Consider the following 56,100-nt stretch of genomic DNA (forward strand, 5'->3'; position numbering starts at 1 on the left):
GCTTGTTGTCGTTCCCTCATATAATGAAGAAACGTAATTGACGTACTGGTTGGTTCGTTCAGTTTTCAAAGATCAATTTGTTGCCTGCTGTTCAAAACAGCGACTTAACTAATATATCATGCGGTTGTTTTAAAGTCAACAACTTTTTTCATGATAACTTTTTGTTTTGTTTCGTTCGTTGCCGCTCTCTTAACGCGACAAGTAATAATATATCACGCTGAATAAATGATTGCAATAACTTTTTAGATATTAATTTCAAAAAAGTTATCTTTCTATTACAACTCTCCATTAAGCCATCGCATTAGCAGGAACCAACTGCTAGAGAAGCTTCATATCTTCCCTACACTTATGTTTTCTTCCATTAAAAAAAGCGAGGAAGCTCCCTCGCCTTTATAAAACCCACATTTGAATCGCTGTAAGGGACAGGACCCCTGGCAACCCTAACACGCCAGCAATGACGGCAGTTACCATGTTGATCGGGATATGCAACCCGAACCCTGCTCCAAATACATTCGCAAAAAACAATAACAATACACCTATCAGCAACTTGATGCTCGCCTGGCCCACCCATTTCATCGGTTTGACCGGGGCTCCAAGCATCATGATCAATATGACTGCAAATACAAGAACCGCTATGACGACCAACGGATCCATGCCCATCCCCCTTTGCTTGTCCTTTCTATAAACTTATGCCAGGCAAAGCGAGGATAGCACTTCATTTTAGGAAAGAGCGCTCAGTTTACGATGACGCGCTTCTTTAATAAGGTAGAAGTATTTTGCTTTTGCAAGCGAAAGATCCTTCAATCCATCTTCCGTAGGGTCGACACTATGTTCAATGATATTTTTCAAATTCGACCAATCCTGCTGCAGGCGGTTAATATCTGCCAACAGCTCCTGGTCCATGTCTTTCTTTTTGATTTTCTTTCGACCGAACATGGTCATCCCCCGCTTTACAGTTCTCTTCGTCCTTCAAGGGCTTTGGACAAGGTAACTTCATCCGCATATTCCAAGTCGCCACCGACCGGGAGACCGTGGGCAATTCGTGTAATACGAATGCCTGAAGGTTTTACAAGCCTGGATATATACATCGCTGTTGCTTCCCCTTCGATATTCGGATTAGTCGCTAGAATCAATTCTTCTACCCCTTCATCCTTCAATCGATTGATCAGGCTCGGTACGTTGATATCTTCAGGTCCAATTCCATCCATTGGAGATATCGCCCCATGAAGCACATGATACCTGCCACTGAATTCCTTCATCTTTTCCATTGCAATGACATCTTTCGGATCCTGCACAACACAAATGACCGAACTGTCCCGGGATTCGTCCTGACAAATCGAACATGGATCCTGGTCGGTAATGTGTCCGCAATTCGTACAGTGTGTCAGTTCACGCTTCGCATTGACAAGCGCTTTTGCAAAATCGAGTACATCATCTTCTTCCATATTCAACACGAAAAAAGCCAGACGGACAGCCGTCTTCGGGCCGATCCCTGGCAATTTCGTGAAACTGTCGATCAACTTTGAAATCGGTTCTGGATAATACATTCAGAATTCCTCCTAGAACATTCCGCCTCCAGGCATGCCTTTCGTGAACTGTCCCATTGTATCGTTCGTTTTATCATCTACTTGCTTCAATACATCATTAGTTGCTGCAAGGATAAGGTCCTGGAGCATATCTACATCATCCGGATCTACTACTTCCTCATCGATTTGAACATCAGTGATTTCTTTTTTACCGTTTGCTACTACCTTGACCATTCCGCCACCGGCAGTTGCTTCGAATACCATTTCATGAAGCTCATCCTGAGCCTTCATCATTTTCTTCTGCATTTTCTGCATTTGTTTCATCATATTATTCATATTTCCCATACCACCTTTCATGGTGATACCTCCTTTAATTTCATATTTATAAGATTAATCATGGATTTCTATCAATTCATCCCCTGCCAACTTCCGTGCTTCGCTGATCAATGGGTCATCTTCATCTTCTTTCTTATTGTCCTCACCAGGTTCCTCCTGGGATTTCTGCTTTTGGACAAACTCAGCACGGATTTCCTGCCAATTCGGTTCTGGAATCGGAATGATATCCATCTGCTTTCCGATGAAGTCAGCGAGCAAAGGTTCAATGGTCCCTTTGTGCTCCAGTGCCAATGAACAATGGATCTCATATCGGAATGCCAATACCAGTCCTTTTTCAGAAGCAGCTCTTGGCTTACTATTCAATAGTGTAGCATGTGCAGGAGCATTATTCTGCTTCAATGCTTCCATAAAGTTCGCCCATTTCGCATGAACTTCCTTGATTTCTTCCTTCGAAGCTTCATTCAGAATCATGCGGATCCGTTCAAATGGAATTTTGTAACCATTCCGATTGCTTCGCGGCTGGGTACGACGAGCAGGTTTGTCTTGTGCAGGCGCAGCAGCCGCTGCCGGATTCGCTTTCAACTGCTTCAGCTCACGCTCCATTTCATCCAGCTTCTTTGCAAGACGTTGAACGGCTTCCGCTTCGGCAGGATTCGACTTCTGCGTCGTTCCTTCTGTATCTGCAATATTCAGCATTGCAATTTCAATGAAAACTTTCGGACTCGTTGTCCATTTCATCTCCTGCTGGCATTGGTTCAAGTGACGGATACATTGCTGGATGAACTCAGGAGACAGCTGTTCAGTCAGCTGTTTGAAGTGATCATCCGGAATCGCACGCTCGAGGTTATCTTCCAAATCAGGTGCACTTTGGTATAGAAGAATATCTCTAAGATAATAGATCAAGTCGAACACAAACCGTCCTGGATCTTTACCATTTTGTATGAGGTCGTTTACGTGTTGAAGTGCCAACTTTACATCCTTCTGATATAAAGCATCGACCACTCCCGCCAATTTTTGTTGGGAGACAGATCCCGTTACAGCGAGGACATCATCAATGGTCACTTCGTCTTCGCTGTACGAAATAGCCTGGTCCAACAGACTCAATGCATCCCGCATCCCACCTTCGGCTGCCAAAGCTACGGCCTCCAGTGCTTCCTTGGCTACTTCGATCCCTTCATTAGAAATGATGGTTTCCATACGCTCCACAATCGACTGCTGGCCGATACGTTTGAAATCGAAACGCTGACAACGGGAAATGATCGTCAACGGAATTTTATGTGGTTCTGTTGTAGCGAGAATGAAAATGACATGTTCCGGCGGCTCTTCCAATGTTTTCAGCAAGGCATTGAATGCTCCGATGGAAAGCATGTGTACCTCGTCGACGATGTACACTTTATACTTCACTGCACTTGGCGCGTACTTCACTTTGTCACGGATTTCCCGAATCTGTTCAACCCCGTTATTGGAAGCAGCATCGATTTCAATCACATCGGAAATCGACCCATCCTGTATGCCGATACAGGAAGGACATTCCCCACACGGTTCTTTTACTGGAGCCTGGTCACAGTTGACGGCTTTTGCAAAAATCTTTGCAGCACTCGTCTTTCCTGTTCCCCTTGGACCGGAAAAAAGATACGCATGCGAAAACTTATCCTGCATGATGGCATTCTGCAACGTACGGGTAATATGCGTTTGTCCGACGACGTCTGCAAAGTTACGCGGACGCCACACACGATATAATGCCTGGTAGCTCATAGCACCGTTCTCCTTTAATCAATTCTCTCCTATTATACCTGAATTGCCAGTTGGATGTGAACCTTCCTCCATTGGGTTTGGGAGAAGATTCTTAGAAAAACTTGCCTAATCGCCAATTACTTATGGAATAAGCCTTAGTATTTTCTTATACTTTCATCTTTTAGCAACGTTACATTTTCTTAAAGTAAAAAAAAGACCCACCTGATTCAGGTGAGTCCTTTTCGATATGTATGCCGTGCACCCACTGTCGATGATGCGACCCTAAGCGTTACTTAAGCTTATGGCTCGACCCAGGCACTCCCGCGGCACACGAGAATGACAGCTTACTGCTGCTTCCTTCCGGACCTGACAGGGTTCGCTGGTTCCCGTTGCGCAGGACCTGGGTGTCAACACCACTCACTTAAGGCAGACCTTAAGGTCACACCACCTTGAGTGGGGATTCGGCCTCGCTATAGCGGATTGCGAGTACAGGGCACCGCTACCTCCCCGCTTAGCACGGTATTTTCAAGTATAGCATTTTTCACAAAAAATGCAATGATAATTGCCTGTCAATCTTTGGATTCCTTTTTCTTTTTCTTCTCTTCCCGCAAATTCCGGAAAAACGCAGAAAGCAACTCTCCGCATTCCGCTTCAAGGACACCGCCGGTTACAGCAGCCTGGTGGTTGAACCGATCATCCTCAAGCACGTTCATCAATGAACCTACACATCCGGCTTTTGGGTCATAGGCTCCAAAAACGACACGAGGAATCCGCGATTGCACGATGGCACCCGCACACATCGGACAAGGTTCAAGCGTTACATACAATGTACAGTCCTCCAGCCTCCAACTGCCAACCGCTTCATTGGCATGTTCGATTGCGATGAATTCAGCATGGGAGGATGCACGCTGGGTTGTTTCGCGAAGGTTAAAACCACGTGCAATGACAATCCCGTCATGGACAATCACTGCGCCGATCGGCACTTCCCGCTCAGCTTCAGCTTTCTTCGCTTCTGCTATCGCAAGCTGCATGTAGTATTCATCTCTATTTTCCTTCTTCTCATCGGTCATGAAATTTCACCGCCCGTGCAAACTATATGGAAAGGAGGGGAACCGATTGGAGCATTCCCATTTGAAATCCGCTGTCGTGTTCATCGATTTGATCAATGATTTCAACTTCAAGCATGGTGAACAGCTGCTGCACCATACGTATCATATCTTACCTAATATAATGAAATTGAAGCAATTTGCTCAAGAACATCAGATGCCGATCATTTATGTCAATGATCATTATGGACGCTGGAGGGCCGATCTGCAACAATTATATGACCATTGCCTTTCGCCGGAGACGGAGAAACTTCTGAAGGCAATCACTCCAAGTGTCGATGATTTCTTCTTGATCAAACCAAAGCATTCAGGTTTTTACCAGAGTTCCCTCCAATCCCTCTTATATGAACTTGGGGTAAAACGATTGATTCTCAGCGGCGTTGCAGGAAATATCTGTGTACTGTTCACTGCGAATGATGCATATATGAGGGAATACGCACTTTGGGTTCCTGAAAATGCCGTCGCCTCCACGAATGATCGAGACAATGAATTTGCATTGCTGACGATGAAACAGGTGCTGAAGGCAGACACTACACCAATCTGATTCATAATGTCCCACACTCTCCTCATAGAATGGTAGAAGGAAAATCTGGAGGGGAGTGGCACCATGCAAATCCATGTCGTGCAAAGTGGAGAGAGCCTGTTCAATATCGCGAATCTGTATCAGACGACCGTGCAGGCGATTTCCGAAGCGAATGAATTAGAAACACCCGCAAGTCTGGTCGTCGGGCAGGCGCTCGTCATTCCGATCAATGGACAATTCTATTTTGTCCAACCGGGTGACAGCCTATATTCCATTGCACAAAAATTCGGACTGACTGCCCAGGAGCTCGCGAATATCAATCAATTCCCAGTGAATAACACACTTCCGGTGGGATTCCGGTTATATATACCACCGTTACCGAAGACAGACGCTTCTGTAAATGCTTATATCGAGCCTTACGGGGATACCGTTTCTGCAAACCTTGAATCCTCCGCCCGGTCAAGAAGTCCATACTTAACGTACCTCGCACCATTCAGTTATCGGATTCAGCGTGACGGTTCACTGAAGGCACCGCCATTGAATGATTTCAAAAATATTGCTGAAAGTAACCGCGCGACGTTGATGCTTGTCGTCACGAACTTAGAAGAAGATGGGTTCAGTGCAGAGCTTGGAAGAATCATTCTTACAAACGAGGAAGTCCAGAACAAACTGCTTGATAATATCGTTACTACCGCAAAGCAAGGTGGATTTCGGGATGTACATTTCGATCTCGAATTTTTACCGCCGGAAAACAAAGAAGACTATAATCGTTTCTTAAGGAAAGCGAAAAATCGTCTGCAGCAGGAAGGGTTGCTGATGTCGACTGCACTTGCTCCAAAGACGAGCGCCGATCAAAAAGGTGCATGGTATGAAGCACATGATTATAAAGCGCATGGAGAGATCGTCGATTTTGTTGTGCTGATGACTTATGAATGGGGATACAGTGGTGGTCCACCAATGGCTGTTTCGCCGATTGGACCGGTGCGCGATGTCGTCGATTATGCCTTGACGGAAATGCCGGCAGATAAAATACTGCTTGGCCAGAATCTTTATGGCTACGACTGGACACTTCCATATATGGAAGGTGGCGAATTCGCCAAAGCGATCAGCCCCCAGCAAGCCATTCAGCTTGCGAGGGAGAATAATGAAGAAATCCAGTTTGATCAGGAAGCCCAGGCTCCTTTCTTTTTCTATAATGATGCAGACGGGAAAGAACATGAAGTGTGGTTTGAAGATGCCCGCTCAATCCAGGCAAAGTTCGACCTGATCAAGGAGCTTGGACTGAAAGGAATCAGCTATTGGAAGCTGGGACTTTCCTTCCCGCAAAACTGGGTGCTGCTGAACGATCGATTTAATGTAGAAAAATTGATATGACGAACAACGGCTTTCCTTATTAAGGAAAGCCGTTTTAGTTATTAAAATGAAACCCTTCCACTTCCACGCTCGTATTAGTAATGGACGAGAATAGGAGGGTTGTTCATGATTATCCCTTATCTGCTGTTTTTCGGAACGTTTGCGACTGCGGGAATTGCTCTATACCTCATCCATGCTAAGACTGAACTCGGAAAGAAGCCTACTTGCATGCTATGTGGTAAGGAATTGAATCTTCAATTTGAAGATGTTTATGCAGAGTATAACACCATCATTGAAAAGGAACATACCTGCGAACAGTGTGCTAGTAAGAACCATTGAAAGCTTTTGTAAAAACATAGACAGGGTTTCGCATTCTGCAATGGTTTTTCTCAAAAACCGCCTGCATCGCATGATTGGATTCATCTGTCATGCCGACATAACTCACCGCTCCAAAAACATCTTTCAGTAGATGAATACCGTAACGATGAGCTTCCCGACCATAGCCTTTTCCCTGATATTCCGGATCGATCCCTATGTAAAAGAGACGTCCTTCATCAGACGTCCCAGGTTCTATATGTGGGATGACAACACCGACACCTTTACCACCTGCATGGATCGAGTAAAGTGAGTGCTCATATTCCTCTCCAAGCTCGCTTTTTATATTGAGAACTTCCCGTTCTGCATCTGAGACGTTCAGGATTCGGCCTAATAAACCGACAATCGTTTCTTCATCTGCTTTTTTTACTGCTACTTTATCACTCAGGGAAAATGGTAACGGCCTCTTAAAATCGAGTTCATAACCTATTCTTTTCCGCACAAAGTGATATCCCCGAGATTGAATCAGATCCACCTTTTTCTCGCTTATGTACCCTTCATGAACGAGGGATATTCTTTTTACTTTTTGTGCTGAAGCCGATTGCTCCATATCATCGATACACTTGCTGGTTTGATCGGGAGTGAGGTGTTCCAGTTTTTCGATCGTGATATAATCCGGGCCTTTCAATACTTTCACATCGCCGCACTTCATTAGTTCCGTCTCCGTTCAAATCGGACTTTACGATAATCGACTGCAGCTCCATCCCACGCTTGTTGGAGCCCATGCTCATCGATCGCCTGCTTAGTGACTTTGCGATATGGAATCTGGATCTCAAACGGTTTTTCTAAAGGAAAAGGATCGATGGAGACCGTTTTTTCATCCTCCCAATGGGCAATCATCCCGTTCGGCGCAAACTCGAACGACTGGCGGAACCCATCCTTGAACCAGGAAAGTTCATTCGCTTTGGAAACTCCCGGCTCCTGCATGCATACATATAAGGACAAGTCATCACAAAATTGCAGCCGTTTGAAATGGAGATCGTAAAGGTAGGAAGGTATATCCATATCCATTTCATTCTTCAATTGTTCCCTCCGATTTCGCTCATCATTGAGGAAAGTTTGGATGGCAGGCTCTTTCGCTCCTTCCGGAAAAAAGGAACTGTAATGGAGACTGCAAAGGATTGCAGCATATGCGGAGGTTTCACTGATTTCGTCCAACCCTTGACGATAGGCATCCAACTTTGGTTCAAGCGGATAATCGATGAAGGAGTATGGCCTTTCTTTTTCTTCATTCCAAAGTGGTTTTTTATCCAATTGAATCCATGCGCGATCGTGTTCCCCGATTGCCCAGTCCGCTTCTTCACGAAGTTTGGACCGCAGCAGAAAATCCTGCTTCCAATTCATCACGATTTCCCCTGATACGCGTGCATGGTCGTGCTGGTTGATCATTATAAAGTGATCGCCTGCTTGATTAACAATCATCTTGCGTCCTCTCCTTCTCTCCAAGTCCTTCAACTTTTCATGTAAAATAATAACGAGGTGATTCTAGTGAAGTTTCAAGTCAAAAAAAATCCAATTTTAATTATAATTGTCTTAATGTTGATTCCTGTAGGTATAATCGGGGTGGCAGTCGATCCCGCGGAAGGTTGGATCGGACTTTTTATTATCGGTTTAATTGAAATTGTCATGTTATGGGCTCTGATTCAATCATACCACGAAGTTACGGAACAGGCGTTCATCACACGCTTCGGCCCAATCAAAAAGGCAATTCTGCTCCGTGATATTCGTGAAGTCACTTATACGTACAATCCAATTGCCAGTCCAAGCTGGACGTTCAAACGACTTAAGGTGACTGACAAAGACCACCGCCATATCCTGACTTCTGCTCCTAAAGATGCTGATGCGCTCAGAACAATCCTGAAAGAGCGATGCAAGCAGGCGAACATCGATGTATGATAATTATGTAAAAAGATCTCGGCTGATACGAAGCCGAGATCTTAATTCCTTATAGTAATGCCAGAGATTCACGGTTGAAGGCAGGAAGATCATCCGGCTGACGACTTGTAACCAGCTGGTTCTGACAAACGACCACTTCTTCGTCTTTATAGTCGACTCCCGCATATTTCATATCTTCTGCAATGGATTTGAACCCAGTTGCGGTACGCCCTTCCAAACTACGCGCGGTAATCAGTAACTGAGGTCCGTGACAAATTGCAAATACCGGTTTCTTTTCATCCATGAAGTGCTTGGCGAAAGAAACGAAACGCTCATCGGCACGCAATTGGTCCGGCGAGAACCCTCCCGGAATGAATAACGCATCAAAGTCCTCCGGTTTCACCTCATCAATTCCTTTATCGATCTTCACTTTCGCTTCTCCTTGTTTTCCGGTAACTTCTTTCCCTGATTCCTTCTCGATCGTGACGACTTCATGCCCAGCATCTTTATATGCTTTGGCAGGATCGGTATATTCTACATCTTCGAACATTTCGGTCATGACACATGCAATTTTCTTACCCATTGATTGATCATCTCCTTGAAATGTAAATGTTTTGGAAATCACATAGGATATGTTTCCCTTTCTCCATTTACTCAAACCTTTTTCAAGCCCATCAATGTGTTCGATTACTTTTTCTTGTCTTCGTCCATCGTAAATTGCTGAAAGATCGTATCACGTTGATTTTGGTAGATTTCTTTTCCTGCAAGAAGGTTGATGATTTCGATATTACGCTGCACCGCCAGCCCAAGATTGGTCGCACCAGCCCCATGCGAGTGCTCCAGGTTCGTAAGCGTGAAAAAGTGATTCGTATGTGTGTCTTTGAATTCCAATCGGAAATCTCTTGTAACCTTGTACCGTTTATCATCTTCCCATTCAATCTCATCTGCGAAGCGTTCCTGGAACCATTTCGGAATATGTGGCTTGTATCCTGTCGCAAGCACCACTTTTTCACTGTGATAATCGAAGGTTTCTTCTTTCTGCCACTGCTTGCACTTCAATGTATAATGTCCTTCTCCGGCATTGATCTCCTGCACTTCCGTCAGCGGCTGGATGGTCACATTAGCCTTCTTTCCATCTACTGTCCTGTGATATAAGGTTTCATAGAGCTGGATCAATGTGTCAGGATCAATCCCTTTTCGTAGGTTTCCTAACGTATCCAATGCTTTCATTCTTTGATCATAAGACAACGAGTGGAAATAGTCGACATAATCCGGAGAAAAGAACTCCTGTCCAAGTTTCGAACTATCAAGTTGAAATAACCCACCTGACCTCGTCAATAAAGTAAGGTGCATGTCGCGATTCATCTGTTCCTGGAGAAGGTCGAGAAACACTTCGGCTGCACTTTGCCCTGATCCGACGACCGTGACATGCTTTGAATGCAGCAGATTTTCCTTTTCATATAAGTAACTGCTCGTATGAAGGACGTCTTCGACAGGGAATCCGCTCATGCTATCCAGAATAAGCGGCTCGCTTCCTGTCCCCATCACAACGTGTTTGCCAAAGTAGCTCTCCGTTTGACCGTCTTCCTCTTTCACGACAACTTCATAGTGAGGAGTTTCATCATCTTTGTGATCGATCACATCGACGACGGTCTTGCCGAAACGCAGATTCTCCAACTGATTGGCTACCCAGCTTAAATAGGCATTATACTCCGGACGAGGAACTTTGAACTCACTGTAAAAAAAGAATTTGAACATCCGGTTCTGTTTATGGAGGTAATTCAAATAGGAATAAGGACTGGTCGGATCTGCGAAAGTGACGACATCCGCTAAAAACGGAACCTGAAGATCCATCTTTTCAATCATCATCCCAGGGTGCCAGCGGAATTCCGGCGTGCGATCCAGAAAGATCCCCTCCAGCTCCGTCTTTTCCATCAATGCTGCCAAGCCAAGATTATAAGGGCCTATTCCAATTCCTACAACATCATATAACCTGCTCATCTTCCCACTCCCTATCAATTGGTTGTTTCTTTACTTTTCCAAACTTGATCCAAAACTATCACCAGCACTGTTCCTACAAGTAAACCATTACTGACTAAATTCTGTGCTATCGCAGGCATTTCGCTAAATACCTCAGTCGGCAGGAACATGATACCGATTCCGATTAAAAATGATACGCATAGAATGGTCAGCTTGCGCTGGTCAAGCTCTGAACTTGCAATATTATTCAACCCTAACGCCATCAACTGGACGAACGTTGCTAAAAGTGCAGCATTTGCCACAGGAGAGGGAATGCCGGATATCCATGCCACCAATGGTGGAAAGAACGCAATAACTGTCAACAGGAGGGTTGCAAACATGAATGGCGCCTTCCGCTTCTGACCGGTCAAATCAATGAACCCTGAAGACGATGCCAAAGGAACATTTGCAATCGTCGAGAAGCCGCCGGATAGGAAGTGAGTGATTCCCAGGAAGGAGCTCCCTCGATTGATCTGGTCGTAGGTGTAGGTCGGCTTCCCATTGATCGAATGGCTGATGGCGACAACCGAAGCTACGACATTCGATAACAGAATGACAGCAATGATGAATGCAATCGGTATGACGCTCCAATCGAATTTCGGCGTTCCCCATGCAAACCACTCAGGCAATGAGAATAGAGCGATATCTGCAGCTTCCTGTTTCTTTTCCCCAATAAAAATCCGGTAGAGCGCCCACCCAACGACAATACCAATCAGGACTGCATAGCTTTTTACCCATCCTTTCCCGAAAATGGATAAACCAAGTACCAAAAAGAAAGTAAGAAAGGCTAACACCGCTTGAGCAGCCTCGATTGTTTCCACCTGTTGCTGCAGCCCCAACATTCCTTTAAGAAAAGTACCACTCAGCTGTACCGTCAGAAGAAAAAGAAATGCACCTGTCACCATCGGTGTGAACAGATTCAATACTTTCCCCGCCAACCGGGTCATTCCAAAGATCACCAGGAAAACACCAGTCAGGATCATCGCCATTTCCAGTACTCTCAGCGTTTCACCATAACTGCTCCCTTGCTGTGCTCCCGTCACTGCCATGACCGCGAAGATGCTGACCCATAAACCAGCAGGCCCTTCCATGATCGGAAGACGATGGCCGAGCCAGCCTTGAAGGAACGAAGTGATACCTACTACGAAAAATGTACGTTGCATCAGGCCGGATACCTCGGTGAAATTCATGTCGAATATGGCACCAATGACAATTGGTAAGGCGACAGCACTCGCCAATAAAAATACCAACCATTGAATCGTTTCTAATGTTGTCCTTTTCCATGTCGTCATTTGTTGCATCATGTTCTTTCTCCCATTATGTAATTTCCTGTAGATTTTTATCATTCCCTCTGAAAATAAAAAGGAAACCGCCACAGGAGGGGCGGTTGTGTTCAATCTTGTATATTCATCAGTTGTTTCAATTCATCTTGATTCGTAAGCAGATCTTCAAGTGTATAGTTGTCGAACACAGTTAGAAAAGCCTGCAATGCATCGTTCAACACATGCTTCAGCTTGCAGGAAGGCGTAATGACACATTGGTTAATGTCTCTATCGAAACATTCCATCAATACGAAGTCATCTTCCATCTTCCTGACCACTTCGCCTACATTGATTTCCTTCGAGGATTTAGCCAGCTTTATTCCGCCTGCCCTTCCCCGAATGGTTTCGATCATTCCCATCTTATTCAACTGATGGACAATCTTGCCTAAGTGGTTCTCTGATATATCGAATACTTTTGAAATCTCTTTGATACTAGCCAATTCTCCATCTGGTTTAGACCCTGTATAAATCAACACACGTAAAGAATAATCCGTGTACTTTTTCAAACGCATGAAGGGTGACTCCTTACTAGTAGTTAGTTTTATTCATGGTATCATACCAAACCTGCCTTGTCTTAATGGATGCCTGAAAATGTTTCATGTGAAACGTTAACGGAATCGTCACAAAACACACATTTATAATACAGGTTTAATGTTAGAATAAAAGATGTACAAAACATACATCTTTTAGAAAAGGAGTTTGGTATGATTATGGCTACACAAACTGCTGAACGTCTGGATCAACAAACAATCGACACGGTGAAATCTACGGTGCCCGTGCTTGCAGAACATGGAGAAGCAATCACAAAAAGGTTCTACCAACTGTTATTCGAAAACCATCCGGAACTGAAAAATATATTCAACATGGCAAACCAGAAAAAGGGACGCCAGCAACAAGCATTGGCGAATGCAGTATATGCCGCTGCTCAATACATTGATAATTTAGGTGCGATTCTACCTGCAGTTAAACAAATCGCGCATAAACACCGCAGCTTGAATATTAAAGCAGAGCATTACCCGATTGTCGGTGAACACCTGTTGCTTGCGATCAAGGACGTGCTTGGTGACGCTGCGACAGATGACATCATCGAAGCCTGGGGAAAAGCTTATGGAGTCATAGCGGATGCATTCATTTCTGTTGAAGCAGACATGTATAAGGAAGCGTCTGAGCAGACTGGAGGATGGATCGACTACCGATCCTTCAAAGTCGCAGGAAAAGTAAAAGAAAGCGAAGTGATCACTTCCTTCTATCTAAAGCCAGTAGATGGAGGCAAGCTTCCTACGTTCCAACCAGGACAGTACATTACAGTTAAACTCGACATCCCTGGTGAAAAATATACGCAGTTGAGACAATACAGCTTATCCGATTCTCCTGGTAACGATTATTTCCGGATCAGTGTGAAGCGTGAGGATGAAACACCTGACAAACCTGCCGGCAAAGTCTCCTCCTATCTGCATCAGAACATCGGTGAAGGAGATGTAATTGAAGTAAGCGCGCCTGCTGGTGATTTCGTACTTGAGACAGATTCGAAGAAACCTCTCATCCTCATCAGCGGTGGGGTCGGCTTGACACCAATGATGAGCATGCTAAAAACTGCTGCAGCAGTCACGCCTGATCGGGAGGTCCACTTCATTCATGCAGCAATCAATGGTACGATGCACGGATTGAAAGACGACTTGAAAGAAATGGCACAAACGAATAGTAACGTGCACACCCATATCATCTATGACTCTCCTACAGAGGAAGATATCAAGCTTCAATCCTTTGATAAAGAAGGATACATCGAAGGGCCATGGCTTACTTCCATCGCTCCGGAAGAAGGAGATTATTACTTCTGTGGTCCTGAAGGGTTCATGAAAGCGGTCAACAGCTTCCTGAAAGAAATGAATGTTCCTGAAGAAAACATTCACTTCGAGTTCTTCGGTCCTAAAGGAAGTTTGGAAGATTGATTTTAAACTAGCTACTTAAACGAAATACCCCCCGGACAAATGTAGAATTTATCCGGGGGGTATTTTTTAATTGAATACATTCACGCTTCGTCAACATACTTCGCTTTCCGTGGACACGGCCTCAGTCTCCTCAGAAAGCCAAAACCGCTTTCCTGCGGGGCCTTTGGACTCGTGCTTTTCCCACCGGAGTCTTCGTATGTTGACTACGCTATGCTATTATCATTTTCAAACTAGAGTTTTTTCTCACAACTCATTTTCTTTTATTCTTCTAGAGTTGATGTGTCTCCTGTTGGAAGTCCGAGCTCCCATGATTTCAGAAGACGACGCATGATTTTACCACTACGCGTCTTAGGAATGCTGTCTTTGATCTCAATTTCTCTCGGTGCCGCATGTGCACTCAAGCCTGTTTTAACAAACTGACGGATCTCCTCCAGCAATTCATCAGATTCTTCATACCCATCCCTCAAGGTAATGAATGCTTTGATGATTTCACCACGCTCAGGGTCCGGTTTACCGATGACACCGGCCTCCGCAACTGCTTCATGCTCGATCAGCTTACTTTCCACTTCGAATGGTCCGACGCGTTCTCCAGATGTATTGATGACATCATCCAGACGGCCCTGGAACCAGAAGTAACCATCTTCGTCCTGGTAAGCACTGTCTCCAGACACATACCAATCTCCAAGGAAATAGCTTTCATATTTGCCAGGATTGTTCCAGACTGCACGCATCATGGACGGCCAGCCTTTTTTAAGTGCAAGGTTCCCCATCTGATTCGCTGGTAGTTCGTTCCCATCATTATCAACGATTGCTGCCTCTATGCCCGGGAATGGTTTACCCATCGAACCAGGGCGCATGTCCATCGCTGGATAGTTACAGATCATCATGCCACCTGTCTCCGTCATCCACCATGTATCATGAATGCGAAGATCGAAGGCTTTCATCCCCCAGCTGATCACTTCAGGGTTAAGCGGTTCACCGACACTCAAGATATGGCGAACAGAGGATAGATCATGTTTCTGAGCCGTCTCCGCCCCAGCTCCCATCAATTTACGGAAAGCGGTTGGTGCAGAATACCAGACACTCACATTATGATTGGACAACGTACTGTACCAATCATCTGGTGTAAATCGACCTCCACGGATGACATTCGTAATTCCGTTCAACCATGGAGCGAAGATTCCGTAGCTTGTTCCAGTGACCCAGCCCGGGTCAGCCGTACACCAATACACGTCGTCTTCCTGCAAGTCCAATACCCACTTCGCAGTCTGATAGTGTTGTAGCATTGCATTGTGTACATGGTAGACGCCTTTAGGTTTTCCAGTGGACCCAGATGTATAATGCAACAGCATTCCATCTTCAAGGTCTACCCATTCGATATCAAAGTCCTTCGAAGCTTCGTCCATCTCTTTGTGGTAATCGATGAAAGTATCCGATGTTTTGTCATGGTCACCTACAAGAACGACTTGCTTCAAATGCGGAAGCTGCTCTAAAGGTACTCGCTCCAATAATTCCGGAGTAGTGATAAGCATCGTCGCTTCACTATCCTCCAGACGATCTCTGACCGCTTGTTCCATGAATGCTTCGAACAATGGTCCTGCAATCGCTCCTACTTTAAGGATTCCGAAGAATGCCGCATAGAATTCCGGGCTTCTCGGCATGAACAGAAAGACGCGGTCGCCTTTTTTAACATCATATTTTTTTAATACATTCGCAAATTTATTACTGCTGAACTTCAAGTCTTCAAATGTGTGCTTTTCCTCGCGGTCCGGTGCTGAATATATAAGTGCGACTTGATCTTTTTTATCAGGATTGTCTGCGTGGCGGTCAATCGCTTCATGCGCAATATTCACCTTGCCTGTTTCACTCCAGGAGAACTGGCTTTTCACACTTTCCCAATCGAACTTCTCGTATGCTTCCTTGTAATCCTTCATGTTGTGCTCGCCTTTTCGTGCTGCAAGTGTTTTTACGTCCATCAAATCACCTCATCTTTTAGTTTGTAAACGGTTTCTTATGCCTGCAATAAAAAATGCCATGAGCAGGCAGCACACTTCGGTTTGATTTTTCAAAATATTCTTGCAGTACTATATATTTTAGACGAAGTAGCCAGGCTTTTAAAGTGAAATGGTATAAGAATTCCAAATTCGTGACAAAAGAAGTATGCAAGGAATTGACAGCGTATCGGAACCCTCCTATAATTAATGAGTCAAACATCAATAAATCCGTTGCAAACGGGAGAGGTTCTTAGCTACACCCTCGATAAAAAACTAAGGATATATGATCTTTCAGGCCATATCCCTTAGGATGTGGTCTTTTTTATTTGCTTATTTAAGAGTTAAACGATTCTGTGTTTTCGAAAAATGAAGAGGGAAATTGCGAGACTCCTACGGAAAAACGAATGCGTCGAGACCCCGCAGCGAAGTGAGGAGGCTTGACCGTTCGTCCGTGGAAAGCGAGTAGTTTCCCGACTCATTTAACAAATTTTCATATCGTTTAACAAACCAATATTTCTAGGAGGTTACATCATGGCTGGAAGAAATGAAGACAGTTTGAATTTGTCCCACCTGGGCAGTCAGGGGACGAGCTATTCTTTTGAATACGATCCAAGTGCATTGGAAACGTTCGATAATCAGCACCCGTATCGTGATTATTTTGTTAAGTTCAATTGCCCGGAGTTCACTACGCTTTGTCCGAAAACCGGACAACCGGACTTCGCAACTATCTATATCAGTTATATTCCTGATATCAAGATGGTGGAAAGCAAGTCATTGAAGTTGTACTTGTTCAGCTTCCGGAACCACGGGGATTTCCATGAAGACAGCGTCAACACGATCATGAATGACCTGATCGAGCTTATGGCTCCACGTTACATTGAAGTGTGGGGGAAATTCACTCCGCGCGGTGGTATTTCCATTGACCCTTACTGCAACTATGGAAAACCTGGAACGAAGTTTGAACAGATGGCAGATAATCGTTTGATGAATCATGATCTATATCCAGAGAATATCGATAACCGGTAATGAGGGATTGCTTGGATTCCTTACTCCCACAAGAAAGGAGAGGAAACCATGTTCATCTATTTGAATGCTCTATTCGTAGGGCTGCTTATATTAGCCAATATCCTGGGCGTGAAGTTATTCACGATCGGCGGCTATGTACTGCCTGCCGCTGTCATCGTCTACGTCATCACCTATTTGATTACTGATGTCATCGGAGAAGTGTATGGGAAAGAAGCGGCTAAAAAGACGGTCCAGGCAGGATTTTTTACGCAAATCATCGCACTTATTTTCATCGTGATTGCGATTCAGTTACCTGCGGCACCATTTTTTGAATCCCAGCAGGAATTTGAATCGATTCTTGGGGCAGGATTCCGCGTCATGCTCGCTAGTCTGATTTCTTACGTGGCAAGCCAGAATTTCGACGTTTTCATTTTCCACCGTTTGAAAGAAAAACAGGGGGAAAAGAAACTTTGGCTGCGTAACAATCTATCGACGATGTCGAGTCAATTGATCGATACGACGTTGTTCATTACGATTGCTTTCGTAGGTACAGTTCCAACCAATGTATTGATCAGCATGATCGCCACCCAGTATGTATTCAAGCTGATCGTAGCGGTCATCGACACACCGATTGCTTATCTATTAGTAAAGCTTGCAAGAAAGAACAAACCAGCCCAGCCCGCATATTGGTAAAAAAGGAGCCTTACACGAGGCTTCTTTTTTATATCCAGTCAGGCGGTGCCATATAGTTCCTTGGATGGATGGGAAACAACTCGCTTTCCTGTGGGGGATCTGGCAAGCTTCCTCGGGCATTCGCCCTGCGGGATCTTGCCTAGACCCTTCTCCCACGGGAGTCTCGCCATTTCCCATCCATCCTACTTGAATAAGGATCACACCTACAAAATTATTGAACCTCTGATTTTCCACTAATACCTTTGCTTGCAGTATGTAGTGGGTTTTATTCTCACCCATTTATATTATGATAAGGGTGGGAGGTAATACATATGAGTGAACCAACTGTAATCAATTCAACAGACAAGCCCCTTACACGGGAAAGCTTAGCCCGCAATTTGGAAGCAATCGGAGTCGAAAAAGGCGACATGCTTCTCGTCCACCTTTCAATGAAATCCCTTGGCTGGGTGGTCGGTGGACCAGTAACTGTCCTGCATGCATTGATGGACGTGTTGACGGATGAAGGTACACTTGTCATCCAGACACATACTCCTTCCATTTCAGATCCTGCTGAATGGGAAAACCCACCCGTACCGAAAGAATGGCATGATACCATCCGAAAAGAAATGCCATTATTTGAGCCGGCCCGTACTCCGTCCACCTATTTGGGTGTCATCCCTGAATTGTTTCGTACGTGGCCGGGTGTATTCCGGAGTAATCACCCGACATTTTCAATCGGAGCTTGGGGAAAGCACGCCAAGAGATTGACGGAACGCCATCCACTTCACTACGGGCTGAATGAGGAATCCCCTCTGGGAGTAGCTTATCGCTCCAACGCAAAAGTCCTTCTGATCGGCGTTGGCTATGATTCGAATACAAGCTTTCATTTATCCGAACATAAAGCCGGAACGAACAAGCAAATAAAAAGAGGTGCTCCATTACTTATTGATGGTACAAAAGAGTGGATGACATATGACGATATTGAACTTGACGAAGAACAGTTTGTCCAAATCGGAGAAGACTACGAACGAAACCATCCCATCACTAGATCGAATGTCGGCCAGGCGGATAGTCGTCTATTCCCTATGAAAGAAGCAGTCGATTTCGCTACCTCCTGGTTGAAAAGAAAGGGAGAAGAAAATGCCAATACGTAATTCCGTAAAAGCGATCATAACAGAAGGTGATTCCGTACTACTGACCAAAAACATGGACAAAGAGGGTGCCTTCTACCTGTTTCCCGGTGGTGGACAGGAGCATGAGGAAACGATGCACGATGCTTTACGTAGAGAATGCATGGAAGAAGCCGGAATCCCTGTGCAGGTCAATGAGCTCCTATATGTAAGGGAATATATCGGGAAAGACCATGAACATGCGGACTTTGACAGCGGAGTTCATCAGATTGAATACTATTTCCTTTGTGAACAGAACCCTGAAATGTTGAAAAGTGAACCTACAAACCCTGATGATCACCAAATCGGTATCGAATGGGTTTCAATTGCTGATTTGCATCATTACAGAATTTATCCAAATGCAATGGTCTCTTCATTGGTGGATTACTTCATCAAAAACCAACCTGGACCTGTTTACCTTGGCAATATCAATTGAAAAAAGCTTGAGGGCGGACGATCGCTCTCAAGCTTTTTTATTGTTAATCGTTTTTATACTGCATGTAGACAACTTGGGTAGCAAGGAAATCTTCGACCCCATGCTTGCCGTCCGTACCACCAAGTCCAGACTTTCGCATGCCGGCATGATACCCTTGGACAGCTTCAAAGTTCTCTCTGTTCACGTATGTTTCTCCGAACTTCAATTCATTGATGACTTTCATAGCTTCATTTAAGTCCTCGGTATAAACGGAGGAGGATAAGCCATAATCGGTATCGTTTCCGTATTCAATCGCTTCATCCAATGTGCTGAATGTCATGACTGGAATGACTGGCCCGAAGATTTCTTCCTTTATGATTTGCATGTCCTGTTTTACATTCGTCAGAATCGTCGGCTTATAGAAGAAGCCTTTATCCATTGAAGCGCGCTCTCCTCCAGTAACTATTTCCGCTCCAGCGTCGATTGCATTCTGGACCATTTTTTCTACTTCCTCCAACCGGTCTTTGCTCACAAGCGGTCCGACATCTGCATCCTTATTCTCACGCGGGTTTCCAACTTTGGCATCTTGGAAAGCCTGCTTCAGTTTGGAGATGAAGTCTTCAGCTACGTCTTCATGCACATACACACGCTCTGCGTTCGTACAAGCCTGCCCATTATTTGCAAGCCTCGAGATCTTTATGCTTTCTACTGCGACGTCGAGATCCGCGTTTGCAGTTACAATCGCCGGTGCTTTCCCACCAAGCTCCAGATTCACTTTAGTAATGCTCTGAGCGGCAGCTTCCATCACTTTCGTTCCGGCAGCGATGCTTCCAGTCATAGAAACCATATCCACTTTATCGTGCTTCGCCAGTGCGTTACCGATTTCTGACCCTGTTCCAGTCACCACATTATAGACACCAGCAGGAATGTCCTCCATCGCATCTACGATTTTCGTGAACTCCATTGCGGTATTCGGCGTCTGCTGGCTTGGTTTAAGAACGATGGTACAGCCGGTTACAAGTGCAGTTGCCACTTTCCTCGCCAAAATGAAGACTGGGAAATTCCACGGGACGATCCCAGCTACTACACCGATCGGCTTTTTATAGATAAGGATATTTTCGTTTGCTCGATCACTTGGAACAATTTCACCTTCAATTCGCCTTGCCCATTCGGACATATAGCGGAAATAATCAATAGCAAGATCGACTTCGCCGCTTGCCAGTTCATAATCTTTTCCCTGCTCTTCCTGAAGCAGGTCGATGAACGTATCCCGATTTTCCTCGATCTTATCGCCTAGTGCTCGTACAATTTTCCCTCGTTCGATATTCGGTGTCAGTTCCCACTCTTTTTGAGCCTTGAAGGCTGCTTCCACTGCTTTGTTGACATCATCTTCTGTGCCCCTGGGCGTCCTGGAAATGACCTCCTCGGTAGCAGGATTGATGATATCGATATATTCTTCACCAGAAGAGTTGACATAGCTTCCGTTAATGTATAATTGATGAGTTTTCAAATTTGTTACCTCCTGTATCGAAAGTTGGTAACCTTTTTCCTTTTCCATCATAAAGTTAAACACACGGATGCTTTTATGTACGAGTTTGGAAAAATAAGTTATACTGAACCTAACCTATGAAACGGGGTGACCATCGTGTTAATGAAGCACTGGACTTCCTGGATGTTCGTCACCGTAGGATTGTTGAACGTGGTCGTTGCTGTCATCTTGATTGGCCTGCTGGGCGAGAAGCTGATCGGACTGTTTTTCCTTGCATCAGGAGCTGTTTTTTCCATCGCTGGATGGGTGGACTGGACAGAACATACGACAGAGGAGAGAGCGAGCGATTGAGCGCTCTCTTTTTTTTGCAAAAGAAAAGGGTCAACCCTACAAGTGGTTGACCTTTGCACCTATTTTTCTTTCTGTTTCGTTTTTCCTGTCGCCAGTTCTTCAGAAAACTCCGCAGTAGCAGTCTGCAATGGATCTCCACTCCGTCCCATCGACTGTTGCTGTGTCCCGCTTCCTTTTTGGAACAATCGTTGGATGATATTCGAGCTTTGATTCCTTAGTAGGCTGACAACGACATTGCTGATGACCACGCTAACCAAGGTGAACAGCATTCCCCCACCTCTTCTGCCGCGGTTCATCTGTGATGTCCGCATTGGTAACAATCTTCCTAGTCTGGATAAACGATTCCGTCGGTACATGACACGCACCCTCCTCGATAATCGATTCACACCTGTTAGTTTTGATCAATGTAAATCGTTTATCCTTGGGAATAAATGGGTCATTTCCCCAAGCTGAACCCTTCGAATAATCGTCCCCCGAAAACTTCAAGTACATCGTCAACCAAGTCGATGATCGCAGCCTTTTCACCTCGTTTGTAAAACTGATCGAACGCCCCGATAAACCTTTCAGTAAAAAGCGGATCATATTCCTTTAATGCTCGCACCACCCATTTGGAATCGCCGATCCATTTCCCATTCGTACGTAAGACAAATTCATGGACTAAGTCCGCCAATTTGTTTGCTATAAAAATCGATTCGCCACGATTTTGACTACCGATAAAGTCATCCAAGGCATCCGTGATGAAGTACCGTTTCATTTCCACTTCTTTACGTGTCAACGCTTTTGGCCCCTTGTCCAATAGTGCCTCCGCTTCAGCTTTTATCGCTTTTGCCCGGCCATCATCTGTGATGATCCTTCCTTCGGCAACCATTCGCGGAAGTGACGGGCGAGCCCGTGCTATATCCTGTTCAAAAAACGGCCGGTAAGATTCCAGGTTATGTACAAACAGTTCCACTGGCCATTCATATGAAACCAATGATTCCCTGTAGGACTGTTCGACATTTTCATCAAAAATGACGATATCCAAGTCCGACGTTTTGGTTCCTTCCCCGCGAATGACACTACCTGCCAACAGTGCAACATTGCACGCAGGGAAATATTCTTCCACGATTAAAGCTGCGGTTTCTGGTGCTGTTTTCTTCATATTCTTTCTCCCCTATCAAAAGAGCTCTTACACAAAGGTAAGAGCCGCGTCTCAATTCACCGGGGTTTCCGTGACACCCCAGACTTTATCGTAAGCATTATAATCATTGACCGCTATATCCAGATCATGAAAGTAGCGATGGGCTTTCAGAACATTATTGATATCTTTCGACCCGTCTATAATTGCATCCATATACACGGATACATCTTCCATATCTGCTTGGAGTGTTTCCGAATCAAAGGAAGTACGGTCGATATAGGAAGTGAACTGCATCGCTATTTCCTGCTGTCTTTCCCAGTCCATTCCTGTTTCATAAGCGCCATACCCTGTCGTATCATTATAGAAATCATGGGCGACAGCGATGAATACTCCAACGTTTTCCGGTTGGAATCCACTATCCTCTGAAGCCTCTGTATCATCTGAAGCTACCGTAATCGCTGTCAAATCGCTCTTTGCTTTTGACACTTCTTCTTCATTTTCTCTGTCATCACCTGTTACTTCTGCTACCATAGTAAAACCGAAATATCCGGCACCGGCAACAATGATAACTACGACTAAAATCATGAAGAGCTTTGATTTAATGAACTTCCCCATTGGCATCCCCTTTTTAATACGCTTTTAACCAGTTTATACCAATGTGCTCCCAGATTCAATTTCAAACAATGGTGATATCCACAATATCGTGTAGCGATAAGGAGAATACTTCTTTTGAATCCACTTGAAGCCCATGCAGCCGCTTCTGTGTCATACAGACGGAATCCACTTTCCCGAGCGTAGTACGGTAATCGAAACCATCGTGGTGCTTGATCGAAATCGTCAAATTATCATTCACCGCCCGTTGCAGAAGAAAATCGATTTCCACAGCTTTTTGTTCATCCAGGATACCTTTTTCCACCCGTTCGTCTTCTTTCCAAAGGCTTTTCACCATTTGAACATGCTCCGGCAGCATCAATGAGGTCCATTTGATTGTACCCCGATCCTTGTTGTACTTATCCACCACGTTTCCCTCCAAATCGAACGTTTGTTCTAATTATACAAGATGCTTCCCAAAAGGTAAACGACCTAATTAAAAAGTTCTCAATCCAAACTTTGGATATTGCATAGACAGAAGTGTTTCAGCAAAGACTTCTACAAAGGAGCGATGCCTCATGAATATAGCGATTATCGGAGCTGGGATGGCTGGACTTTCATGTGCCATCACCCTCGAAAAGTATGGATACCAGGCAGATATTTTTGAACGTCGGGGCATGGTCGGAGACAGATTCATCTTTGCTGAAATCATGTCGCCGATCATGCATCCGCCTGTCAGTGACTCTGTCCAATTTCTATCTAAAGAATACGGCATTGATTTGAAGCCGACAAGCAATATTTCAAAAATTCATGTCCATTCTGCTAACGAGTCAGCAGTGATTGAAGGAAAGCTTGGCTTCATCAATATGAGAGGCAAGCATCCGGAATCCTATGAGCAACAGTTAGCTTCTCAGGTGAAAGCACCAATCCACTTCAATCAGACTGTCAAATACGAGAAGATTGCCAAGGAATACACCCATGTCATCCTTGCCACAGGTGATACGAAAGATGTCGAGCAGATTCAGTCGTTCAAGGCGGCTATGCTGGTAGAGTTCAAAGGAGCGATCGTAAAAGGAGAATTTGAGAGAAATCATGTACATACATGGTTTGACCATACGTTTGCACCGAAGGGGATGGTCTACTTCCTCCCTCACTCCTCTACAGAAGCAAGTCTTGTACTCGTCTATCCGCAATACCCTGAAAATGAAGGGAAGAATAAAGGGGACCTGTGGCAGAAAGCATATGAAAAAGCACAAAGTACGCTGAATCAGGACCTTCCAATTACAGACGAATTTTCTTTATCGGACTATATGGTGGGAAAAGCCATGAATCCACGAATCGGCAACACATTTTTCACCGGAAACTGCCTCGGTTCGATTTCCCCTTTTCTTGGGTTCGGGGAGTTCACTTCGATTCTTTCCGGTATTTATGCTGCATTGGATATTTGCGGAGAAGGCGACTATGTAGAACTGACTAAACCAATCATGCAAAAGTATCATGATTCCCTGACGTTACGTCGTTCGTTCGAAAAATTGAGCAACAATCAGATTGACCTGGTGACAAAAGCGCTAAAAGTAGAAGCCGTCGAAAAAGCACTGACAAGTCCGAATTTCAGCCTTCTGAAATTATTGAGTAAAGTCATCCATCCCTTTTCAAGAAATTAAAAAAAGCAAGCACTCGTAAAAGTGCCTGCTTTTTATTTATCTTGCAAAGACATGATTATCGATGATCGTCGTCACTTCTTTACCTTCCAAGTAAGCATTGGAAGCTTTGTCCGGGTTCCAGAAGAATAGAGAACCACGGTCATGGCCTTGATAAGCCAATGCTTCATTGACAGCCTGCTTGGAATCTTCACTTGCTGGGTCGTTGATGGAACCATTCAATACTGGTGAGAACTGATACCCGTCATAGATGACATCTTTTACTGAATCAGGGAACAGATCACTGTCTACACGGTTCAATACTACGGTAGCGACCGCTACTTTACCAGCATAGGATTCTCCCTTTGCTTCCGCTTCTACTAGTCTTGCAAGAAGCTCTTTATCCTGTTCTGTCACAGAATAAGGAATCGTCAGCGTTTCTCCTGGTACGATTTCGTTGCCGCTTTTACTATTGACTTCTTTGATATGAGCGACAGAAACGCCATATTTCTGACCGATTTTATACAAAGATTCCCCTTTGGAAACCTCATGGACACGTTCGTTTTCGTGTGCATCAACGTTGAAACTGAATGCAAACGCAGATGCTAGTGCAATTGTTGAAATGAAAAGTTTTTTGATCATTTCTTTCCCTCCCTTGCCGTTTATAAGGTAACACATGCAGGAGGAGGGTTCATTAGAGAATTGTTTCCAACCTTAGCAGCCTATTCCTTAACAGGAGGTGCACATAATCTCCTGTTTTTCTGTCGCTTTGAAAAAAGATTGAATCATGAAAAGGATTTTCATAGGATCATATCAAATAAGTAACAATAGTTAGAATTTTCAATCATCGGAGGTGGTTCCCCAGAAGGTAGAACGGTCAGGAAGGAATACGGCTATAAGCATATCTTTTTTAAGAATAGGGAGGTAACAAAGTTGGAAAATACGATTTTTTCGTTGATCCCACCGATATTGGCGATCGTCATGGTGCTGATTACCAGGAAAGTGTTACTGTCACTTGCTGTTGGTATTTTGTCTGCTGCTCTCTTACTAGCTAATTTCAACATACTTGAAACGTTGTCCTTAACATGGGGATCCTTTAAAGACATTTTTGTAGAAGATGGCGGATTATTCGGTGTCGTCGATACGTGGTACACCTATATTCTGCTGTTCATTGTAATGCTCGGAATCCTGACCGCATTCATGAGTATGATGGGCGGTACCAGAGCATTTGGTGAATGGATGATCAAACGTGTGAAATCTAGGATTGGGGTTCAGGTTGCAACTGCTATTCTTGGTGTCGCCGTCTTTATCGATGACTATTTCAATACGTTGGCAGTGGGCCAGATTGCACGACCGAGTGCAGACAGTCATAAAGTTTCGAGAGCGAAGCTTGCTTATTTGATTGATTCCACTTCTGCCCCCGTATGCGTAGTTTCACCTGTGTCCAGCTGGGGTGCGTATATCATTGCTACTATCGGTGGTATTCTCACTGCACAGGGAGTATCGGAATTCAGCGCACTCAGTGCATTCGTTCAAATGATCCCGATGAATTATTATGTATGGGCTGCACTTGGTACGGTGTTTGTCATTGCGCTCAGAGGAGTGGACTTCGGTCCGATGAAAAAGCATGAGATGCGAGCGATTGAGACCGGACAGGTGATGAGTGACAACCAAAAAGAAAGTAAAGGAACGAAGGATAAACTACCTACAAGTGAACACGGAAAAGTCAGGGATCTGATCGTACCGATTGCTGTGCTGTTCATTGGTACCATCATCAGTATGATCTGGACGGGACGTGCCGCTACCATTGAAGCTGGAGATCCTGTCACTGCGATCAATATTTTCGGTAATGCAGATGTCACTGCTTCCCTACTTTATGGTGGCATTGCTGCTGTGCTGACCGCTATGATTCTATTTATTGTCCAAGGTTCGAAAACCGGCAACTTGTCTGGTAAAAACTTCGGTTTAGGAATTTTTGAGGGAATTAAGGCGATGATTCCTGCTATTTCCATTCTTGTCGTCGCATGGATGATCGTAGCATTGATCGGTGAACTGCAGACCGGTGAATATCTGGCCGGTATTGTCCAGGAAGCCAACATCAGTGCGGCTTTACTTCCTGCCATTTTGTTCGTAATTGCTGGATTCATTGCATTCGCAACAGGAACTTCTTGGGGATCGTTCGGTATCCTGTTACCGATTGCAGGACAAATTGCAGCGGCTACGGATATCAATATGATTCTGCCAATGATGGCTGCCGTGCTGGCAGGTTCCGTATTTGGTGATCACTGCTCTCCGATCTCCGATACGACCATTCTGTCATCGACTGGTGCAGACTGTGATCATATGGATCACGTCACCACACAAATCCCTTATGCACTGACTTCCGCAAGTATCGCCTTCATCGGATACCTTGTTTCAGGTCTGACCGGAAGCACTTGGCTTGGGCTTGCTGTTGTAGCAGTATCCTTGGTTGCTTTCTTCTTCGTCTTAAAAAACCAGCCGACGGTAAAACAGGAAGAAGAGTTGGTTGGGTGACTACGAGGAAAAATTTGTAATAATTATTTTCAGACTATTGAAAAAACAAAATTAATGGCTTATACTTTCGGTAATAATGTGAAACGCCATTTCATATATTGAAATGTTAATTGCCGAAAAGGGGGAAATCGCTTGGCTGACGTTTCAGATCGTGTGAAAAGTATGCCTCCGTATTTGTTCTCAGTGATTCAGAAGAAGAAGAAGGAACTGGAAGCCTCAGGTATGGATATTATTGATCTCGGCATCGGGGCACCGGACCTGCCGACACCAGCATTTATCATCGATCGCCTTGTAGAAGAAACGAAAAAGCCGAACAACCACCGCTATTCAACGTACCATGGCTGCACGGAATTCCGTGAGGCGGTAGCAGCCTATTATAAGCGCTGTTACAATGTCGAAGTCGATCCGGAGACAGAGGTGCTGACATTGATCGGTTCCAAAGAAGGCATCGCCCACATGATCATGGCGATGATGAATCCAGGTGAGACTGCGCTCATACCTGACCCAGGCTACCCTGTCTACCGTTCCGCCGTCCACCTTATCGGCGGTGACAGTGTGTACCTGCCTCTCGACACATCCGGGAGCTATGAACCGAAGTTTTCTGAGATATCGCGTGAAACCTATGAAACTACGAAGCTGATGCTGCTGAACTACCCTAGTAATCCGACAGCAGCAACGACAGATTTCAACACTTTTTTGAAAGCGGTTACATTGGCCAGGCAACATGATTTTTCACTGATTCATGACGCCGCCTACAGTGACCTGACATTCAAGGGGTATAAAGCGCCGAGCATCTTACAAGTTGAAGGCGCGAAAGATGTCGCCGTCGAATTCGGCTCGCTGTCCAAAACCTTCAATATGACTGGATGGCGGATTGGTTATGCCGTAGGGAATAAAGCAATGATCAAGGCACTGTCCATCGTGAAAAGCAACATGGATACGTGTCAGTTCCTGCCGATTCAAAAGGCTGCGGCAGAAGCACTGAACAGTGATTTTTCTACCGTCAGAGAAAGTATCGCAATCTATGAGGAGCGGATGGAGATCGTGCTGGCAGCCCTTAAAGAGATTGGTATCACGGTAGAACCGCCTAAAGGGACATTCTTCATTTGGGCTCCAGTTCCTGAAGGCTACACTTCCAGTGGATTTGCAGAAAAAATGCTGGTAGATGCAGGCGTGATCATTACGCCTGGTCCAGCTTTCGGTCCATCGGGAGAAGGATATTTCCGATTATCCCTTTCTGTGGATACGGATCGATTGAAACAAGCGATGGAACGCATGAAAACTTTTTATACCAAGGGGGTACAGGAATGGATCAAAAAATGATCGTATCAGATAAAACCACCTTGATGACCGGTGCAAGAGGAATCGTAGAATGCCTGAAGCTTGAGGGTGTCTCAAAGGTCTTCTGTGTCCCGGGTGAAAGTTATTTACCTGTGATGGATGCCATCCATGACGAAGAAACGATCACCCTGATGTCTGCCCGCCATGAAAGCGGAGCTGCTTTCATGGCGGAAGGCTATGCCAAAGCCACCGGAAAGCCCGGTATTGTGATGGCGACACGTGGCGTAGGTGCAGCGAACCTATCAATTGGTGTACATACGGCATACCAGGATTCAACCCCGATGGTCGTCTTCCTTGGGCAAGTGCACAGTAAATTCCGGGGGCGGGAAGGATTTCAGGAGGTGGACCTGGACCGTTTTTTCGATCCGATTGCCAAATGGTCCGTCGAAATTTCGCACGCAGATCGTGTACCTGAACTCGTCCAGCGTGCGCTTCGTATCGCCCAATCCGGTCGCCCCGGTCCGGTCATCATCTCACTGCCTGAAGATATGTTGAAACAAGTAGCTTCCATGCAATTCGGACTGCCGATGCGGAAATACTGTCCTGTCCCTTCCAGTCGGGATATGGAGGAGATCAAGAAGGTACTGCAGCAAGCAGACCGACCGGTCGTCATAGCAGGCGGTGGCATCAAAAGTTCCAAAGCAGAAGATGCGCTTCAACACTTTGCAGAAAAGTATTCGATTCCCGTGGCGGCTTCGTTCCGCCGGCATGATGTGCTACCTAATGATCATGCAGCATATGCCGGGCATTTAGGGTTGGGAACAGACCCGCTCATTCTCAATACTGTCAAAGAAGCGGATGTTGTCCTCGCTATCGGATCAAGGTTATCTGAAGTGACAACCCAGGACTATTCGTTGATTTCTCCAACCCAAAAACTGATTCACATCGATATCGCTGCGGAGACGATCGGCAATGTCTTCAACCCTGCCGTTGGTGTGGTAGCTGATGCGCGGGAGGCGTTGGAAGCGTTGAACCGAATGGAGTTTACGAAGGACTGGGGAAGCTGGATGCTTGAACGGAGAAAGGTGTACGAAGGTGCCTCTGCTTTGGAAGTGGAAGCGGCTGCCGCACCTCTCTCGAATAAGCAGGTGATGGCTTCACTACAGCGCCTCCTCCCTTCAGATGCCATTTTGACGAATGACGCAGGGAACTTTGCAAGCTGGATGCACACTTTTTACCAATTCACCGGTGATCAAGCCTATATCGGACCTACTTCAGGAGCGATGGGATACGGCATGCCGGCAGCCTTAGGGGCGAAAATCGCCTTCCCGGATCGTCCTGTCATTTCCTTATCAGGAGATGGCGGATTCATGATGACCGTCCAGGAAATTGAAACAGCGGTCCGCTATCGCATCCCGATCATCAGCATCGTATTCAATAACCAAATGTACGGAACGATCCGTATGCACCAGGAAATGCATTTTCCTGAGAAAGTGATCGGTACTGAACTTGGTCAGGTCCGCTTCGATCAGATGGCGAAAAGCATGGGTGCTGATGGGTACCTTGTCCAGACAATCGATGAATTCGATGACGTGCTTGCCCAGGCGTTGAAGCACGCCAAGCCTACGGTGATCGAAGTTCCTATGGACCCCGATCAGATATCAGTCAAACGTACGATCCAGGATTTTCGTAACAATGCGGTAAACACTTAATTGTGTTTCAAATAAATCTTTCTATCATTCACAAGGAGGTATGTCTCAATGGTCAACACAATGGTTAAAGAAAAGCTGGTGAATTTCATCAATGGTGAATGGGTGACACCTGAAACAAGTCGCTACACTGCTGTTATGAACCCAGCTACAGGCGAAACCATCACAGAAGTCCCTTTATCCACCAAAGCCGACGTAGAACGAGCGGTAGAAGGAGCAAAAGCTGCACAGAAAACATGGGCATTAGTTCCAGCACCTCAGCGAGCTGAGGTACTGTATCGTGTTGGTATGATCATGAAGGAACGCAAGGAATCCCTGTCCCAGATGCTTACGATGGAAAATGGTAAGGTCATCGAGGAAGCACGAGGAGAAGTACAGGAAGGGATCGATATGGCGTTTTACATGGCTGGAGAAGGAAGAAGGTTGTTCGGTCAGACGACGCCATCAGAATTGAAAAACAAATTCGCGATGAGTGTCCGTGCGCCTGTAGGTGTAGTCGGCATCATCACTCCTTGGAACTTCCCTATCGCAATTGCGACATGGAAGTCGTTCCCTGCTATCGTTGCAGGTAATGCGGTCGTTTGGAAACCTGCGACAGAAACACCGATGATGGCTTATGAACTTGCGCAGATTTTTGAAGAAGCAGGGTTGCCGAAAGGGGTCATTAATGTCGTATTCGGTGCCGGTTCTGAGGTCGGTGAAGCAATGATCGATCACGACACGATCCGGGTCATCTCCTTTACTGGATCCAATGATACGGGGCGTAATATCGCCGGCAAATGCGGACAGAAGCTGAAGAAGGTCTCCTTGGAGATGGGTGGGAAGAACGCCGTCATCGTGATGGATGATGCCGATCTTAAACTTGCTGTCGATGGGATTCTATGGAGCGCATTCGGAACAAGCGGGCAACGTTGTACGGCGTGCAGTCGTGTGATTGTCCATGAAAGCGTCAAAGGACAACTCGAAGAACGGCTGCTTGCTGCTATGGAAACATTGACGATCGGGGATGGTCTGGATGAAAGCAACAAAGTCGGTCCGATCATCAATAAAGCAGGATTGGAAAAGATCGATGAATACGTGAAAATCGGTCAGGAAGAAGGCGCCAAACTACTTGCTGGCGGACATATCCTCAATGATGGGAAGTATGCAGAAGGCAACTTCTATGCACCTACCCTTTTTACAGATGTGCGCTCTGACATGAGAATCGCACAAGAGGAAATCTTCGGACCAGTCGTCTCCCTCGTTCCAGTCAAGAGCCTGGAAGAGGCAATCGAAGTGAACAATAGTGTGACATACGGACTTTCCAGTTCCATTTTCACACAGGATGTCAATCAAGTATTTGCTGCCCAGCGTGATCTGGACACAGGCATCGTCTATGTGAATGCAGGAACAATCGGTGCTGAGATCCACCTTCCATTCGGTGGTACAAAAGGTACAGGAAATGGGCACCGTGATTCCGGTACTGCGGCACTGGACGTCTTCACGGAGTGGAAGAGCATTTATGTTGATTTCAGTGGAAAACTGCAACGCGCGCAGATCGACACGGAAGAGTGATTGTCGGAAATTCGATGAAAATTTCATTAGCTTAGTAAGGAGGTCATTCAATGAAAGTAGCGGTATTAGGTTCAGGGTTGATGGGAAAAGAAGCGGCACGTGATTTGGTTTTAAGTCCAGGGGTCGATCAGGTTACGCTGGCAGATATCGATTTACGGAAAGCGGAACTGGTCTGCAATCAGTTGAACAGTTCAAAAATCAGTCCTGCCCAGGTAGATGCAAGTAATGAAGAGCATTTGGGAGAGTTCATACGCAACTACGATGTCATCATCAATGCCCTGTTTTATTCTTTCAATGAAGTCGTCGCTAGAAAAGCGATTGAAGTTGGTGTGCATTCCGTCGATTTAGGCGGGCATATCGGTCATATGACTGACCGTGTGCTCCAGATGGATGAAGATGCCAACGTAGCTGGAGTGACCTTGATTCCTGATTTAGGAGTAGCTCCAGGAATGATCAATATCCTTTCAGGCTATGGAGCAAGTAAACTGGATGAAACGAAATCCATCAAGTTATATGTAGGTGGGATTCCTGTAAAACCGGAGCCTCCACTCGAGTATAACCATGTCTTTTCCATGGAAGGCGTCATGGATCACTATACCGATCCATCCTTGATCGTCCGTAACGGCATCAAACAGGAAGTGCCTTCCCTTACTGAAGTGGAACGGATCCATTTTGAGAAATTCGGACCGCTTGAAGCATTCCATACGGCAGGCGGGACGTCCACCCTGTCGTATTCATTCCCGCATCTGGATACGCTTGAGTATAAGACGATCCGATACCCTGGGCATGCTGAGAAGTTCAAGCTTCTGGTCGATCTTAATTTGACCCGCAACGATTACTACGTCGACATGGGCGGATTGCAAGTGAATCCTCGCGAAGTACTCTTGAAGGTGCTTGATCCGATTGTCGATTTGAAAGATAAGGACGACGCTGTCCTGTTAAGGGTCATCGTAGAAGGGGAAAAAGACGGAGAAGAAGTGAAATATGAATACGAAATGTCTACGTTCAAGGATCGTGATCATAATGTCACTGCGATGGCGAGGGCAACGGCCAATACCATTTCAGTTGTCGCACAAATGCTCGGAGATGGTACAATCAAAGAAAGAGGTGTCTATCCACCGGAGCAGATCGTTCCTGGTGATGTCTACATCGAACAGATGGCGAAGCGCGGCGTTAAGATTCATGAGTCGAAACATACGAAAGGGATCAAGATGAAAGTCTGATCCACCATCTGGGCAAAGGGGGCTTCCTCTTTGCCCAGATGTTTCTACATAAACTGATAAAGGGGTCAATGATTCCATGAACCAGAGTGTCCTGAAAGCTTTGAAACTATTGGATTTATTTTCAGAAGAGAAAACCGAAATCACATTGAAAGAAGCGTCGGAGATGACGAAGATGCCGAAACCGACCGTCTACCGACTTCTTTCCACTTTAGAACAGGCGCAGTTCCTCATGAAAACGAAAGAATCCGAACACGATAGCCGCTACAGCTTAGGGTTGAAGCTGATGGAGCTCGGCCATCTTGTTTCCGATCAGCTGGAATTACGCAAGATTGCCCTGCCTTATATGGAGGCATTGGCACAGGAAATCAATGAAGTCGTCCACCTCGTCATCGTCCACCAGCAAAAAGCTACGTATATTGAGAAAGTGGAAAGCACCCGTGCCCTTCGTTTGTTCACTAGAGTAGGAAAGAGTTCTCCCCTCTATATCGGATCCGGACCAAAGCTTCTGCTTGCGTATATGGATGAAGATGAGCAACAGCAGATTCTTGAAGAAGCAGACCTGCTTAAGCTGTCCGACCATGATCCGATTGATGAAAGTGAATTGATGGAGGAACTACTTGAAATCAAGGAGAAAGGATACGCATTCAGCCTTGGGGAACAGGATCTCGAAACGACGGGAATCTCCTATCCTATTTACGATTTCAGAGGCAATGTAATCGCAGCACTGGCAATCAGTGGACTTTCAAGCCATTTTGAAGGGGAAAATCTATTACTGATCAAACACCATGCAGAAGATACAGCAGCAAGCATCTCTGCACAGCTAGGCTATAAAACATGTGTATCAAACACTCGGGAGTAAAGGAAGGATGATGGAACGATGCAAACCTATTTTATTGCCGGTCACGCCAAGCTGCCGAGTGGAATGGCGGCGCAAAGCGTTTTTGAAACATTGACGATCACAGCCGAAGTCGATCGGACTTACGGGGTAATCATTTCAGCCAGTTGTACACTTGCCACCGACCACGGCAGAAATTATATCGCCCATCTTTTGAAAGGGTACAGCCTACGCGATGGGGTGGACGAGCCTGTGGAAGTGATTCGCCAACACTATCTTGGAAAGGCCGGCAATGCTTTAGCTTCGGCTCTGAAAGACCTTCATAAGCAATACCAGATTCATAGAAGTAAGTGAAAAGGATCGGTGACTGATCTCCTCAGCCCCGATCCTTTTTCATTTCATCTACTCTTCAATGCCCATTGAAACATATTTCCATTCGACATATTCATGGATACCTTGATGACCACCTTCCTTTCCAACCCCTGATTGCTTCACCCCACCGAACGGTGCTTCCGCAGTGGCTGGGATGACATCATTCACCCCGATGATCCCGTACTCCAATTTTTCACTGACACGAATCGAACGATCCAGGTTTTTCGTGAAAAAATAGGCGGCAAGACCGTACTCGCTATCATTCGCTTTCTGGATTACATCACTTTCTTCATCAAACACTTGGACGGGCAGCAGTGGACCAAAGGTTTCTTCATACATCACATGCATGTCATCAGTAACATCGGTAAGGATGGTAGCAGGGTAGAAGTTGCCATCCAAAGCGCCTTCCCATTCCTTTCCTCCACAAGCAACTTTGGCTCCTTTAGAAGTGGCATCCTTCAGTTGATCGATCACTTTTTTCTTTGCAGCTTCATCGATCAGTGGTCCTAAGTCCGTTCCGTCTTCCATCCCGTTGCCAAGTTTCAGCATAGACGCTTTCGCAGTCAACTTCTCCATGAATGCTTCTACTACAGGACGCTGTACGTATAATCGGTTGGCACAGATACACGTCTGTCCGCTGTTCCGGAATTTACTCGCAAGTGTCATTTCTGCCGCCTGTTCGAGATTTGCATCCTCGAAAACGATAATTGGTGCATGGCCACCTAGTTCAAGCGACAGCTTTTTCACATGCTGGGCACTTTCCCGCATCAGGTATTTCCCGACCTCTGTAGATCCTGTAAAAGTAATCAATCTGACGGAATTACTTTGTAGCAGTGTTTCTCCGATCGCCTTCGTATTTCCTGTGACAAGGTTCACGACCCCTTTAGGCACTCCTGCTCTCTCTAATACTTTAATAATTTCAATCGCTGTAAGTGGCGTGGCGGAGGCGGGTTTCAAGACAACGGTACAGCCTGCCGCCAATGCCGGGCCAAGTTTCCTCGTGATCATCGAGGCGGGAAAATTCCATGGCGTGATGGCACCAATGACTCCAACTGCCTGAGGAATCACATACAGACGCTTGTTTTTCTTCGAAGAAGGGATCCATTCCCCGTAAAGTCGGCTTGCTTCTTCGGCATACCATAACAAAAAGCTGGAAGCGGAGTGGACCTCTCCTATTGCTTCTTTATAAGGTTTGCCCTGTTCCATCGTCAAAATCCGTGCAATTCGGTCCGCTTCCTCCTCAAGTAACTGATAGGCTTTATAGAGGATCGTGGCACGTTCCCTTCCTGTCATACCGGACCAGGAAGGAAAAGCCTGTTCTGCCGCTTGGACGGCAGCTTCTGTATCGCCTGCATCCCCGTAGGAAACCTCTGTCAGGACATCCATCGTAGCAGGATTATTCACACTTACCGTTTTACCTGTTTCAGCTTCTCTCCATTCACCATTGATAAACAAGCTAGGTATGCGCTTTTCAAAAGATATCAAAGCTGGAATCCCTCCTTAATGGTAAGCTTCTTCTTCCTGCCCTTGATACGGCCATGCCGGCAACATGCGGTTCAGCTTCTTATCCTCACGATAGCCCAGTACATACTCCGCCTGCATGATCGTGTGGATTTCACGAGTCCCTTCATAAATGACAGGAGCTTTAGAGTTACGGAGGTGGCGCTCAACAGGATATTCATTGGAGAATCCATAGGCACCATGGATTTGAACGGCATCATCCGCCGCCTGATTCGCAAAATCACACGCCTGCCATTTCGCCAATGACGTTTCTCTCGTATTCCGCTTCCCTTGGTTCTTCAACTCTCCAGCACGATAGACAAGCAGACGACTCATTTGCAGACCCGCTTCCATTTTGGCGATCATTTGCTGGACGAGCTGATGCTTTCCAATCGATTTACCGAAAGTTTCTCGCTCATGGCAGTATTTCACACTTTCCTCAAGACAAGCCATAATCAGCCCGCATGCTCCTGCTGCAACGGTGAAACGGCCATTATCCAATGCTGCCATGGCAATTTTGAACCCTTCCCCTTCTTCGCCAAGGAGGTTTTCTTTCGGTACACGGACATCTTCAAAGAACAACTCCCCTGTATTTCCGGAGCGGATACCATGTTTCCCTTTAATTGCTTTCGAAGAGAATCCAGGCATTTTACGATCGACGATAAAACAGGAGATGCCATGGTGCCGCTTGTTTTTATCCGTGTAAGCAAATACGAGAAAATGATCAGCAGTGTCACAGAGGGAAATCCACGTTTTCTGCCCATTCAATATATAGTCATCCCCATCTTTAACAGCTGTCGTCTGAAGTGCAGCAACGTCCGAACCTGCACCTGGTTCAGTCAGTCCAAACGCACCGATTTTCATTCCTTTCGCCTGTGGAACGAGAAACTTCTGCTTCTGCTCTTCGGTCCCCCATTGGAGCAGTGTCATACTGTTCAATCCTACATGGACCGATACCGCCGTCCGAAAAGCCGTGTCTCCCCGCTCCAGTTCCTCACAGACGATTGCGAGGGAATTGTAATCCATTCCACTTCCGCCATATTGCTCTGGAATACAGACACCCATCAACCCTAAGTCCGCGATTTTGGTAACGATTGAAGGATCGAATTTCCCCTCTTCATCCCACTTTTTCATATGTGGAAGGATTTCCTTATCTACAAAATTGCGGACGGTACCTCTTAACAGATTTTGTTCTTCACTGAATTCGAAATTCATTTTACTTCCTCCTTTTATTTATTGTTACGATCGGTCCCTTGATGAAGTGGACCTAGAATTTCCTCATTGTGCTCTCCAGCTTCCGGCGGGTAGTGACGATAATTCACCTTCGTCCTTGATAGCTTGAGCGGACTGCCCACCATCCGTATCGGTCCTGCGGTGGGATGCTCCATTCCTATGAACATATTGCGTTCAGTAAGCTGAGGGTCCTGCTCCACTTGAGCCAGGTTCTGGATTGGACCGCAGGGAATATTGACGTGATCGCAGTGCATTTTCCAATAAGCTGTCGAATACATAAGAAATGATTCTTGAAGAATCTCCGTCAGTTTTTCTCGGTGTGCGACTCTCGATGGATTGGTCTGGAACCGCTCGTCTGCCGCTAAGTCGGGTTTGCCGATCACTTTGCATAAGCGCTCGAATTGTTTATCATTCCCGACAGCAATCACCATCTCGCCATCTGCAGTTCGGAAGGTTTGATAAGGAACGATATTGGCATGATGGTTCCCTAGCCGCTCCGGTATCTTTCCAGACATCAGATAGTTACTGGCAATATTGACGAGCGAACTGACGGCGGTATCATACAGCGAAATATCCAGCTTTTGTCCTGTACCTGACCGCTCTCTTTCGAGTAATGCAGCTTGAATACCGATACACGCATACAGTCCAGTCAAAATATCCGTGATGGCGACACCCAGCTTTTGCGGTTCACCATCCGCTTCACCAGTAATGCTCATCAGGCCGCTCATGGCCTGGATGATGAAATCATATCCCGGCAGCTCCCGATTCGGTCCGGTTTCCCCGAAACCTGTAATCGAGCAGAAGACGATTCGGTTATTCAACGAATGGAGATGCTCATACCCGATCCCCAGTCGCTCCATCGTACCTGTTTTGAAGTTATGGATGACCACATCGCTTTCCTTCACTAAACGCTCGATCATCGCTTTACCTTCTTCGGATTTCAAATCGATGGTCACACTACGCTTATTACGATTGGCACAAAGATAGTAAGCACTGACACCTTTTTGAAAAGGAGGGCCCCATCCGCGCGTTTCATCGCTTCCTCCTGGTGCTTCGACCTTAATGACATCAGCACCGAGGTCCCCAAGAATCATCGTGCAGTAGGGACCTGCTAAGACCCGAGATAAGTCCAGCACTTTGATACCTTCCAATGCACCACCCACCTCATCACTCCTTTCTTACTACTAAAAAAAGCCAGTCCGATCCCATTGATTGTGCTCAATGAGTTCGAACTGGCTTTCTACCTGCTGAATTCCATTCTGGCAGGAATGGATAGCAGGGGAACAGTCCTTGATTGTATGTGTTCGGTGAACATGGTCAGATCAAGCGGCAAAGCTTTTTCCCCATGTTTCAGGATACATTCATTTTATTATATTCAGAATTGTTTGTAAACGTTTTCCTGAATTGGCTGAACCTTTTTTGCAACCATAAACAGAAGAAGAACCACACAGCCGCAAAGCCGAATCCTCCGATGATATCTGATGTATGATGGCGATCGAGCATGACCTGGCCGATACCGACAAGAATCGTAACGAGCGTGAACAGACTGAATAAGGCGGTCTTCACTTTGATGCTTTTCATCGTTCGCTGAACAAGATACGTAAGGAATGCAAACATCAGGAACACTTTCACCGCGTGCCCGCTCGGAAAGGCGTAGGATATGATACCATCTCCAAGTCCCCAGAAGTCGATATAGATGGTTTCTCCCGGACGCTCCCTTTTGAAAAGGAACTTTAGAACAAAAGTGAAGATGATGCCCCCTGCCATCAAAAACAAGTAAAAGAATACTTCACTATATCTGCGCCTGATCAGTAATACGGTTACGATGATCAAAGAAAGCAGTGCCAGCATTTTGGTGTCTCCGATATATGTAATTGCCTCAAACATGCTAACCCTCCTCTCTATTTGCGAATCTCCAATAATTATATCGGATGCATCCACAAATTGTGCATCTATTTCATATTTATTTAAACAAGTGTCTGGTTATGTCTTCGGGTACTTATTAAGGTCAGGCAGGAAACAAGCGCTTCGATATCTTCTTTCGTATGCGTCTTACCTAGCGATATTCTTATGAAAGTTTTTGCTTCCTCTTCCGGAATACCCATCGCCAGCATTGTTTTCGAAGGGCTCTGCATTCCAGCTTGGCACGCACTCCCAGTGGAGATAGCCACCCCTTTTCGATTTGCTTCAAGCATCACCCACTGTCCTTCAAGACCGTCGATACCAATTCCGATGATGGATGGTAAGTGGTTTTGCTTAGGCGGAGTGTACCACGAAATGCCTTGGTGTACCAGAAGATCTTTCATCGTCTCAAAAAGTTCATGGTGTTGTTCAAGGGTGTACTCCATACTGGATACAGCTTGATCTGCCGCCACGGCAAATCCAGCGATCCCAGGAACATTCAGTGTGCCCGGACGTAGCCCTTTTTCATGGATAGCACCAGGATAAAGAGGCGTGATCGGGATGGAAGGATGAATGTACATTGCCCCGACACCTTTTGGTCCGTAGATTTTATGACTGGATATTGAAAAACTGTCCACGAACGGGCTGATCTTTTTCACGTCTATTTTTCCGAAAGATTGAACACAATCCGAGTGGAAATAGACACCCTTCTCCCTGCAAAGCCTGCCGATTGCTTCAACAGGCTGGATCGCCCCTATCTCAGCATTGACATGTTGAACAATCACCACAGCAGTATCTTCACGAATCGCTTCTTCGACCTGACCTGCATCGATGACTCCCTCATTCGTTAATGGAAGACTTGTAACGTCATAGCCTTCTCTTTTCAATTTTTCTAACAGGATATGAATCGATGAATGTTCAGCCTGGCTCGTAATGAGATGTTTGCACCCTTGTTTAGCAGCCAAAAGCAGCTGGACCGCCAACATGTTGCTTTCTGTTCCGCCACTTGTAAAATGCAATCCTCTCTTTTCTACACCTGCAAGACTAGCAATTCGTGTTCGACATTCTTCGACTAATCGACTCGCTTTACTTCCGGCTTCATGCAGACTTTGGGTGTTTCCATCATACGTTCTAGCCGCTTGGACATATGCATCTAACGCTGCTTCACTGATCGGACTTGTGGCTGCATAATCAAAGTAATACATCGGACCCCTCCTTGAAATAGAAAACACTTGTCATCAGTGTAGTTCTGTGTAAATATAGATGTCAAGACACTTGTATATTCAGAAGGTGGGACAACAACGATGAATTACGACGTGATTGTCATCGGCAGTGGAATCGCCGCATTGCAACTGGTAGCAAATCTTCGTACGGATTTGAATGTGATTGTTCTCACAAAGTCGAAACTATCAACCTCTAATTCTTCCATGGCCCAAGGTGGGATAGCGGCAGCGATTGGAAGTGAAGATGATACTTACACCCATTTTGTAGATACGATGGAAGCAGGGAACAGGCTGAATGATCAACAGGCTGTCTACAAGCTGACGAAAGCAGCCCCTTCCATCATTGAAGACCTGATCCAGCGCGGATGTTCATTTGATCAGAAGGAGGATGGAGCGCTTGCCCTAGGGTTGGAAGGTGCCCATCGACATCACCGGATCCTTCATAGCGGTGGGGATCAGACAGGGAAAAGCATTGTAAAGTGCTTACGTGATCAGATTGGAAATAACGTGACGGTCATTGAAAACTTGTTCGTGTTTGAATTACTTATCGGCCAAGATCAAAAGTGTTATGGGGTTAAAGGAAAAGATGGTCAAGAAGACATCCATACTTTCTATTCCAACCACGTAGTGCTTGCTACTGGTGGATGCGGAAATGTCTATGCGTTGACGTCCAATGCAGCTACCGTGACCGGAGATGGATTAGCGCTTGCATATCAGGCTGGTGCAGCATTGATGGATATGGAATTCATTCAATTTCACCCTACCATGCTCTACATACAAGGCAGGACAAAGGGTCTGATATCTGAAGCAGTGCGCGGTGAAGGGGCGGTTCTTGTAACTGATGAAGGAAGAACGATCATGGACCATCACCCACTGGGAGATTTGGCGCCGAGACATATCGTTTCGCAACGCCTATATGAAACGATGAAAAAAGGAAAGTCCGTCTATTTGGACATTCGGTCCATTGATAATTTTGACCAGCGTTTTCCCACAATATCAAAATTATGCATAAGCAATGGCATATCGCTTTCGGAAGGGTTGATCCCAGTGGCCCCTGGTGCACACTTTTTAATGGGCGGGATCCAAACAGATGAAAAAGGAAGCACTACTGTCCAAGGACTCTATGCCATCGGGGAAGTTGCCTGTACTGGTGTCCACGGTGCTAACAGACTGGCAAGCAACTCCCTGTTGGAAGGCCTCGTGTATGGCAAGAAGCTGGCCACGCACCTGAATAAAATCGCTGGTGAAACCAATTCAGAATCAGTTTTATCTTTAAAAACAAAACAACGGGCAAGGTGCCTTCCTTATTCTCTGCCTCCACTAAAGACATTACAGCAACAGATGATGCAACACGTTGGAATCGTCCGGACGATGGAAGGGCTGCGCGCTCATCAGCAATGGTTGGAAACGTTCAATCTTGAGCCTCTCCTGGATATGGAACTGGAAGCATTATCGAAACATGATATCAGCCTTGTTTTTTCTTTGATTACTGCCTGGTTGATAACGTCATCCGCCTCCCAACGGACAGAGAGCAGAGGCGCCCATTTCATGAACGATTATCCATTTGAACAGAAAGCGTGGAAACAAAAACATATTGTCCAACAGCGAAGGAAGGTAAAGGAGGATACAGATGAATCGATTGAAGCTGCAACATTCACTTGAAGCATTTTTCATAGAAGATATCGGAGATCAGGATCTTACAAGTGATGCCTTATTCTCCAGCTATACTACAGGCACAATGATTATCAAAGCGAAATCAGAAGGGATATTTTGCGGAGAGGATGTAATTCTCACAGGGTTTCGTTTACTTGACCCGGCAATTCAGATCGACATCCAAGTAAAAGACGGTCAAAGAATTTCTGCAGGTCAGCCGATTGCAGGCATCTCAGGAAACATGGCTTCTCTGCTTAAAGGGGAACGTGTGGTGTTAAATCTGATTCAGCGAATGAGCGGAATCGCTACGAAAACTAACGAAGCTGTACGCCTATTAGATAGCATTCATACAAGAATCTGTGATACGAGAAAGACGACTCCTGGACTGAGGATGTTGGAAAAACATGCTGTCCGGATGGGCGGCGGATTTAATCACCGTCAGGGGCTATATGACGCAGTCATGATCAAAGATAATCATATCACTTTTGCCGGATCGATCACCTCAGCTGTAACAAAAATACGGGCTAAGCATGGACATATGGTTAAGATCGAAGTTGAAACAGAAACATTGGACCAGGTAATCGAGGCAGTAGCATTGAATGTGGATTGTATCATGTTTGATAACCGAACCCCGGATGAAATCCTCTCGTTCATGGAATATGTCCCGGGAAATATCACCACTGAGGCATCGGGAGGAATACAAATCACTGAACTGAGTGCATTCGGAAAGACTGGTGTCGATTATATTTCGCTTGGTGCATTGACTCATTCCGTCCATGCCCTTGATATCAGTGCGGATGTATCTGTAAAGAAAGGAGCTTATCCAGTATGAACCTGTTTGAAACGCTTGAAATTAGCAACCCGATGCTTCCTGAGGCTTACCGCCTGGCATCAGATTCCGAATTGGAAGAACGTGTCCGTGATGTAAAAAGAAGGATGGGAGACCGCCTATACCTTCCGGGTCATCATTACCAGAAAGACGAAGTCATACAATTCGCCAACGACAGGGGAGATTCCTTGAAGCTGGCACAGTTATCTGCAGATAATCATAAGGCGGAGGCTATTGTTTTCTGCGGGGTCCACTTCATGGCAGAGACAGCCGACATACTCACGAAGGACACCCAGCATGTGTATCTGCCTGACATGCGTGCAGGATGCTCGATGGCGGATATGGCGGACATCGAGCAGACCGAAGCTGCCTGGAAACAGCTTCAGGATCTGTTTGGAGAGACGATTCTTCCATTGACGTATGTGAACTCGACAGCCGCAATTAAAGCATTTGTAGGAAAGCATGGCGGTGCCACCGTGACTTCGTCCAATGCAGAAAGAATGGTGCAATGGGCTTTTTCCAAAAAGGAGCGTATCCTGTTTCTCCCTGATCAGCACCTTGGACGCAACACAGCATTCAATCTCGGGATTCCATTGGATGAGATGGCAGTTTGGGACCCGATCCACCAGGAATTGATCGCAACGCGACCGTTGGAAGAAATCAAGGTGATCTTATGGAAAGGACACTGCTCCGTCCATGAAAACTTCACCGTAGCCAATGTCCATGAAGTCCGTTCTTCTTCCCCTGATATGAAAATCATCGTCCATCCTGAATGCAGAAGAGAGGTTGTCGCGTTAGCAGATGATGCTGGTTCGACCAACCACATCATCAAGACGATCGAAGCGGCACCAAAAGGTAGCTCCTGGGCAATCGGCACAGAAATGAACCTCGTCAATCGCCTGATCCAGGAAAACCCGGATAAGCATATTGTGTCGTTAAATAAAAATATGTGCCCATGTTTGACGATGAATCGGATCGATCTTCCCCACCTCACATGGTGTCTGGAATCGATAGAAAAAGGCACCCCACATAACCGCATCATCGTTGAAGACTCCATTGCAACGGATGCAAAACTTGCATTGAACCGAATGCTACAGCGCGCATAATGAACTGAGTAATGAACCTGCTTCCTATGAAGAAGCAGGTTTTTTTATGCTCAAAAACCTGATACAGCAACCTTTTTACAAAACTTTCTAAAAAAGTGATTGACTTATGAAAGGGTTAGTTATATGGTTAATTACACAAGTAACTAACCAATGGGGTAGGTGATGGAAATGGACAGAGAGCTCAACGACGATAAACCCATTTTCCAACAGATAGCTGAAAAGATTGAAACGAGCATTCTGGAAGGATCCATCAATGAAGGAGACCGCGTTCCCTCCACGAATGAATTCGCCAAATATTATCAAATCAACCCTGCGACCGCTGGAAAAGGAATCAACCAGCTTGTCGAACAGGAGATCATCTATAAGAAACGAGGGATCGGCATGTTTGTATCGGATGGTGCAAAAAAGATCATTTTGTCGAAAAGGAAGCATGACTTTTATGAAAACTACGTGATACCGATGAGACAGGAAGCAGAAAAACTCGGGATGTCTACAGAAGAACTAATCAACCTGATCAATAAGGGGGAAGCATGATGCAAATCGAATTCAAAAACCTTACAAAAGCCTATGGAGCTAAAAAAGCATTGAATAACTTCTCATTGACGCTGGAAGCAAACAAAATTTACGGATTGCTTGGCCGTAATGGTGCTGGCAAAACGACCATGATGCAGCTTTTGGCTGGACAGATCTCTCCTACAAGCGGCGAAGTTCTTGTGAACGGGGAAAAACCCTTCAATAACCGTACAGTGCTTGAAGACATCTGTCTGATCAATGAAAGTAACAACTTCAAAAGACGCTTGAAAATCAAACATGTATTGAAGATCGCTTCCTTGTTTTATCCAAAATGGTCCCAGGAAACTGCTGACCGTCTGATGAAAACCTTCAAATTGGAGTCGAACCTTAATATGAAAGGCTTATCCAAAGGAATGGAATCATCGGTAGGGATCATCATCGGGCTTGCCAGCCGAGCGAACATCACTATTTTTGATGAACCATACATCGGACTTGATGCATCTGCACGTTACGATTTTTATGATGCGTTACTTGAAGAATTCCAACAACACCCTAGAACAATCATCCTCTCCACACACCTCATCGATGAAGTCAGCAACCTCTTTGAAGAAATCATTCTTGTCCGTGAAGGCGAGCTGATGCACCATAAGACGTCAGAAGAAATGACCGAGCTCAGCATCCAAGTTACAGGACCAAAAGACAAAGTTGATGCATTCTGTACAGGAAAAAACGTGATTCATACCGATGAAATCATGGGTAGAAAAACCGTCATAGTTTTCGGGGAACACTTCCAGTTGGAAGATCTTAAAAATGAAGGGTTAGAGGCAGAACGTTGCCCAATCCAAAAATTGATGGTCCACCTTACTGAAGAGAAAGGGGTACGTACACATGTTTAATGATTTGAAAGCGATGCTTTACTTTTTAACGACAGATTTCCGGTTCGGTCTTACAATTTTTTGGTCAATTTTCCTGGCTAGCACCGGCGTACTGTACTTATTGACTTTTTCTTTCAATGACGTCACGATTATCGTCTCATCCAGCTTAGCCATCTATATTTATTGTGGAATCTCAGGTTTTCTGATGACGAAAGAAACGTTACCCTTCTGTTTGAAAATGGGGACAACACGGAACCGGTATTTCTCAGGTGTCATTGTGTTCAATTTGATCCTTGGAGCTTTCATGGCCTTCATTTCCAGTACACTCAGTCTTGTGGTCGGAATGACGGAACAATCCAATCTGCAATTAATGACTGCAATTGATGCCACAAGTTTAAGCCCTGGATGGTTCAACCAATTCTGGCTTGAGACATTGATCTGTTTTCTTTTCCTATCAATCGGCTTCATGTTCAGCGCGATCTTCTATCGGACCGGACTTGTAGGCGGATTAAGTGTCATTGGCATAGTTGTGATTGCAATCCTGCTCCCTGATCTACGAGAACAGTTTCTGGACTTCTTCCTAGAGTTCAGTGAAAGTGGGATCACCATTCATTATGTATCCTTATTCATCGCAGCTTTACTTGCAATGATACCTACATGGCTGTTACTGAACCGCGCATCCATTCATTCTGCTGCTACGAGATGAATCAATTTGAGGGCTGTCCACATGGGCAGCCCTCAATCCGTCTAAAACAGCTTGAAAGCGCCGTTTTTACATAAATGCAACCCTCCGTTGCCTATTTGCAACTAAATGAATATAGAAAAATCCACCATTCTTTTATACACTTTTAACCAAGGAATTGAAATTACTGGAAGGGGTTTTCACATGTCATTCGGAGAAAAGTTATTCAAGCTAAGAAAAGAAAAAGGGTTCTCTCAACAGGAATTGGCAGATGAATTGCGGACATCAAGACAAGCAATCAGTAAGTGGGAAAATGATCAGGGATTTCCGGAAACAGAAAAACTGCTATTGATCGGGAATGTTTTTGAGGTATCGATCGACTATTTACTTAAGAACGATATTGAACAGAACAATAAGGATGAAGAAAGTTATTATGTAAGTAAGGAAATGGCGGAAGGTTATTTGGCACATGTTTTAAAAATAGCAAAACCAATTGCTTTAGCTGTCAGTCTATTCATTCTGGCATTCACACCTTATCTGATCTTCAACGATTCGCCTAAGATCTACACATTTCTCACCATCATCATCGGTACATTGGCAGTTTTATCTTTCTTCAAAGCTGCAAGCACCGAAGATCAGCAGAAGTATGAAGTTCTTAAAACAAGTGCCCTTGTCTTCGATCAGAGTTACCTTAAAGATTTGAAAATAAACTATAAAAACCTTCGAAAGAAGTATAACTCCTTCATCGGCGTTGGTGTCACGCTCATTGCCGTAGGGGCAGGATCATTCATGTTAGAAGAAAATGATATTACCCAAGGAGTTCTGCTTCCTTACTATCCGGTTCTTACCGTCCTGATTGCTTTGGGGGCATTTATTATCATGCGGACATCCCTTATCATTGAAGCATATGAAATGCTGATCAATAATGAAAAACACATTCGAAATGTACAGGAAAAATCCCAGAAGAAATTACGGAAGATATGGAAAGAATGGATCTGATCTCACTTGCGTTTAATCCACCCTATTTTTGCATAACCTAATGAAAATTCAATCGGAAAGAGGGATCGTATGAGTGGACAGAACCAACCATGGGTCGATGAGTATCGTGCTGCCCCACTAACTCCTGATATGCTTCAAGAGATTCAGAACCTGGAGAGAAAAATAAAGACAGAAGCGAATGAAGAAGTCATTTTGATTGCCTATGAACATAAATAAGCACCTTGCTGGATGCAAGGTGCTTTCACCGACTGCCGATCTCCAGGCAGTCTTTTTTTTACGCCCCCGAGAGGATTCGAACCTCTGACACACGGTTTAGGAAACCGATGCTCTATCCCCTGAGCTACGGGGGCAAAGAAATTGTAGCGAACACTGCTTATTATACAAAAATACCCGGCAGATGAAAAGATTTATTTCTCCCATCCACCTGTCAATTCCCGGCTCAATTATGATAAAATAGAACTTGTCTGTCAGAACGTAGCGAATATTGTCTCTTGTATTGTTTAAGGAGGAGAAGAGATGGGACATGTACCTTTCATTGCTGTCGAGGGACCGATCGGGGTCGGAAAAACGTCTCTGTCTAAAAAACTCGCCTCCCATTTTGATTTTCATCTGTTGAAGGAAATCGTCGAGGAGAACCCATTTTTAGGCAAATTCTACGATAACATTGAGGAATGGAGCTTCCAGACTGAAATGTTTTTCTTGTGCAACCGGTTCAAGCAGCTAGAAGATATCGGCAACAAATATTTGCAGCACGACAAGCCTGTCGTCGCTGATTACCATATTTCCAAGAACATGATTTTTGCGCGTCGTACGTTGAGAAAAGATCAGTTCGACAAATACGCGAAAATCTATGATATTTTGACACATGATATGCCTCGTCCGAACATGATGGTCTACCTGCACGCAAGCCTGGACACGTTGATGGAGCGGATCCGTATGCGTAACCGTGATGTAGAGGCGAACATCCAAGCTTCTTATTTACAGCAGCTTTCGCAGGATTATGATGACTTCATGAATCATTTTGAAGCGACACATCCGGACATTCCGGTCATTCGTCTGAATGGCGACGATTTGGATTTCGTGAAGCATCAGGACGATCTACGCCATATATTGGATCGGGTCGAACATCATCTACACAAAGGGGAAGTTATCAAATGAACGCACGTGAACGCTTCGGTATACCACATGATAGTGTGATCACCATCGCTGGAACAGTCGGAGTCGGTAAATCGACCATGACTAATGCTTTGGCAGATGCACTCGGTTTCCGTACCTCATTCGAAAAGGTAGAAACCAATCCGTACCTGGATAAATTTTATAAAGACTTCGAACGCTGGAGTTTTCATCTGCAGATCTATTTCCTCGCAGAACGCTTCAAAGAACAGAAGAAGATATTCGAATATGGGGGAGGGTTCATCCAGGACCGCTCCATTTACGAAGACACGGGTATTTTCGCGAAGATGCATTATGAAAAAGGTACGATGTCACCGACCGATTATGAAACGTACACGAACTTGTTCGATGCAATGGTCATGACACCATATTTCCCGCATCCGGACTTGCTCATCTACTTGGAAGGCTCCTTCGAGGACATACTTGCCCGCATTCAGGAGCGCGGCCGTCCGATGGAGCAGGAAACACCTATTGAATACTGGAAGGAAATGTTCGACCGTTATGAAAACTGGATCGACAATTTTAATTCCTGCCCAGTTCTCCGCCTGAACATTGCAGACTACGATGTGATCCAGAACGAAAACAGCATCGATCCGATTTTGGAGAAAATCGGACATTTCATCAATCAATCACGCAAATGGCGTTCAAGCCGTATGCTTACGTAATAAGCGAAATCCTGCAGATCCGAGATCTGCAGGATTTTTTTATTTCTATTATAGTAGTTCGTCTCTTTAATCAAGATCTGGCATAATCGTTACGATTTGCTGAATGCGCACAAAGAAAGTCGAGTCTCCGGCAGTCAATACAATGTGATCCGGCTTCACGTCTTCCAAATCTCCACGAATCGTATCTCTCACAGTCTCAACAATAAGTGTCTTTCCTATCACCGACTGCAGCGTGCTTACTACAAATGGATCAACCACCGTTATATATTGTGGACTTATACTCATTGCTTCCGGTTGTTGGCGGTAATACATCAACATTCCCCCTGAAAGGTAATCCATACACCTTATGCATAGGGAGAGAAATGGTTAAACATAGGCAATTTGAGCATAAAAAAAATCGTTACAAGAAGTAACGATTTTCGTTCTATGAATCTCCAATTTTATGCGCTTTGTTGAAAAAATGGCGGAGGAGGAGGGATTCGAACCCCCGCGGGCCGTGAAGCCCCTGTCGGTTTTCAAGACCGATCCCTTCAGCCGGACTTGGGTACTCCTCCGTATGTCCAACAAATAAAAATATATCATGTACGCATAGAAGATGTCAACAATCCTAAAAATGATTAAATTTTAAGATAATTCATAGGCTATTTTTCAGCTCTTTTGCCAGTTTGGATGCCCGTGCTCCACGCTGGCTGAACAGCAAGCGTAAATCGTCAACGCTCTGATAAGAAAGCCGGATATGATAGTAATTCACGTATTCCCCAATGGCAAAGATATAAAGGAACAAAAACAAATAGATGGTAGGTGCAGCCACCATGATCTGATAAATCACCAATAGAATGCCGTAAGCCAGCAATGCGAACGTGATCCTTTTCAAATATGTAAACCACCTGCACTGGCTTTTCGTCATACGAGAAAAGTTGCCTTGCTTTGCCTGTTTCCATTTCATATACCAATAAAAGCTTCCTTGAAGAAGAATGAATTCAAGCACCAGGAACGCATATACAGCAGGATATGAAGTTACATATGCAGCAATGCTTTCCATCGACTTAATGGCATAGAACCATAAAAAAGCAAACAGGATGGACGCAATCAATTCTCCGGTCCAAAGCCGTATGTATTTCTTTATCATTGATTCCCGCATAGATATTTCCCCCTTACAACTACCATATAGGAATCAGCATATGAACTCTATAACTTTTTGTGACTAAGTTTCGCCAAAATAAAAAAGACGAACACGGTATACACCATGCCCGTCTTTTTGCAGTTATTATCCGATGATTTCTTTTCCACCCATATAGGCTCGTAGTACTTCAGGAACGACCACTGTGCCGTCTTCCTGCTGATAGTTCTCAAGGATCGCAGCGACCGTACGTCCTAGTGCAAGACCAGATCCATTCAATGTATGAACGAATTCAGGCTTCGCGTTTTTATCAGGACGGTAGCGAATGCCTGCACGGCGTGCCTGGAAATCTTCAAAGTTAGAACAAGAGCTGATTTCACGGTACGTATCGTAGCTTGGAATCCACACTTCGATGTCGTACTTTTTCGCTGCAGTGAACCCAAGATCACCAGTGCACATGCTCATCACACGGTAAGGAAGCTTCAATAGCTGCAGTACTTTTTCAGCATTGCCTGTCAGTTCTTCCAATACATTGTAAGACTCTTCCGGTTTTACGAACTGGACAAGCTCGACTTTGTTGAACTGGTGCTGGCGGATTAGACCACGAGTATCCCGACCTGCAGATCCTGCTTCAGAACGGAAACATGCGCTGAATGCCACGTACTTCTTCGGCAGGTCTTCACCGTCAAGGATTTCTTCACGATGATAGTTGGTTACAGGGACCTCGGCTGTTGGGACGAGATAATAATCCCAGTCTGCGATTTTGAAGGCATCTTCTTCAAATTTCGGCAGCTGACCAGTGCCTGTCATAGACTGGGTGTTGACCATGTATGGCGGAAGCATTTCGCTATAGCCATGTTCGTCAGAGTGTAGATCCATCATGAAGTTGATCAATGCCCGCTCAAGGCGAGCTCCAAGACCTTTATAGAATACGAAACGGCTGCCCGTTACTTTGGACGCGTTTTCGAAGTCCAGAATATCAAGTTCAGTCGCAATATCCCAGTGAGCTTTCGGTTCGAATCCGAAAGAAGGACGGTCGCCCCATGTACGGGCTTCCACGTTGTCATCCTCATCTCCTCCGACAGGTACGCTCTCATGAGGGATATTTGGAATGGATAGCAATAGGGTTTCCAACTGCTCTTCCACTTCTTTAAGCTCTGTATCAAGCGTTTTGATGCGGTCACCGACTTCGCGCATTTCTTTGATCATGTGATCGGCATCTTTCTTTTCGCGCTTCAACACAGAGATTTCTTTAGATACTTCATTTCGCTTCGCTTTCAGCTCTTCTGCTTCCAGAATCAGTTCGCGGCGACGTGTATCCAAATCACCGAATTTATCAAGGTCGGACAAGTCCTCTCCCCTGTGCTGCAGCTTCTCTTTCACTTCTTGAAAATTATTACGCAAATACTTCAAATCCAACATATTAACTCCTCCTCATTTTTAAAAATAGAAAAAGCCCTCATCCCTATAATATATAGGGACGAGAGCTTGGAATTCCCGCGATACCACCCTGATTGGAGACAGTTGTCTCCCGGCTCATCTTCTTTAACGGCGAGTCACCGGACATGCCTACATTCTGTTCAGCATGTCAGCTCAAGGATGGATTCACAGCTCCTTCCGTCAGTTTTCACCGGCCACTGACTCTCTAAAGAAAGGTTCACTGCTACTGGTTCCTGTCATTGCTGTTAACGATTCGTTTATTGATTATAAAATATAGCGGATTTCCAATTAACTTGCAAGTGTTTTTTTTGATTCTTCGACCATTTTTACAAAGTGGGCAGTCATTCGGTGATCATCCGTAAGCTCGGGATGGAAGGCACAAGCGAGCAAATGGCCCTGCTGAGCAGCAACGATACTGTCGTTGTAGGTTGCCAGCACTTCCGTATCCGCGCCAACTTCAAGAATATAAGGAGCACGGATGAACACTGCGTTGAAGGCTTCCGCTACACCTTTGATATCAAGGTCTGCTTCAAAGCTTTCACGCTGGCGGCCGAATGCATTACGTTCCACCTTCATATCCATAAGACCGAGGTGGACATCATACGAACCGTTGATTTCAGATGCGAGAAGGATCATTCCTGCACACGTTCCGAAAATAGGCTTGCCGCTTTTTCCGAATTGCTTCAATGGCTCTAAGAAATCATATTTATCAATCAAACGACGCATTGTGGTACTTTCTCCACCAGGGATGATCAGTCCATCGATTTCGTCGAGTTGTGCAATTTTCTTAACGATGATGCCTTCTGCACCAGAGGCTTCTACAGAACGGATGTGTTCACGAACCGCTCCTTGAAGTCCCAATACACCAATTTTCATCATGATGAATGTCTCCTTCTTATTATCTCAGGAAAAGCAGGAGTTTAAACCTGCTGATTATTCACTACGGTCAGCCATGCGCTGGTCCGGAGTCAAAGTAGACATCTCAAGGCCCGGCATTGCTGTTCCAAGGTCTTTGGAAAGTTCACCGATCAATTTGTAGTCATCATAGTGAGTTGTTGCTTCTACAATCGCACGAGCGAACTTCTCAGGGTTGTTGGACTTGAAGATTCCAGATCCAACGAATACACCATCAGCTCCAAGGTGCATCATCAATGCAGCGTCAGATGGAGTTGCGATTCCACCAGCTGCAAAGTTTACGACCGGCAGGCGTCCTTCTTCACGGATTTGAACTAGAAGCTCATATGGCGCGCCATTTTCTTTCGCGAATACCATCACTTCGTCATCGCTCATTCCACGAAGACGGCGGATTTCCGCTTGTACTTGGCGCATATGGCTGACTGCTTCAACGATGTTACCAGTTCCAGGCTCACCTTTCGTACGAAGCATGGAAGCACCTTCTGCGATACGACGAGTTGCTTCGCCAAGGTTACGACATCCACATACGAACGGAACTGTGTACTCATCTTTTTTGATGTGATAGATGTTATCTGCAGGAGTCAAAACTTCACTTTCATCGATATAGTCGACGCCCATCGCTTCAAGCACACGTGCTTCTACGATGTGACCGATACGAGCTTTTGCCATTACCGGAATTGATACAGCGTTCAATACTTCTTCTGTAATTGTCGGATCTGCCATACGTGCTACGCCACCAGCTGCACGAATATCAGAAGGCACACGCTCAAGCGCCATGACTGCTACCGCACCAGCCGCTTCTGCGATTTTCGCCTGTTCTGCATTGACGACGTCCATGATGACGCCACCTTTTTGCATTTCCGCCATTCCACGTTTTACACGATCAGTACCTACTTTTGACATCTTCCTATTCCTCCATTCCTTTACATGCTTCCCAATATAATATTTTGAATGCGTTACAATCGGTTTCCCGTCCTTTATTGTATCGCAAAAATCGTTAAATTCCTATCAAATGAATCAGGATTAGAACCAGCCTTTTACAGTGTCGACAGCGCTAGTGAAGATGTTGCTGAAGAAATCACCGACAGCACCAAGCATAAGCATGAACCAGTTGTTTTTTTCCACCGTTTCATCCGCTACAAGATCGACACTTTGTGTACCAGTCTTATTATCAAAAATGTTGCCGTAGGACTCTTCGCCATTATAGACCAGCTGTGCAGTACCGACTTTGTCACCTTTTTTGATTGGTGCCGTCAATTCACCGGATTTGTTCAGCTTGTCCTCAGCCCATTTATATTCGATGCTGTATTGATCGTCTTCCCCTTTTTTCATCACGGTCTTTAAAGCTGTTGCAGTGGATACTTCCACTTCATCTTCTTTTCCTTTATCGACCGCAGCAGTTTCCTCATCTTCAAGCTGGAAACCTTCAGGGTAAAGTTCTTTCGTTTCGAATTGTGTAAAGCCGTACTCCATCAATGTACGTGTCTGTTGGAAACGGTCTTCTTTACTGTCTGTTTTCATTACAACAGAAATCAAGCGTTGACCGTCACGTTCTGCTGTACCTGTGAAACAGTAACCAGCCATATCTGTATAGCCTGTCTTCAAACCTTCCATCCCTTGGAAACCGAATGCTGCAAGGTGGCCAGGCATTTCCGGAAGCATCCAGTTCAAGTTCTGATCCTGATGGCCTTCGAACTTGATTTCCTTCTGGCTGGATATTTCTAACGCCTCTGGATAGTCTTTGACAAGATGGTAGGCAAGCAGGGCAGTCGTGCGTGCAGACATTTGGTTGATTCCATCCGGGGATGTCCCTTCTGGAACGTTCTGACCTAAATCTGCATTTTCAAGACCAGTAGAATTGACAAATTGATAGTCTGGCAGACCCATTTCTTCGGCTTTCTCATTCATCATTTTGACGAATTCACCTTCAGAGCCTGCAATCAATTCTGCCAAAGCGATCGTAGTAGCGTTATCCGAGATGATCGCCATCGCTTCATACAGTTCACGTACCGTATAATCTTTATTTTGAGTCAGTCCAATTCCTGAAAAGGATGGATTGGCTGAAATCGAATATGGATAATCTGAGATTTGTGTTGTCGTATCCCAGGAAATTTTACCTTCTTCAATTGCTTCAAGTACTAGATATTCCGTCATCATCTTCGTCATACTGGCAGGAGGCAAAGTCATATCGGCCTCTTTCTCAAAAAGGATCTTACCAGTTTCCGCGTCTACAAGAATGGCTGATTTAGCCCCTAAATCCACCTGTGCATATGTATGTTCCGGCTGCACAAAAAACGTAGTAAAAGAGATCATGAATGCCATGACCACTATCAAAGCTGCTTGAATCTTTTGTTTCAACTTACTCGACCTCCACCATAATAGTATGCATCTTTGTCATTTTATCACAGGAAGGCATAAAAAAATAGACAGGGAATAGTCCCTGTCTATTAATCTCTCCATAGGTTAAACGGAGTAGTTCGGTGCTTCTTTCGTAATTTGTACATCATGCGGGTGACTTTCGCGAAGCCCTGCACCTGTGATGCGGATGAACTTACCGTCATTACGAAGCGTTGTCAGGTCAGGCGTACCGCAATATCCCATACCTGCACGCAAGCCGCCGACAAGCTGATGGATCGTTTCCGCCAATGGACCTTTATAGGCCACACGTCCTTCGATGCCCTCCGGTACGAGCTTTTTCTTTTCTGATTCCGCTTGGAAATATCGGTCTTTCGAACCAGCTTCCATTGCCCCGACAGATCCCATACCGCGATAGACTTTGAAGCGTCTGCCTTGGAAGATTTCCGTATCTCCTGGACTTTCTGACACACCAGCGAACATACTGCCCAGCATGACTGCATGTGCACCAGATGCTAGTGCTTTTACGACATCTCCGGAATATTTGATTCCGCCATCTGCAATGACAGGGACATCAAACTTCTGTGCTTCCTGTGCACAGTCATAGACAGCAGTAATCTGAGGAACTCCGACACCAGCGACGACACGAGTCGTACAGATCGAACCAGGTCCGATTCCTACTTTGATCACATTCGCCCCAGCTTCGATCAGATCACGCGTCGCTTCTGCTGTTGCGACGTTACCAGCGATGATGTTCATGCTCGGATATTTCGAACGGATGCGCATCACCTGGTCGATGACCCCTTTCGAATGCCCATGAGCAGTATCGACAACAAGTGCATCGACACCAGCTTCGACAAGCTTGTCCACCCGTGTCATCGCATCCGCTGTAACACCGACTGCTGCCGCTGCAAGCAGGCGTCCTTGCTCATCTTTAGCAGCATTCGGGAATTCGATGACCTTTTCAATATCTTTAATTGTGATCAGACCTTTGAGCACGCCTTGGCTATCGACAAGAGGAAGCTTTTCGATCTTGTACTGCTGAAGGATTCGTTCTGCTTCATCAAGGGTTGTACCAACAGGAGCAGTCACCAGATTCTCGCTTGTCATCACTTCTTTGATTTTTATCGAATAATCATCGATGAAACGAAGGTCACGATTAGTGAGGATTCCGACCAGTTGCTGCTGATCTTCGTCATTTACAATCGGAACACCGGAAATTCTGTATTTACCCATCAGGTGTTCAGCGTCAAATACTTGATGATCCGGCGTCAAATAGAATGGATTCGTAATGACACCACTCTCGGATCGTTTTACTCGGTCGACTTCTTCCGCCTGCTCTTCGATCGACATGTTTTTGTGGATGACCCCGAGTCCACCTTGTCGAGCCATGGCAATCGCCATCTTCGCCTCTGTGACCGTATCCATCCCTGCACTGATGATCGGCACATTCAGCTTCAGTGTAGGGGAGAGTTCTGTCGCTACCGACACATCTCTCGGCAGAATCTCTGATTTCGCTGGAACCAACAACACATCATCAAATGTCAAACCTTCTTTTGCAAACTTATCCTCGCGCATGCTTGATCCTCTCCTTCAGGTGTACGAAATAGTTTTGGTAAAAATGGGTAAACCTAAGCGATAGTGGGACTTTCAGACAGTATCTTATTTTTATATACAATACGACATCGCTTGAGCTTTTTCAATAGGTAGACATGGTAGAATTTTTTTCCTTGAAAGAGGGGGATGAGATGCAAAAAGATGCGAGAACTTTTCTGACGTATTTGAAATCGCTTCCACATGCGCGGAGTTTTTTGCAAGAATGCTATAAAAAGCAGGGGATGGAA

The 56,100-nt window shown here is 45.3% G+C and carries 60 protein-coding genes, 2 tRNA genes, 1 other RNA gene, 1 riboswitch and 1 other annotated feature (1 of these 65 only partly in view); of the genes, 29 read left to right on the forward strand and 34 right to left on the reverse strand.

From position 1 onward, the window contains the following. Positions 1-390 precede the first annotated feature (390 nt). From ACFQ2J_RS09165 to tadA, 7 genes are all read right to left on the reverse strand, one after another. Entirely contained in the window at positions 391-654 is a 264-nt protein-coding gene (locus ACFQ2J_RS09165; protein WP_386059059.1) for a pro-sigmaK processing inhibitor BofA family protein, read from the reverse strand. Positions 655-720: 66 nt separating this feature from the next. Beyond that, the gene (locus ACFQ2J_RS09170) at positions 721-936 is read right to left on the reverse strand and encodes a YaaL family protein (protein ID WP_386059061.1); all 216 of its coding nucleotides are present in this window, start codon (positions 934-936) and stop codon (positions 721-723) included. Positions 937-950: 14 nt separating this feature from the next. Next, complete coding sequence (gene recR, locus ACFQ2J_RS09175; protein WP_386059064.1) at positions 951-1,547, reverse strand: recombination mediator RecR; 597 nt, start codon at positions 1,545-1,547, stop codon at positions 951-953. A gap of 12 nt (positions 1,548-1,559) precedes the next feature. Next, on the reverse strand, positions 1,560-1,883 hold the full coding sequence (locus tag ACFQ2J_RS09180; RefSeq protein ID WP_386059067.1) for a YbaB/EbfC family nucleoid-associated protein: 324 nt from the start codon (positions 1,881-1,883) through the stop codon (positions 1,560-1,562). Between the two features lie 33 nt (positions 1,884-1,916). Then, positions 1,917-3,617, reverse strand: coding sequence for a DNA polymerase III subunit gamma/tau (gene dnaX, locus ACFQ2J_RS09185; protein WP_386059070.1), 1,701 nt, complete (start codon positions 3,615-3,617; stop codon positions 1,917-1,919). A gap of 233 nt (positions 3,618-3,850) precedes the next feature. After that, an RNA gene (gene ffs / locus ACFQ2J_RS09190) (signal recognition particle sRNA large type) lies at positions 3,851-4,116 on the reverse strand. A 49-nt stretch (positions 4,117-4,165) separates the two neighbouring features. Continuing rightward, positions 4,166-4,666 carry a tRNA adenosine(34) deaminase TadA gene (gene tadA / locus ACFQ2J_RS09195; protein WP_386059072.1) on the reverse strand — a complete coding sequence of 167 codons (501 nt, stop codon included), beginning with the start codon at positions 4,664-4,666 and terminating at the stop codon, positions 4,166-4,168. A gap of 46 nt (positions 4,667-4,712) precedes the next feature. Between tadA and ACFQ2J_RS09200 the strand changes: the two genes are divergently transcribed. The 3 genes from ACFQ2J_RS09200 to ACFQ2J_RS09210 all read left to right on the forward strand — a co-directional run bounded on the left by ACFQ2J_RS09200 (position 4,713) and on the right by ACFQ2J_RS09210 (position 6,917). Next, positions 4,713-5,246 (forward strand): isochorismatase family cysteine hydrolase, encoded by a 534-nt coding sequence (locus tag ACFQ2J_RS09200; RefSeq protein ID WP_386059075.1) that lies wholly within the window; start codon positions 4,713-4,715, stop codon positions 5,244-5,246. 63 nt (positions 5,247-5,309) lie between these two features. Next, a complete protein-coding gene (locus ACFQ2J_RS09205) occupies positions 5,310-6,599 on the forward strand; it encodes a LysM peptidoglycan-binding domain-containing protein (protein WP_386059078.1) in 1,290 nt (429 codons plus the stop codon). 105 nt (positions 6,600-6,704) lie between these two features. Beyond that, the gene (locus tag ACFQ2J_RS09210) at positions 6,705-6,917 is read left to right on the forward strand and encodes a hypothetical protein (RefSeq protein WP_386059081.1); all 213 of its coding nucleotides are present in this window, start codon (positions 6,705-6,707) and stop codon (positions 6,915-6,917) included. Here the strand turns inward: ACFQ2J_RS09210 and ACFQ2J_RS09215 are convergent. Then, the gene (locus ACFQ2J_RS09215) at positions 6,901-7,605 is read right to left on the reverse strand and encodes a GNAT family N-acetyltransferase (RefSeq protein WP_386059084.1); all 705 of its coding nucleotides are present in this window, start codon (positions 7,603-7,605) and stop codon (positions 6,901-6,903) included. The genes ACFQ2J_RS09210 and ACFQ2J_RS09215 overlap by 17 nt on opposite strands. Beyond that, a complete protein-coding gene (locus ACFQ2J_RS09220; RefSeq protein ID WP_386059087.1) occupies positions 7,605-8,375 on the reverse strand; it encodes a DUF3891 family protein in 771 nt (256 codons plus the stop codon). Before ACFQ2J_RS09220 ends, ACFQ2J_RS09215 begins: the two co-directional genes overlap by 1 nt. A 141-nt stretch (positions 8,376-8,516) precedes the next feature. Here ACFQ2J_RS09220 and ACFQ2J_RS09225 point away from each other — a divergent pair, with 141 nt between their 5' ends. After that, positions 8,517-8,849, forward strand: coding sequence for a PH domain-containing protein (locus tag ACFQ2J_RS09225; protein ID WP_386059090.1), 333 nt, complete (start codon positions 8,517-8,519; stop codon positions 8,847-8,849). A gap of 49 nt (positions 8,850-8,898) precedes the next feature. Here the strand turns inward: ACFQ2J_RS09225 and ACFQ2J_RS09230 are convergent, their stop codons facing one another. From ACFQ2J_RS09230 to ACFQ2J_RS09245, 4 genes are all read right to left on the reverse strand, one after another. Then, complete coding sequence (locus tag ACFQ2J_RS09230) at positions 8,899-9,411, reverse strand: type 1 glutamine amidotransferase domain-containing protein (RefSeq protein WP_386059093.1); 513 nt, start codon at positions 9,409-9,411, stop codon at positions 8,899-8,901. Between the two features lie 104 nt (positions 9,412-9,515). Further along, entirely contained in the window at positions 9,516-10,829 is a 1,314-nt protein-coding gene (locus ACFQ2J_RS09235) for a lysine N(6)-hydroxylase/L-ornithine N(5)-oxygenase family protein (RefSeq protein WP_386059096.1), read from the reverse strand. A 14-nt stretch (positions 10,830-10,843) separates the two neighbouring features. Then, positions 10,844-12,151 carry a purine/pyrimidine permease gene (locus ACFQ2J_RS09240; RefSeq protein ID WP_386059099.1) on the reverse strand — a complete coding sequence of 436 codons (1,308 nt, stop codon included), beginning with the start codon at positions 12,149-12,151 and terminating at the stop codon, positions 10,844-10,846. Between the two features lie 89 nt (positions 12,152-12,240). Next, complete coding sequence (locus ACFQ2J_RS09245; RefSeq protein ID WP_386059102.1) at positions 12,241-12,681, reverse strand: Rrf2 family transcriptional regulator; 441 nt, start codon at positions 12,679-12,681, stop codon at positions 12,241-12,243. A 198-nt stretch (positions 12,682-12,879) separates the two neighbouring features. Between ACFQ2J_RS09245 and hmpA the strand changes: the two genes are divergently transcribed. Next, on the forward strand, positions 12,880-14,118 hold the full coding sequence (gene hmpA, locus ACFQ2J_RS09250) for an NO-inducible flavohemoprotein (protein WP_386059105.1): 1,239 nt from the start codon (positions 12,880-12,882) through the stop codon (positions 14,116-14,118). 260 nt (positions 14,119-14,378) lie between these two features. Here hmpA and acsA read toward each other — a convergent pair whose 3' ends face one another. Further along, positions 14,379-16,094 (reverse strand): acetate--CoA ligase, encoded by a 1,716-nt coding sequence (acsA, locus tag ACFQ2J_RS09255; RefSeq protein ID WP_386059108.1) that lies wholly within the window; start codon positions 16,092-16,094, stop codon positions 14,379-14,381. Between the two features lie 255 nt (positions 16,095-16,349). After that, positions 16,350-16,395, forward strand: a riboswitch (PreQ1 riboswitch). A gap of 248 nt (positions 16,396-16,643) precedes the next feature. Here acsA and queF point away from each other — a divergent pair. From queF to ACFQ2J_RS09275, 4 genes are all read left to right on the forward strand, one after another. Continuing rightward, on the forward strand, positions 16,644-17,138 hold the full coding sequence (queF, locus tag ACFQ2J_RS09260; RefSeq protein ID WP_386059110.1) for a preQ(1) synthase: 495 nt from the start codon (positions 16,644-16,646) through the stop codon (positions 17,136-17,138). 48 nt (positions 17,139-17,186) lie between these two features. After that, positions 17,187-17,810, forward strand: coding sequence for a queuosine precursor transporter (locus tag ACFQ2J_RS09265; protein WP_386059113.1), 624 nt, complete (start codon positions 17,187-17,189; stop codon positions 17,808-17,810). A 311-nt stretch (positions 17,811-18,121) separates the two neighbouring features. Then, on the forward strand, positions 18,122-18,943 hold the full coding sequence (locus tag ACFQ2J_RS09270; RefSeq protein WP_386059116.1) for an aminoglycoside N(3)-acetyltransferase: 822 nt from the start codon (positions 18,122-18,124) through the stop codon (positions 18,941-18,943). After that, a complete protein-coding gene (locus ACFQ2J_RS09275) occupies positions 18,930-19,394 on the forward strand; it encodes an NUDIX domain-containing protein (RefSeq protein ID WP_386059119.1) in 465 nt (154 codons plus the stop codon). The genes ACFQ2J_RS09270 and ACFQ2J_RS09275 overlap by 14 nt, the downstream gene beginning before the upstream one ends. Before the next feature lie 43 nt (positions 19,395-19,437). Here ACFQ2J_RS09275 and aldA read toward each other — a convergent pair whose 3' ends face one another. Then, a complete protein-coding gene (gene aldA, locus ACFQ2J_RS09280) occupies positions 19,438-20,883 on the reverse strand; it encodes an aldehyde dehydrogenase (RefSeq protein ID WP_386059122.1) in 1,446 nt (481 codons plus the stop codon). Positions 20,884-21,018: 135 nt separating this feature from the next. Between aldA and ACFQ2J_RS09285 the strand changes: the two genes are divergently transcribed. Next, positions 21,019-21,213 carry a hypothetical protein gene (locus ACFQ2J_RS09285; protein ID WP_386059125.1) on the forward strand — a complete coding sequence of 65 codons (195 nt, stop codon included), beginning with the start codon at positions 21,019-21,021 and terminating at the stop codon, positions 21,211-21,213. 59 nt (positions 21,214-21,272) lie between these two features. Here the strand turns inward: ACFQ2J_RS09285 and ACFQ2J_RS09290 are convergent, their stop codons facing one another. From ACFQ2J_RS09290 to ACFQ2J_RS09305, 4 genes are all read right to left on the reverse strand, one after another. After that, positions 21,273-21,569: a hypothetical protein gene (locus ACFQ2J_RS09290; protein ID WP_386059128.1), complete on the reverse strand. Its 297-nt coding sequence runs from the start codon at positions 21,567-21,569 to the stop codon at positions 21,273-21,275. 80 nt (positions 21,570-21,649) lie between these two features. After that, complete coding sequence (locus tag ACFQ2J_RS09295; protein WP_386059130.1) at positions 21,650-22,354, reverse strand: nucleotidyltransferase domain-containing protein; 705 nt, start codon at positions 22,352-22,354, stop codon at positions 21,650-21,652. A gap of 51 nt (positions 22,355-22,405) precedes the next feature. Then, positions 22,406-22,948, reverse strand: a complete 543-nt coding sequence (locus tag ACFQ2J_RS09300; RefSeq protein WP_386059133.1) for a hypothetical protein — start codon at positions 22,946-22,948, stop codon at positions 22,406-22,408. Between the two features lie 61 nt (positions 22,949-23,009). Beyond that, complete coding sequence (locus ACFQ2J_RS09305) at positions 23,010-23,351, reverse strand: YolD-like family protein (RefSeq protein WP_386059135.1); 342 nt, start codon at positions 23,349-23,351, stop codon at positions 23,010-23,012. A gap of 151 nt (positions 23,352-23,502) precedes the next feature. Between ACFQ2J_RS09305 and ACFQ2J_RS09310 the strand changes: the two genes are divergently transcribed. Then, on the forward strand, positions 23,503-24,588 hold the full coding sequence (locus ACFQ2J_RS09310; protein WP_386059138.1) for an FAD-dependent oxidoreductase: 1,086 nt from the start codon (positions 23,503-23,505) through the stop codon (positions 24,586-24,588). 36 nt (positions 24,589-24,624) lie between these two features. Here the strand turns inward: ACFQ2J_RS09310 and ACFQ2J_RS09315 are convergent, their stop codons facing one another. After that, a complete protein-coding gene (locus tag ACFQ2J_RS09315) occupies positions 24,625-25,206 on the reverse strand; it encodes a cell wall hydrolase (protein ID WP_386059141.1) in 582 nt (193 codons plus the stop codon). A gap of 291 nt (positions 25,207-25,497) precedes the next feature. Between ACFQ2J_RS09315 and ACFQ2J_RS09320 the strand changes: the two genes are divergently transcribed. The 7 genes from ACFQ2J_RS09320 to ACFQ2J_RS09350 all read left to right on the forward strand — a co-directional run bounded on the left by ACFQ2J_RS09320 (position 25,498) and on the right by ACFQ2J_RS09350 (position 34,055). Beyond that, positions 25,498-27,099 (forward strand): Na+/H+ antiporter NhaC family protein, encoded by a 1,602-nt coding sequence (locus ACFQ2J_RS09320; protein ID WP_386059144.1) that lies wholly within the window; start codon positions 25,498-25,500, stop codon positions 27,097-27,099. Between the two features lie 132 nt (positions 27,100-27,231). Continuing rightward, positions 27,232-28,422, forward strand: a complete 1,191-nt coding sequence (locus ACFQ2J_RS09325; protein WP_386059146.1) for an LL-diaminopimelate aminotransferase — start codon at positions 27,232-27,234, stop codon at positions 28,420-28,422. Then, complete coding sequence (locus ACFQ2J_RS09330; RefSeq protein WP_386059148.1) at positions 28,407-30,092, forward strand: thiamine pyrophosphate-dependent enzyme; 1,686 nt, start codon at positions 28,407-28,409, stop codon at positions 30,090-30,092. The genes ACFQ2J_RS09325 and ACFQ2J_RS09330 overlap by 16 nt, the downstream gene beginning before the upstream one ends. A gap of 48 nt (positions 30,093-30,140) precedes the next feature. Further along, positions 30,141-31,643, forward strand: coding sequence for an aldehyde dehydrogenase family protein (locus tag ACFQ2J_RS09335; protein WP_386059151.1), 1,503 nt, complete (start codon positions 30,141-30,143; stop codon positions 31,641-31,643). 50 nt (positions 31,644-31,693) lie between these two features. Then, a complete protein-coding gene (locus ACFQ2J_RS09340) occupies positions 31,694-32,866 on the forward strand; it encodes a saccharopine dehydrogenase family protein (protein WP_386059153.1) in 1,173 nt (390 codons plus the stop codon). A gap of 76 nt (positions 32,867-32,942) precedes the next feature. Then, on the forward strand, positions 32,943-33,725 hold the full coding sequence (locus ACFQ2J_RS09345) for an IclR family transcriptional regulator (RefSeq protein WP_386059156.1): 783 nt from the start codon (positions 32,943-32,945) through the stop codon (positions 33,723-33,725). A gap of 18 nt (positions 33,726-33,743) precedes the next feature. Further along, complete coding sequence (locus ACFQ2J_RS09350; RefSeq protein ID WP_386059159.1) at positions 33,744-34,055, forward strand: DUF3870 domain-containing protein; 312 nt, start codon at positions 33,744-33,746, stop codon at positions 34,053-34,055. A gap of 48 nt (positions 34,056-34,103) precedes the next feature. Here ACFQ2J_RS09350 and ACFQ2J_RS09355 read toward each other — a convergent pair whose 3' ends face one another. From ACFQ2J_RS09355 to ACFQ2J_RS09375, 5 genes are all read right to left on the reverse strand, one after another. Beyond that, on the reverse strand, positions 34,104-35,558 hold the full coding sequence (locus tag ACFQ2J_RS09355; RefSeq protein ID WP_386059161.1) for an NAD-dependent succinate-semialdehyde dehydrogenase: 1,455 nt from the start codon (positions 35,556-35,558) through the stop codon (positions 34,104-34,106). A gap of 15 nt (positions 35,559-35,573) precedes the next feature. After that, the gene (locus tag ACFQ2J_RS09360) at positions 35,574-36,788 is read right to left on the reverse strand and encodes an acyl-CoA dehydrogenase family protein (protein WP_386059163.1); all 1,215 of its coding nucleotides are present in this window, start codon (positions 36,786-36,788) and stop codon (positions 35,574-35,576) included. Positions 36,789-36,802: 14 nt separating this feature from the next. Further along, positions 36,803-37,969, reverse strand: a complete 1,167-nt coding sequence (locus ACFQ2J_RS09365) for a CaiB/BaiF CoA transferase family protein (RefSeq protein ID WP_386059166.1) — start codon at positions 37,967-37,969, stop codon at positions 36,803-36,805. A gap of 187 nt (positions 37,970-38,156) precedes the next feature. Continuing rightward, positions 38,157-38,693, reverse strand: a complete 537-nt coding sequence (locus tag ACFQ2J_RS09370) for a phosphatase PAP2 family protein (protein WP_386059169.1) — start codon at positions 38,691-38,693, stop codon at positions 38,157-38,159. 80 nt (positions 38,694-38,773) lie between these two features. Further along, on the reverse strand, positions 38,774-39,913 hold the full coding sequence (locus ACFQ2J_RS09375; RefSeq protein WP_386059172.1) for an IscS subfamily cysteine desulfurase: 1,140 nt from the start codon (positions 39,911-39,913) through the stop codon (positions 38,774-38,776). A gap of 99 nt (positions 39,914-40,012) precedes the next feature. On the opposite strand from ACFQ2J_RS09375, the gene nadB reads away from it, so the two are divergent. From nadB to ACFQ2J_RS09415, 8 genes are all read left to right on the forward strand, one after another. Further along, positions 40,013-41,593: an L-aspartate oxidase gene (nadB, locus tag ACFQ2J_RS09380; RefSeq protein ID WP_386059173.1), complete on the forward strand. Its 1,581-nt coding sequence runs from the start codon at positions 40,013-40,015 to the stop codon at positions 41,591-41,593. Continuing rightward, on the forward strand, positions 41,562-42,416 hold the full coding sequence (nadC, locus tag ACFQ2J_RS09385; RefSeq protein ID WP_386059174.1) for a carboxylating nicotinate-nucleotide diphosphorylase: 855 nt from the start codon (positions 41,562-41,564) through the stop codon (positions 42,414-42,416). Before nadB ends, nadC begins: the two co-directional genes overlap by 32 nt. Then, complete coding sequence (nadA, locus tag ACFQ2J_RS09390) at positions 42,413-43,519, forward strand: quinolinate synthase NadA (RefSeq protein ID WP_386059176.1); 1,107 nt, start codon at positions 42,413-42,415, stop codon at positions 43,517-43,519. The genes nadC and nadA overlap by 4 nt, the downstream gene beginning before the upstream one ends. Before the next feature lie 168 nt (positions 43,520-43,687). Further along, positions 43,688-44,053 carry a GntR family transcriptional regulator gene (locus ACFQ2J_RS09395; protein WP_386062447.1) on the forward strand — a complete coding sequence of 122 codons (366 nt, stop codon included), beginning with the start codon at positions 43,688-43,690 and terminating at the stop codon, positions 44,051-44,053. Next, a complete protein-coding gene (locus tag ACFQ2J_RS09400; protein ID WP_386059178.1) occupies positions 44,053-44,928 on the forward strand; it encodes an ABC transporter ATP-binding protein in 876 nt (291 codons plus the stop codon). Before ACFQ2J_RS09395 ends, ACFQ2J_RS09400 begins: the two co-directional genes overlap by 1 nt. Continuing rightward, positions 44,921-45,613 carry a hypothetical protein gene (locus ACFQ2J_RS09405; protein ID WP_386059179.1) on the forward strand — a complete coding sequence of 231 codons (693 nt, stop codon included), beginning with the start codon at positions 44,921-44,923 and terminating at the stop codon, positions 45,611-45,613. Before ACFQ2J_RS09400 ends, ACFQ2J_RS09405 begins: the two co-directional genes overlap by 8 nt. A 180-nt stretch (positions 45,614-45,793) precedes the next feature. Continuing rightward, a complete protein-coding gene (locus tag ACFQ2J_RS09410) occupies positions 45,794-46,588 on the forward strand; it encodes a helix-turn-helix domain-containing protein (RefSeq protein ID WP_386059181.1) in 795 nt (264 codons plus the stop codon). 69 nt (positions 46,589-46,657) lie between these two features. Continuing rightward, positions 46,658-46,804, forward strand: coding sequence for a hypothetical protein (locus ACFQ2J_RS09415; protein ID WP_386059183.1), 147 nt, complete (start codon positions 46,658-46,660; stop codon positions 46,802-46,804). A 61-nt stretch (positions 46,805-46,865) separates the two neighbouring features. Here the strand turns inward: ACFQ2J_RS09415 and ACFQ2J_RS09420 are convergent. Continuing rightward, positions 46,866-46,938 (reverse strand) — tRNA-Arg (locus ACFQ2J_RS09420). A gap of 166 nt (positions 46,939-47,104) precedes the next feature. On the opposite strand from ACFQ2J_RS09420, the gene ACFQ2J_RS09425 reads away from it, so the two are divergent. Beyond that, the gene (locus tag ACFQ2J_RS09425; protein WP_386059186.1) at positions 47,105-47,746 is read left to right on the forward strand and encodes a deoxynucleoside kinase; all 642 of its coding nucleotides are present in this window, start codon (positions 47,105-47,107) and stop codon (positions 47,744-47,746) included. Beyond that, the gene (locus ACFQ2J_RS09430; RefSeq protein ID WP_386059189.1) at positions 47,743-48,426 is read left to right on the forward strand and encodes a deoxynucleoside kinase; all 684 of its coding nucleotides are present in this window, start codon (positions 47,743-47,745) and stop codon (positions 48,424-48,426) included. Before ACFQ2J_RS09425 ends, ACFQ2J_RS09430 begins: the two co-directional genes overlap by 4 nt. A 66-nt stretch (positions 48,427-48,492) precedes the next feature. On the opposite strand, the gene ACFQ2J_RS09435 is transcribed toward ACFQ2J_RS09430, so the two are convergent. The 8 genes from ACFQ2J_RS09435 to guaB all read right to left on the reverse strand — a co-directional run bounded on the left by ACFQ2J_RS09435 (position 48,493) and on the right by guaB (position 55,834). Then, positions 48,493-48,738, reverse strand: coding sequence for a YuzF family protein (locus ACFQ2J_RS09435; protein WP_386059192.1), 246 nt, complete (start codon positions 48,736-48,738; stop codon positions 48,493-48,495). Between the two features lie 149 nt (positions 48,739-48,887). Continuing rightward, positions 48,888-48,980: transfer RNA gene (locus ACFQ2J_RS09440), tRNA-Ser, on the reverse strand. An 80-nt stretch (positions 48,981-49,060) separates the two neighbouring features. Further along, positions 49,061-49,567, reverse strand: coding sequence for a hypothetical protein (locus ACFQ2J_RS09445; protein WP_386059195.1), 507 nt, complete (start codon positions 49,565-49,567; stop codon positions 49,061-49,063). Between the two features lie 126 nt (positions 49,568-49,693). After that, positions 49,694-50,968 (reverse strand): serine--tRNA ligase, encoded by a 1,275-nt coding sequence (gene serS, locus ACFQ2J_RS09450; RefSeq protein ID WP_386059197.1) that lies wholly within the window; start codon positions 50,966-50,968, stop codon positions 49,694-49,696. 51 nt (positions 50,969-51,019) lie between these two features. Beyond that, positions 51,020-51,235: a binding site (T-box leader), on the reverse strand. Between the two features lie 39 nt (positions 51,236-51,274). Further along, a complete protein-coding gene (gene pdxT / locus ACFQ2J_RS09455; protein ID WP_386059200.1) occupies positions 51,275-51,865 on the reverse strand; it encodes a pyridoxal 5'-phosphate synthase glutaminase subunit PdxT in 591 nt (196 codons plus the stop codon). A 54-nt stretch (positions 51,866-51,919) separates the two neighbouring features. Further along, positions 51,920-52,804, reverse strand: coding sequence for a pyridoxal 5'-phosphate synthase lyase subunit PdxS (gene pdxS, locus ACFQ2J_RS09460; protein WP_386059202.1), 885 nt, complete (start codon positions 52,802-52,804; stop codon positions 51,920-51,922). Positions 52,805-52,924: 120 nt separating this feature from the next. Then, entirely contained in the window at positions 52,925-54,259 is a 1,335-nt protein-coding gene (locus tag ACFQ2J_RS09465) for a serine hydrolase (protein WP_386059205.1), read from the reverse strand. A gap of 105 nt (positions 54,260-54,364) precedes the next feature. Next, entirely contained in the window at positions 54,365-55,834 is a 1,470-nt protein-coding gene (gene guaB, locus ACFQ2J_RS09470) for an IMP dehydrogenase (RefSeq protein WP_386059208.1), read from the reverse strand. 170 nt (positions 55,835-56,004) lie between these two features. On the opposite strand from guaB, the gene ACFQ2J_RS09475 reads away from it, so the two are divergent. Continuing rightward, positions 56,005-56,100: the 5' end (the start) of a YaaC family protein gene (locus tag ACFQ2J_RS09475; RefSeq protein ID WP_386059210.1), read on the forward strand. It continues 858 nt past the right edge of the window; only the first 96 of its 954 coding nucleotides appear in the window; it begins with the start codon at positions 56,005-56,007; its stop codon lies off the right edge, out of view.

Origin of the sequence: Thalassobacillus hwangdonensis (assembly GCF_042675915.1) — a bacterium.
GTDB lineage: Bacteria > Bacillota > Bacilli > Bacillales > Halobacillaceae > Thalassobacillus_A > Thalassobacillus_A hwangdonensis.

What these genes read in the sequence shown, in the direction of transcription:
- ACFQ2J_RS09265 (WP_386059113.1), top strand. Translation starts at nt 17,187, where the DNA reads ATGTTCATCTATTTGAATGCTCTATTCGTAGGGCTGCTTATATTAGCC.
- tadA (WP_386059072.1), bottom strand. Translation starts at nt 4,666, where the DNA reads ATGACCGATGAGAAGAAGGAAAATAGAGATGAATACTACATGCAGCTT.
- acsA (WP_386059108.1), bottom strand. Translation starts at nt 16,094, where the DNA reads ATGGACGTAAAAACACTTGCAGCACGAAAAGGCGAGCACAACATGAAG.
- nadB (WP_386059173.1), top strand. Translation starts at nt 40,013, where the DNA reads ATGAATTACGACGTGATTGTCATCGGCAGTGGAATCGCCGCATTGCAA.
- ACFQ2J_RS09415 (WP_386059183.1), top strand. Translation starts at nt 46,658, where the DNA reads ATGAGTGGACAGAACCAACCATGGGTCGATGAGTATCGTGCTGCCCCA.
- ACFQ2J_RS09395 (WP_386062447.1), top strand. Translation starts at nt 43,688, where the DNA reads ATGGACAGAGAGCTCAACGACGATAAACCCATTTTCCAACAGATAGCT.
- guaB (WP_386059208.1), bottom strand. Translation starts at nt 55,834, where the DNA reads ATGCGCGAGGATAAGTTTGCAAAAGAAGGTTTGACATTTGATGATGTG.
- ACFQ2J_RS09435 (WP_386059192.1), bottom strand. Translation starts at nt 48,738, where the DNA reads ATGTATTACCGCCAACAACCGGAAGCAATGAGTATAAGTCCACAATAT.
- ACFQ2J_RS09445 (WP_386059195.1), bottom strand. Translation starts at nt 49,567, where the DNA reads ATGCGGGAATCAATGATAAAGAAATACATACGGCTTTGGACCGGAGAA.
- hmpA (WP_386059105.1), top strand. Translation starts at nt 12,880, where the DNA reads ATGGCTACACAAACTGCTGAACGTCTGGATCAACAAACAATCGACACG.
- ACFQ2J_RS09290 (WP_386059128.1), bottom strand. Translation starts at nt 21,569, where the DNA reads ATGTACCGACGGAATCGTTTATCCAGACTAGGAAGATTGTTACCAATG.
- ACFQ2J_RS09300 (WP_386059133.1), bottom strand. Translation starts at nt 22,948, where the DNA reads ATGGGGAAGTTCATTAAATCAAAGCTCTTCATGATTTTAGTCGTAGTT.
- nadA (WP_386059176.1), top strand. Translation starts at nt 42,413, where the DNA reads ATGAACCTGTTTGAAACGCTTGAAATTAGCAACCCGATGCTTCCTGAG.
- ACFQ2J_RS09240 (WP_386059099.1), bottom strand. Translation starts at nt 12,151, where the DNA reads ATGATGCAACAAATGACGACATGGAAAAGGACAACATTAGAAACGATT.
- ACFQ2J_RS09220 (WP_386059087.1), bottom strand. Translation starts at nt 8,375, where the DNA reads ATGATTGTTAATCAAGCAGGCGATCACTTTATAATGATCAACCAGCAC.
- ACFQ2J_RS09275 (WP_386059119.1), top strand. Translation starts at nt 18,930, where the DNA reads ATGCCAATACGTAATTCCGTAAAAGCGATCATAACAGAAGGTGATTCC.
- ACFQ2J_RS09405 (WP_386059179.1), top strand. Translation starts at nt 44,921, where the DNA reads ATGTTTAATGATTTGAAAGCGATGCTTTACTTTTTAACGACAGATTTC.
- pdxS (WP_386059202.1), bottom strand. Translation starts at nt 52,804, where the DNA reads ATGTCAAAAGTAGGTACTGATCGTGTAAAACGTGGAATGGCGGAAATG.
- queF (WP_386059110.1), top strand. Translation starts at nt 16,644, where the DNA reads ATGGCTGGAAGAAATGAAGACAGTTTGAATTTGTCCCACCTGGGCAGT.
- ACFQ2J_RS09230 (WP_386059093.1), bottom strand. Translation starts at nt 9,411, where the DNA reads ATGGGTAAGAAAATTGCATGTGTCATGACCGAAATGTTCGAAGATGTA.
- dnaX (WP_386059070.1), bottom strand. Translation starts at nt 3,617, where the DNA reads ATGAGCTACCAGGCATTATATCGTGTGTGGCGTCCGCGTAACTTTGCA.
- ACFQ2J_RS09340 (WP_386059153.1), top strand. Translation starts at nt 31,694, where the DNA reads ATGAAAGTAGCGGTATTAGGTTCAGGGTTGATGGGAAAAGAAGCGGCA.
- nadC (WP_386059174.1), top strand. Translation starts at nt 41,562, where the DNA reads ATGAATCGATTGAAGCTGCAACATTCACTTGAAGCATTTTTCATAGAA.
- ACFQ2J_RS09350 (WP_386059159.1), top strand. Translation starts at nt 33,744, where the DNA reads ATGCAAACCTATTTTATTGCCGGTCACGCCAAGCTGCCGAGTGGAATG.
- ACFQ2J_RS09345 (WP_386059156.1), top strand. Translation starts at nt 32,943, where the DNA reads ATGAACCAGAGTGTCCTGAAAGCTTTGAAACTATTGGATTTATTTTCA.
- ACFQ2J_RS09210 (WP_386059081.1), top strand. Translation starts at nt 6,705, where the DNA reads ATGATTATCCCTTATCTGCTGTTTTTCGGAACGTTTGCGACTGCGGGA.
- ACFQ2J_RS09315 (WP_386059141.1), bottom strand. Translation starts at nt 25,206, where the DNA reads ATGATCAAAAAACTTTTCATTTCAACAATTGCACTAGCATCTGCGTTT.
- ACFQ2J_RS09295 (WP_386059130.1), bottom strand. Translation starts at nt 22,354, where the DNA reads ATGAAGAAAACAGCACCAGAAACCGCAGCTTTAATCGTGGAAGAATAT.
- ACFQ2J_RS09375 (WP_386059172.1), bottom strand. Translation starts at nt 39,913, where the DNA reads ATGTATTACTTTGATTATGCAGCCACAAGTCCGATCAGTGAAGCAGCG.
- serS (WP_386059197.1), bottom strand. Translation starts at nt 50,968, where the DNA reads ATGTTGGATTTGAAGTATTTGCGTAATAATTTTCAAGAAGTGAAAGAG.
- pdxT (WP_386059200.1), bottom strand. Translation starts at nt 51,865, where the DNA reads ATGATGAAAATTGGTGTATTGGGACTTCAAGGAGCGGTTCGTGAACAC.
- ACFQ2J_RS09430 (WP_386059189.1), top strand. Translation starts at nt 47,743, where the DNA reads ATGAACGCACGTGAACGCTTCGGTATACCACATGATAGTGTGATCACC.
- ACFQ2J_RS09425 (WP_386059186.1), top strand. Translation starts at nt 47,105, where the DNA reads ATGGGACATGTACCTTTCATTGCTGTCGAGGGACCGATCGGGGTCGGA.
- ACFQ2J_RS09270 (WP_386059116.1), top strand. Translation starts at nt 18,122, where the DNA reads ATGAGTGAACCAACTGTAATCAATTCAACAGACAAGCCCCTTACACGG.
- ACFQ2J_RS09215 (WP_386059084.1), bottom strand. Translation starts at nt 7,605, where the DNA reads ATGAAGTGCGGCGATGTGAAAGTATTGAAAGGCCCGGATTATATCACG.
- ACFQ2J_RS09400 (WP_386059178.1), top strand. Translation starts at nt 44,053, where the DNA reads ATGCAAATCGAATTCAAAAACCTTACAAAAGCCTATGGAGCTAAAAAA.
- ACFQ2J_RS09330 (WP_386059148.1), top strand. Translation starts at nt 28,407, where the DNA reads ATGGATCAAAAAATGATCGTATCAGATAAAACCACCTTGATGACCGGT.
- ACFQ2J_RS09370 (WP_386059169.1), bottom strand. Translation starts at nt 38,693, where the DNA reads ATGTTTGAGGCAATTACATATATCGGAGACACCAAAATGCTGGCACTG.
- ACFQ2J_RS09165 (WP_386059059.1), bottom strand. Translation starts at nt 654, where the DNA reads ATGGATCCGTTGGTCGTCATAGCGGTTCTTGTATTTGCAGTCATATTG.
- ACFQ2J_RS09180 (WP_386059067.1), bottom strand. Translation starts at nt 1,883, where the DNA reads ATGAAAGGTGGTATGGGAAATATGAATAATATGATGAAACAAATGCAG.
- ACFQ2J_RS09335 (WP_386059151.1), top strand. Translation starts at nt 30,141, where the DNA reads ATGGTCAACACAATGGTTAAAGAAAAGCTGGTGAATTTCATCAATGGT.
- ACFQ2J_RS09410 (WP_386059181.1), top strand. Translation starts at nt 45,794, where the DNA reads ATGTCATTCGGAGAAAAGTTATTCAAGCTAAGAAAAGAAAAAGGGTTC.
- ACFQ2J_RS09310 (WP_386059138.1), top strand. Translation starts at nt 23,503, where the DNA reads ATGAATATAGCGATTATCGGAGCTGGGATGGCTGGACTTTCATGTGCC.
- ACFQ2J_RS09360 (WP_386059163.1), bottom strand. Translation starts at nt 36,788, where the DNA reads ATGAATTTCGAATTCAGTGAAGAACAAAATCTGTTAAGAGGTACCGTC.
- ACFQ2J_RS09235 (WP_386059096.1), bottom strand. Translation starts at nt 10,829, where the DNA reads ATGAGCAGGTTATATGATGTTGTAGGAATTGGAATAGGCCCTTATAAT.
- ACFQ2J_RS09205 (WP_386059078.1), top strand. Translation starts at nt 5,310, where the DNA reads ATGCAAATCCATGTCGTGCAAAGTGGAGAGAGCCTGTTCAATATCGCG.
- recR (WP_386059064.1), bottom strand. Translation starts at nt 1,547, where the DNA reads ATGTATTATCCAGAACCGATTTCAAAGTTGATCGACAGTTTCACGAAA.
- ACFQ2J_RS09245 (WP_386059102.1), bottom strand. Translation starts at nt 12,681, where the DNA reads ATGCGTTTGAAAAAGTACACGGATTATTCTTTACGTGTGTTGATTTAT.
- ACFQ2J_RS09170 (WP_386059061.1), bottom strand. Translation starts at nt 936, where the DNA reads ATGTTCGGTCGAAAGAAAATCAAAAAGAAAGACATGGACCAGGAGCTG.